Consider the following 56,665-nt stretch of genomic DNA (forward strand, 5'->3'; position numbering starts at 1 on the left):
GGACCATAGCTCAGTTGGTTAGAGCGCCACGTTGACATCGTGGAGGTCGGCGGTTCAAATCCGCCTGGTCCTACCAGATTAGTGAAAGACGCCCCGAGGCTCATGCTTCGGGGCGTCTTTCGTCGTGCGCGCATCATGGCGTGCCTGGCGCCGTGATGATGACGGCTCCGGTGGCGCGGGGCGCCACCGGAGTGATCGGCGGGCCGTGTGGTCAGTCGAGATCGCTGCGCTCGACGAATACCCGCACCAGGGCCTCCATGCCGGCCTGGTCGTCGGCGTCGAAGCGCCCGGCGGACGGGCTATCCAGGTCGAGTATGCCCCACAGCCGGTCGTTGGCCATGATCGGGATCACCAGCTCGGAGCGCGAGGCGGCATCGCAGGCGATGTGGTCGGCGATGGCGTGGACGTCTTCGACGCGCTGAGTCTCGCGCGTGCGCGCCGCGGCGCCGCAGACCCCCTTGCCGAAGGGGATGGGGTGGCAGGCGGGCTGGCCCTGGAAAGGGCCGAGCGATAGCACCTGCGGTTCGCGGTGCAGATAGAAGCCGACCCAGTTCAGGTCGGGCACCTGTTGCATGATGAAGGCGCAGGCCTGGGCGCTGTTGGTCAGCGCGTCGCGGGTGTCCAGCAGGGCATCGAGCTGGCGGGCGAGTAGCGAGTAGTCGGTCATGATGTTTCCTTCACAACGAGCGGGGCCGGCTCATTGGCCGGCCCCTCCTGGCATGCGTGCGAGCGCTCACCTTATTCGGCTTGCTCGGCTGTCTCGGGTTCGTCCTGGGTCCAGCCCTGGACGGCGGCGCCATCGAACAGCGCCTCGGCCTTGGCGGCGACCTCGTCGCTCTGGTAGGCGTCGACCAGCTGCTGGATCGCCTCGCGGTCCTTGTCGCTGGCGCGCACGGCGATGATGTTGACGTAGGGAGACTCGGGGCCTTCCTTGATCAGGGCATCGTCCAGGCTCAGGCCGGCCGGCTGGGCGAAGGTGTTGTTGATGAAGGCCATGTCCACATCGGGCAGCACGCGTGGCAGCTGGGCGGCCTCGATCTCGCGGAAGTCGAAGTCGTGGGGGTTCTCGACGACGTTCAGCGGGGTGGCCTCGAGGTTGGACGGATCGCCCAGCGTGATCAGGCCCTCTTCGTGGAGCAGGATCAACGAGCGACCCTCGTTGGTCGGGTCGTTGGGCAGGGCGATGGTCGCGCCATCCGGCAGCGCCTCGATGCTGTCGTATTGCTCGGAGTAGGCGCCAATCGGGTAGACGAAGGTGCGTCCGGCGATGGCGAAGTCGTAGCCACGATCCTCGACCATCGATTGCATGTAGGGCTCATGCTGATAGGCGTTGGCGTCCAGGCTGCCATCGGCCAGGGCGGCGTTGGGCGTGACGTAGTCGGTGAACTCGATGATCTCGACGTCCAGGCCGTGCTCGCGCTTGGCGATATCGACGGCCACCTGCATGACGTCGGTCTCGGGGCCGGCCACGGTGCCTACCTTGATGCTGTGCTCATCGGCACTGGCCGGGCCGAAGGCGAGGGCCGAGGCGGCGAGGCCGCCGATCAGGATGCTGCGCATATCGATGTCTCCCTATCGAGGCTGTCGTGAGGTTCGGGAATGATTGTAATGGAATAATGGCTACAAATGTAATTCTTTTTGGTTATTAATGGCCTCGCCTCACTTGTGGTCGCTCTTGCGCACCAGGTAGTCGCCGAGGCTCTGGAAGCCCTGCACCATGATGACCAGGATCACCACGGTGATCAGCATGATGGTGGGGTTGAAGCGATTGTAGCCGTAGCGGATGCCGAGGTCGCCCAGGCCGCCGCCGCCGACGGCCCCGGCCATGGCGGAATAGCTGACCAGGGTGACGATGGTCACGGTGAGGGCGGTGAAGATGCCGCCTCGGGCCTCGGGCAGGAGTACCTTGGCGATGATCTGCCAGGGTGTGGCCCCCATCGATTGGGCGGCCTCGATCAGGCCCGGCGAGATCTCGTTCAGGGCACCCTCGACCAGCCGTGCCACGAAGGGAATCGCGGCGATGGTCAAGGGCACGATGGCGGCATTGGTGCCGATCGATGAGCCGACCAGGCTGCGGGTGACGGGGATGATGGCCACCATCAGGATGATGAAGGGAACCGAGCGCCCGACGTTGGTGATGATGCCCAGTACGCCATTGAGGACCGGCTGTGCCAGGATCTGGCGCGGGCGGGTGACGTTGAGCAGCACGCCCAGGGGAATGCCGATCAGGGCGGAGATCAGGCCGGAGACCCCCACCATGTAGAGAGTATCGAGGGTGGCTTCGAGAATCAGTTCAAGCATCGCGCTGGACATGGCCGAGCACCTCCACCTTCAGGTCGTGGGTTTCCAGGTAGTCGATGGCGCGGCGGGTATCGTCCGCGTCGCCCATCAGTTCGGCGATCATCAGGCCCAGGGTGCGATCCTGGATCGATTCGACTTTGGCCTGGAGGATGCTGACGTCCACGCCGCATTCGCGAGCGAGTCGCGAGATCAGTGGCGTGGAGACGGTGTCGCCGGAGAAGGCCAGCCGCACCACCGGATGGGTGTGCGTGCCGGGGGCTTCCTCGAGTCTTTCGATCAGCGTGCGCGGTGGCTCGAGCTCGAGGAAGTCGTTGAGGAAGTCGCGGCCCAGTCGGGTGCCCGGCGCGGTGAAGAAGTCGCCGACATCGGCCTCCTCGACCAGCTCGCCACCGGAGATCAGGCTGACCCGGTGGCAGATGGTCTTGACCACCTCCATCTCGTGGGTGATCAGCAGGATGGTCAGGCCGAGCTGGTGGTTGATGTCCTGCAGCAGTTCCAGGATCGCGCCGGTGGTGTGTGGATCGAGCGCCGAGGTGGCCTCGTCGCACAGCAGCACCCGGGGGCGGCTGGCCAGTGCTCGGGCGATGGCCACGCGCTGCTTCTGGCCGCCGGAGAGCTGGGCCGGGAAGTACCGGGTCTTGTCGGCCAGGCCGACGAGTTCCAGAAGCGGCGTGATGCGCTCGCTGATCTCGGCCTTCTTGATGCCCATCAGTTCTAGCGGGAGGGCGACATTGTCGAAGACGTTGCGCGAGGTCAGCAGGTTAAAATGCTGGAAGATCATGCCCATGCGGTGCCGGGCCTGGTTGAGAGCGTCGCCGGACAGGCCGGTGAGCTCCTGGCCATCGACCGTCACGCTGCCCGTGGTCGGGCGCTCGAGCAGGTTCACACAGCGGATCAGGGTCGATTTACCGGCGCCGGACAGGCCGATCACGCCGTGAATCTGTCCCTTGGGCACGTGCAGGTCGACGGGCTTGAGCGCCTCGACGCCGCCGCGATTGCCCGGGGTGAAGTAGGTCTTGGATACGTTCTGGAGTCGAATCATCTGGGCCACCGGAGTGGCGCCGGGGAGGGGCGGGCGAGGCGTGCGAAGGGCGAAAAAAAGGCCACCCTAGACGGGTGGCCATCAACGCTGGACACACCCTTTTAGCTGCACTTCACACCGCAAGACTGGAAAGCCATGCGGCGTCGGCGCCCGCAATCCGGGTCCAAATCGGCGCCTTCAAAATGTGTGCGGAATCCTAGGGCTCGAACGGGTTTGTGTCAAACGTTTTGGTGCATGTGACGGGCGACTCGGCATGTTTTTGGTGAGAATATCTGGAAACACTCGACAGGCAGCAAGAATTGCTGTGCGTGGCGCTATGGCCACCACCGGTGGCGAGGCGCAAGGCGAGGCGTCATGGACGCATGGCGGAGCGTTTCCCTACACTAAGCACCTTCCCGCCCGACGGGGCGGCACGACACGAGAGGAAGGGCATGTTCACAGGCATCGTGCAGGGCGTCGCCGAGGTGGTGGCCATCGAGGAGGCGGAAGCCTTTCGGACCCATGTGGTGCGCTTGCCGGGCGCGTTGAGCGAAGGGCTTGAGATCGGCGCCTCGGTGGCGCACAACGGGGTCTGCCTGACCGTCACCGCCATCGACGGCGAGTGCGTCAGCTTCGATCTGATGCGCGAGACCCTGAGGGTCACTAACCTGGGCGAGCTCGGCATCGGCGGTCGGGTCAACGTGGAGCGTGCGGCGCGTTTCGGCGACGAGATCGGCGGCCATGCCATGTCCGGCCACGTCATCGCCACCGCCGAGCTGGTGACCCTCGACGAGGCACCCAACAACCGTCGGCTGTGCTTCGAGCTACCCGAGGCGCTTTGGCGTTTCGTGTTCGACAAGGGCTACATCGGCGTCGACGGTGCCAGCCTGACCATCGGTGAGGCGAGCCCGGCCACCGCCGTGCATGGACCGCGCTTCTGCGTCGACTTGATTCCCGAGACCCTGGCGCGGACCGTGCTCGCCGACCGCGTGTGCGGCGATCGCGTCAACATCGAGATCGATCCCCAGACCCAGGCGATCGTCGAGACGGTGGAGCGGGTCATGGCCTCACGCGGCGCCTGAGGCGTTCAGTGTGCGTTGGCCGACCGGCTGGCTAACGCAGCGGGCATCTCTTATACCTCAGACAGCCCCGCCGCCGCCTCGGTGGAGAGCGTCTCGCTTCGCCGGGCGCCTTCCGCTACCATGTGCGGCTTTTCTCGCACCCAGGACGCGAAATGCCGCGTAGGATGATTCTTCCATGTTCAACCGCCTGATCGACAATCACTTCAAACTCGCCGAGCACGGCACGGACGTGAAGACCGAGGTCATCGCCGGGGTCACCACCTTCCTGACGATGGCCTACATCATCTTCGTCAATCCGAGCATCCTTGCCGAATCGGGCATGGACTACGGGGCGGTATTCGTGGCGACCTGCGTCGCCTCGGCGCTGGGCTGTTTGATCATGGGCCTGTGGGCCAATTATCCCATCGCCCTGGCGCCCGGCATGGGCCTCAATGCCTTCTTCACCTATGGCGTGGTGATGGGCATGGGCTACACCTGGGAGGCGGCGCTGGGTGCGGTCTTCCTGTCGGGCTTCACCTTCTTCCTGCTCAGCATCTTCCGCATCCGCGAATGGATCATCAACTCGATCCCCATGTCCCTGCGCCTGGGTATCGCCGCCGGCATCGGCCTGTTCCTGGCGATGATCGCGCTGCAGAACGCCGGCATCGTGGTCGACAACCCGGCCACCTATGTGGCGCTGGGGGATCTCTCCGAGCCGTCGGCGCTCTATGCGCTGCTCGGCTTCTTCGTGATCACCGCGCTGGCCCACCTGCGCGTCACCGGCGCGGTGATGATCGGCATCCTCGGCATCACCGTGCTGTCGATCCTGCTCGGGCACAATGAATTCGGTGGTGTCGTCTCCCTGCCGCCCTCCGTCGCTCCGACGCTGATGCAGCTCGACCTGGCCGGTGCCTTCGATGTCGCCATGATCAGCGTGGTGTTCGCCTTCCTGTTCGTCGACCTGTTCGACACCTCCGGCACCCTGATCGGCGTCGCCCACCGCGGCGGCCTGCTCGACAAGCAAGGCAAGCTGCCGCGCATCGGCCGAGCGATGATGGCCGACAGCGGCGCCTCCATGGCGGGTGCCGCCCTGGGCACCTCCACCACCACCAGCTACATCGAATCCACCGCCGGCATCATCTCCGGCGGGCGTACCGGGCTGACCGCGGTGGTGGTCGGCGTGCTGTTCTTGATCAGCCTGTTCTTCTCGCCGTTGGCCGGCTCGATACCGGTCTATGCCACCGCCGGGGCGCTGCTCTACGTGGCGGTGCTGATGGCCGGAAGCCTGGCGCACGCCGACTGGGACGATGCCACCGAGGCGGCACCGGTACTGATCGCGGCGCTGGCCATGCCACTGACCTTTTCCATCGCCGAGGGCATCGCCCTGGGCTTCGTCAGCTATGCCGCCATCAAGGCCCTTGCAGGTCGCTTCCGCGACCTGAATCCGGCCGTGGTGGTACTGGCGCTGGTCTTCAGCGCCAAGCTTCTTTTCCTCGACTGACACCGACCGACGAGAATCGCGATGAGCATTTACGGCGACTACATCAAGTCCGTCATCCGCACCGTGCCCGACTGGCCGCAGCCCGGGGTCAACTTCCGTGACATCACGCCACTGCTGCAGAACAGCGCGGCCTTCCGCAAGCTGGTCGACAGCTTCGTGCACCGTTATCAGGAGATGGACCTCGATGCCATCGCCGCCATCGATGCGCGGGGCTTCATCGTCGGCGCGCCGCTGGCCTACGAGCTGGGCTGCAGCTTCGTGCCGGTGCGCAAGAAGGGCAAGCTGCCGTTCAAGACCATCAGCGAGACCTACACCCTGGAATATGGCGAGGCCGAGGTGGAGTTGCACAGCGATGCCTTCCGCGAGGGTGACCGCATCCTGGTGGTCGATGACCTGATCGCCACCGGCGGCACCATGCTGGCCGCGGCCAAGCTGATCACCCGCAGCGGCGGGCAGGTAGTCGAGACCGCCACCATCGTCGACCTGCCGGACCTGAACGGTGCGGATCGTATTCGTGAGGCGGGTTACAACGTCTTCGCGGTCTGCTCTTTTACCGAAGACGAGTAACGCATCATGAGCCATCGCTATCACCAGCACTTCATCGTCTCCTGGGACCAGCTGCACCGGGACGTACGCGAACTCTGCCATCGCCTGGTCGAGCGCGACTTCGCGGGCATCATCGCGATCACCCGCGGTGGGCTGGTCCCGGCGGCATTGATCGCCCGAGAGCTCAACGTGCGGCTGATCGATACGGTCTGTATCAAGAGCTATGAGGGCCAGGATCAAGGCACGCTCGAGGTCATGAAGGGTGTCGACCACGACGGCGAAGGCTGGCTGCTGGTGGATGATCTGGTCGACACCGGAAAGACCGCGCACAAGGTGCGCGAGATGCTGCCCCGGGCGCATTTCGTGACCGTCTATGCCAAGCCGGATGGGCGCCCGCTGGTCGATCAGTACCTCACCGAGGTGGCGCAGGATTGCTGGATCCAGTTCCCTTGGGATATGGGCGTGACCTATGTCGAACCCCTGGCCGACCGGATCAAGCGCTGAGCGATGAATCGTCCGTTACCCGACAGTTGGCAGCGCTGGCTCGGCGAGGAATTCGCCGCGCCCTATATGCAGTCGCTGCGTGATTTCCTGGCCGCCGAGAAGGCCGCCCGCAAGGTCATCTATCCGCACTCTGACCAATGGTTCCGGGCCTTCGAACTGACGCCATTGGATCGGGTCAAGGTGGTGATCCTGGGGCAGGACCCGTATCACGGGGCTGGCCAGGCCCATGGTCTGTGCTTCTCGGTGCGCCCCGGCGTGCGGACGCCGCCTTCGCTGGTCAATATCTACAAGGAGCTGGCGACCGACATGGGCTGCGCCCCCGTCGAGCATGGCTATCTGGAACATTGGGCACGCCAGGGCGTGCTGCTGCTCAATACCTCGTTGACGGTGGAGCAGGGCAGCGCCGGCTCTCACCGTGGCCGCGGCTGGGAGACCTTCACCGACCGGGCCATCGCCACGGTCAACGAACATGCCGGGCCCACCGTCTTCCTGCTGTGGGGCAGCCATGCCCGCAAGAAGAAGGCGCTGATCGACGAATCCCGCCACCTGGTGTTGGAGGCGCCGCATCCATCGCCGCTGTCGGCCTACCGGGGCTTCTTCGGCAGTCGGCACTTCTCGCGCGCCAACGCCTTTTTGGCCGAACAGGGGCGCGAGCCGATCGATTGGCAGTTGCCGGCGACCCCGGAATGAGAGGCGCCATTCCTGGCGCATCATGGTTCGCCGGGAATGGGCTGTCCCGCGATATTCCGCCCCTGTAGCGCGTTTTTCTCCGACGATGGCGCCATCTCGCCCGAGCGCTCATGATCGCCTTAACCTGGGGGCGGCTTGCGGGTAGAATGGCGCGCGATTTTGCGCACGCCTCGCGTGCGACTACGCTTGCCCACGAACCCCCACGCCCCGAAGAGGTCCGCCCATGAGTGTCCACGCCATCCAGCATCCCCTGGTCCAGCACAAGCTGGGGTTGATGCGCGAGGCCGGTATCAGCACCAAGAGTTTTCGAGAACTGGCCGGCGAGGTGGCCAAGCTGCTGACCTACGAGGCGACCCAGGACCTGGAGCTCGAGGTCAGTGAGCTCGACGGCTGGAGCGGCGAGAAGATCCCCGTTCAACAGCTCAAGGGCAAGAAGACCACCATCGTGCCGATCCTGCGCGCCGGCCTCGGCATGCTGGACGGCGTCACCGATCTGATCCCCAGCGCACGGATCAGCGTGGTCGGCCTGTACCGCGACGAAGAGACCTTCGAGGCGGTGCCTTACTTCTCCAAGTTCGCGGGCGAGCTGGACGAACGCATGGCCATCGTCATCGACCCGATGCTGGCGACCGGCGGGACCATGGTGGCGACGCTGGACATGCTGCGTGAGCGTGGCTGCCAGCAGATGAAGGTGATCGTGTTGGTGGCGTCACCCGAGGGCCTCGAGCGCGTCCAGGCGTCCTATCCCGATATCGAAATCTATACCGCCGCGGTGGATGAGCGCCTCGATGAGCATGGGTATATCGTCCCGGGGCTGGGTGATGCGGGCGACAAGATCTTCGGTACCCGCTAATTCGGTGTTTCGCCGGGCCGGCTCCGGTGAGTCTGAGCGTGCTGACTCATCGGGGCTCGTGGCATCGCCTCGTCATGTTCGAAAACGATCATTGAGCGATGCCGTGGCGTCACCTGCCTGTCCATGGATCGTGAGTTCCTACCCTTTGACCAAAGTTTAATCGTTGGATAAAAGCCATAAGAATCAATATGTTGAATAATTTATTCGGGGCATGATTCGCTCGGGTTAGCTTTTTTCGGTTGTTTACATTTGTTGACGTCTTCGAAACTCGGTTAGGGTTCTCCTAAGCGCTTGTGTAGACCGTCAACAACAATACAGCCGAGAATGGTATGTCGCTAATCCTCGAAAACATCGACCGCCTGGTCGGTGGCGAGACGTACATCAACGACGTCAGTCTCGAACTTCAGCCGGGGTCGTTCAATGCACTGCTTGGGCGCACCCTGTCGGGCAAGACCTCTCTCATGCGCCTCATGGCGGGTCTCGATGCTCCCACCCGCGGGCGAGTGTGGATGAACGGCGAGGATGTCACGGGGCGTTCGGTGCGCAAGCGCAACGTCTCGATGGTCTATCAGCAATTCATCAACTACCCGAACCTCAGCGTCTACGACAACATCGCCTCGCCGTTGCGGCTCGCCAGGGTCAAGCGGCGCGAGATCGATCGCCGGGTGCGGGAGATCGCCGAGATGTTGCATATCGCCCCCTTCCTGGATCGCCTGCCCCTGGAGCTTTCCGGGGGGCAACAGCAGCGCACCGCCATGGGCCGGGCGTTGGTCAAGGATGCCGACATCATCCTCTTCGACGAGCCGTTGGTGAACCTCGACTACAAGCTCCGCGAGGAGTTTCGTGACGAGTTGCGAGCCGTCTTCGCCGAGCGCAACTGCATCGCCGTCTATGCCACCACCGAGCCCGCCGAGGCCCTGGCGCTGGGCGGCAATAGTGCCGTGCTACATGAGGGGCGGCTGGTGCAGTACGGCCGCACGGAAGAGGTCTATCATCGTCCACGCACCATCCTGAGCGCCGAGATGTTCTCCGAGCCGCCGATCAACATCATCGACGGCTGCGTGTCCGGCACCGAGGTCACCTTCGACAGCGGGTGGCATTTCCCGCTCGACGACGATCTACGCGCGCTTCCGGCGGGCGAGTATCGCTTCGGCGTGAGGGCCTCGCACATCTCGCTGACGCCGCAGGCCGGGGATGACATCGAGATGCGGATGAGTGTCGACCTGGCCGAGATCAGCGGCTCCGAGACCTTCCTGCATGTGCATAACGAACGCGTCCATTTGACGGTACACCTCGCGGGCGTGCACGAGTTTTGCGTCGATGCGCCCGTGACGCTCTACGTCCCGACCCACAAGGTCTATGTCTTCGACCGTGAGGGCGCGGTGGTGCATATCCCGTCTCATCTGGGAGGCATCTGAAATGGCCGAGATCGCCCTGAAGTCCCTGGCCCATAGCTACCTCGACGCTCCGGGATCACCGCAGGACTACGCCATCCGCGAGATGGACCACGTCTGGCACCAGGGCGGGGCCTATGCGCTGCTCGGGCCTTCGGGCTGTGGCAAGTCGACCCTGCTCAACATCATTTCCGGCCTGTTGGAGCCGACCCGCGGCGACGTGCTGTTCGATGGCGAGCGGGTCAATGCGCTGCCCCCCGAGGCGCGCAACATCGCCCAGGTTTTCCAGTTTCCCGTCATCTACGACACCATGACGGTCTACGACAACCTGGCCTTCCCGCTACGCAACGTGAAGACACCGGCGGCCCGCGTCCATGAGCGGGTGATGGAGGTCGCCGAGGTGTTGGAGCTGACGCCGCAGCTCAAGCGCAAGGCCAAGAACCTCACCGCCGACGAAAAGCAGAAGGTCTCCATGGGCCGTGGGCTGGTGCGCGACGATGTCTCGGCGATCCTCTTCGACGAGCCGCTCACCGTGATCGATCCGCAGCTCAAGTGGAAGCTGCGCCGTAAGCTCAAGGAGATTCACCAACGCTTCGAGATCACCATGGTCTATGTCACCCACGACCAGCTCGAGGCGTCGACCTTCGCCGACAAGATCGCTGTGATGTACGAGGGGCAGGTGGTCCAGTTCGGTACGCCTCGAGAGCTCTTCGAGACGCCCAACCATACGTTCGTAGGCTACTTCATCGGTAGCCCGGGGATGAACTTCCTCGAGATCACCCTGCGCGACGACCGCGTGAGGGTCGGCGACTCGGCGCTGGAGGTGGAGGAGGGCATGCGGCGCGCCATCGAGGCCGCCCCTTCGGCCAACGTCAAGCTGGGGATTCGTCCCGAGTTCATCGAGGTGCACGAGGCGCCGGTAGCGGGTGGCATCGAGGCCAGCGTCGAGCACATCCAGGATCTCGGCACCTATGCCATCGTCGACCTGCGACTCGGCGATACCTCCCTCAAGGCACGGGTCGAGGAAGACCAGTCGCCGCCGACCGGACGCGCCTACCTGCGCTTTCCCGCCGCTCGCCTCGGCCTGTACGTCGACGAATATCGCGTGGAGATCGACCATGACGAAAGTCCGTAACAACCACGCCTGGTGGTTGATCCTGCCCATGCTGCTGTTGGTGGCCTTCTCGGCCATCATCCCGCTGATGACCGTGGTCAACTACTCGGTTCAAGACGTCTTCGACGCCAACACGCGTTTCTTCACGGGCACCGAGTGGTTCAGGGAGATGCTCAACGATCCGGCCCTGCAGGCGGCGGTACTGCGTCAGTTCGCCTTCTCGCTGACGGTGCTGGCCATCGAAGTGCCGTTGGGGATCGGCATCGCGCTGCTCATGCCCAAGAAGGGCTGGCAGGCCTCGGCGGTGCTGATACTGGTGACCATGCCGCTGCTGATCCCCTGGAACGTGGTGGGTAGCATCTGGCAGATCTTCACCCGCGGCGATATCGGTTTGATGGGCTGGAGCCTGCGTGAGCTGGGCTATGGCTACAACATCACGGCGAGCCCGGTGGATGCCTGGGCGACCATCATCCTGATGGATGTCTGGCACTGGACGCCGCTGATCGCGCTGCTGTGCTATAGCGGGCTGCGTTCGATTCCCGATGCCTACTACCAGGCGGCGCGCATCGATCGGGCCTCGCAGTGGTCGGTGTTTCGCTACATTCAGCTGCCCAAGCTGACCAATGTGCTGGTGATCGGCGTGCTGCTGCGTTTCATGCACTCTTTCATGATCTATGCCGAGCCCTTCGTGCTCACCGGCGGGGGGCCCGGCAGCTCGACCACCTTCCTCAGCCAGTCGCTGACCACCATGGCCATCGGCCAGCAGGATCTCGGTCCTTCCGCGGCGTTCTCGCTGATCTATTTCCTGATCATCCTGCTGGTCAGCTGGGTGTTCTACACCGCGATCATGAACATGCAGAAGGACAAGCCGGATGGGGGAGTCTGAGATGACCGATTCGACGAGCAACAGCCCCGCTGCCGATGCCCGGCGTCGCCGTCAGGCGCGCCCGGTGACGCGCCAGTGGCGCAAGCGTGCCCTGATGGCGACGTATATCGTCTTCGTGCTGCTGCCGGTCTACTGGCTGCTCAACATGTCCTTCCAATCCAACACCGAGATACTAGGCGGGCTGACCCTGTGGCCCGAGGACTTCACCCTCGAGCATTACGCGAAGATCTTCACCGACGCGAACTGGTACATGGGTTATGTAAACTCCATTACCTACGTGGCGATGAACATGGCGATCAGCATCGTGGTGGCCCTGCCGGCGGCCTATGCCTTCAGTCGCTATCAGTTCATCGGCGACAAGCATCTGTTCTTCTGGTTGCTGACCAACCTGATGGCGCCACCGGCGGTGTTCCTGCTGCCGTACTTCCAGCTCTACTACACGGTCGGGCTCTTCGACACCCATGTCGCCGTGGCCCTGGCGCACTGCCTGTTCAATATCCCCCTGGCGGTGTGGATCCTCGAAGGCTTCATGAGCGGGGTGCCCAAGGAGATCGACGAGACCGCCTTCATCGACGGCTACAGCTTCCCGCGCTTCTTCGTCCGCATCTTCGTGCCCATGATCAGCTCGGGGATCGGCGTCACGTTGTTCTTCCTGTTCATGTTCTCCTGGGTCGAGCTGCTGTTGGCCAGCACGTTGACCGCGACCAATGCCCAACCCATCGCCTCGGTCATGACCCAGACCAAGGGAGCCTCGGGGATCGACTGGGGGACCTTGGCAGCGGCCGGCGCCTTGACCATCCTGCCCGGCATCGTCGTCGTCTATTTCGTTCGCAATCATATCGCCAAGGGCTTCGCCCTCGGGCGGACCTGAGGAGGCTGAGGTATGGAATGGATGGTCTGGACCACGCCGACCCTGGTCTTCTTCCCGGTCATCGCCGCGATCCTGGCCGGGATGACCGTCTGGGAGATCGCCTCGCCCTCGATCGAGCGTAGAGGGTTCTTGCCGATCGCGACCACGCGGGGGGATCGACTCTTCATCGGCCTGCTGAGTGCCGCCTATCTTCATCTCATGGTGGTGGGATTCACGCCGTTGAGTATCTGGATGGCCCTGGCAGCCTCGATCCTCTGGATGCTGGTGTTGATGCGCTGGGGCTGACCGAATGCAGGGAGCCGAAGGTTCATGGAAGAACGATCACAACAAACGATGAGGTCTATATGAAAGCGACAACAATGCGACTCTCTCTGCTGGCGGCCAGTGTGATGCTGGCGAGCGGAGCGCTGCAGGCCGACGATCATGATGCTCGGGCCATCGCCGAGCGCCTGGTCGATGAGCATTTTCAGGATTCGACGCTGACGCGAGAGCAGCAGATCGAGGAGCTGCTGTGGTTCGCCGAGGCGGCGGAGCCCTTCCGGGGCATGGAGATCAACACCGTCGCCGAGGGCCTGACGACGCATACCTACGAGCGTGACGTGCTCGCCGAAGCCTTCAGCGAACTGACCGGCATAGACCTCACCCACAACATCATCGGCGAGGGTGATGTGGTGAATAACATGCAGACCCAGATGCAGTCGGATCGCAACATCTACGATGGCTATGTCAACGATACCGACTCCATCGGCACGCATATTCGTTATGGCACGACCGTGAATCTGTCTCGGGCGATGGACAACGAATGGGCCGACTATACGCTGCCGACCCTGGCGCTCGATGACTTCATCGGCTTGCAGTATGGCACCGGGCCGGATGGCAGCGTCTATCAGCTACCGACCCAGCAGTTCGCCAATCTCTACTGGTTCCGCTATGACTGGTTCCAGCGTGAGGACCTGCAGGATCAGTTCCGCGAGATCTATGGCTATGACCTGGGCGTGCCGACCAACTGGACCGCCTACGAGGACATCGCCGAGTTCTTCACCGAGCATGTCGGCGAGATCGATGGCACCCGGGTCTACGGCCACATGGATTACGGCCGTCGTGACCCCTCGCTGGGCTGGCGCTTCCACGACTCCTGGCTTTCCATGGCCGGCATGGGGAGCCCCGGCGTGCCATTCGGCAATCCGGTGGACGACTGGGGTATCCGCGTCAACGAGCAGAGCCAGCCGGTCGGGGCCAGCGTGTCGCGCGGCGGGGCCACCAACTCGCCGGCCTCGGTGTTTGCCGTGACCAAGATGGTCGACTGGCTCGACGCGTATGCCCCGCCCGAGGCCAGCGGCATGACCTTCGGCGAAGCCGGCCCGGTGCCGGCCCAGGGTAACGTCGCCCAACAGATGTTCTGGTACACCGCCTTCACGGCGGACATGACCGCCCCCGAGCTCCCGGTGACCGACGCAGAGGGCAACCCGAAATGGCGCATGGCGCCGTCACCCACCGGGCCCTACTGGGAAGACGGCATGAAGATCGGTTATCAGGACGTGGGCGGCTGGACCTTCTTCGACTCGACCCCGGAGGACCGCCGCACCGCCGCCTGGCTGTTTGCGCAGTTCACGGTCTCCAAGACGGTGTCGCTCGAGAAGCTGATGGCCGGCCTCACGCCGGTTCGGCAGTCCGATATCTTCTCCGAGCAGATGACGGAAATGGCACCCAAGCTGGGTGGTCTGGTGGAGTTCTACCGCAGCCCCAACGAGTCCAGCTGGACGCCATCCTCCACCAACGTGCCCGATTATCCGCGCATGGCTCCGCTGTGGTGGCAGAACCTGTCGCCCGCCGTCAGCGGCGATATCTCGCCCAAGGAGGCGCTCGATAACCTGGCCGGTGACCTGGACAGCATCATGTCGCGCCTGGCACGGGCCAAGGTGTTCGAGACCTATGCGCCGAACCTCAACGAGGAGCGGGATCCCGAGTACTGGCTCTCCCAGGATGGGGCACCCAAGGCCAGGCTCGACGACGAGATGCCGCAAGGCCAGACCGTGCCCTACGACGTCATGATGGAGGAATGGATGTCCGCCGGTACGCGGTGAGGTACACGGCACGCTAGCGGCTCTCTGCCGCGACACTCGAGCCCCGCTGAGTTCACGCTTGGCGGGGCTCTGCATGTCAGCCATCCCATCGGTTGACCCTGGGCGCTACGCCGCTCGGCGCGCTACCCCGGCGTGTCGAAGTTGGTAGAATACCGCGCGATCGATTGCCCGATGACCCGGAGTTCCAGATATGAGCAATAATGCGGCGGCCGCCGTCTCCCCGGCCGATTCTCCCCTGCGCACCCTGGTGGTCGGTGCCCAGATGCTGTTCGTGGCCTTCGGCTCGTTGGTGCTGGTGCCGCTGCTGACCGGCCTCGATCCCAACGTGGCGCTGTTCACCGCGGGCATCGGCACCCTGGTGTTTCACGCCGTGACCCGCAACAGCGTGCCGGTCTTTCTGGCCTCGTCGTTCGCCTTCATCGCCCCCATCCAGGGTTCGGTGGCGAGCTTCGGGGTGTCGGCGACCCTGGGCGGGCTGCTGGCCGCGGGGCTGGTCTATGTGCTGCTCTCGCAGATCGTGCGGCTCAAGGGCACGGTCTGGCTGCATCACCTCCTGCCACCGGTGGTGGTGGGGCCGGTGATCATGGTGATCGGCCTGGCGCTGGCGCCGGTCGCGGTGGACATGGCCACCGGCGGCACCAGCGAGGCCATCGGCTATGGTCGTGCCATGCTGCTGTCCATGGCTAGCCTGCTGGTGACCCTGGTGCTGGCGGTGTTCGGTCGCGGCATGATCCGGCTGATCCCGATCCTCGGCGGTATCGCCACCGGCTACGCGATGGCCGCGTTGATGGGCGTGGTCGACTATTCCCCGGTGCGTGATGCGGCTTGGCTTGCATGGCCTGAGTTCGTGGCGCCGAGCTTTCACTGGGCCGCGGTGCTGTTCATGATCCCGGTGGCGATCGCCCCGGCGGTGGAGCATATCGGCGACATGATCGCCATCGGCTCGGTGACGCGTCGCAACTACCTGGACAAGCCCGGGCTGCATCGCACGCTGCTGGGCGATGGCCTGGCGACCTGCACATCCTCGTTGTTCGGCGGGCCGCCCAATACCACCTATTCCGAGGTCACCGGGGCGGTGACCCTGACCCGTGCCTTCAATCCGCGCATCATGCTGGTCACCGCGGTGATCGCCGTGTTGCTGTCCTTCCTGGGCAAGCTCGGCGCCGTGCTGCAGACGATTCCCGCCCCGGTGATGGGCGGCATCATGACGCTGCTGTTCGGCTCCATCGCGGTGGTCGGCATGAACACCCTGGTGAGGGCCGGCAAGCCGCTGACCGCGCCGCGCAACCTGGTGGTGGTGTCGCTGATCCTGGTCTTCGGCATCGGCGGCATGCAGCTCGGCGGCGGCCAGTTCACCCTGCAGGGCGTGGGGCTCGCGGCATTGGTGGGTATCCTGCTCAACGCCATCCTGCCGCGCGCCGAAGAGGAGTAGCGGCCGCGGTAGGACGTGTCGCCGGCTGACCCGCCTTCGAGGGGGCGGCGAGGGTGGTTTGGCAGGGTGGGAGGCTTTGGTCTACATTTCTATAAAATGTAGACATTAAATGGAGCGTCTCCCCATGAGCGAGATCACCCCCATGACCTGGGACGACCCCCTGCGGCTGGCCGACCAGCTCGATGACGACGAGCGGTTGGTGCAGCAGACCGCTCATGACTATTGCCAGGAGCAGCTATTGCCACGGGTCCTGGAGGCCAACCGGCATGAGCACTTCGAACGCGAGATCATGACCGAGATGGGCGCGCTCGGCCTGCTGGGAGCGACCCTCGAGGGCTATGGCTGCGCCGGCCTGAACTACGTGAGCTATGGGCTGATCGCCCGCGAGGTCGAGCGGGTCGACTCCGGCTACCGCAGCGCGATGAGCGTGCAATCGAGCCTGGTGATGTACCCGATCCATGCCTTCGGCAGCGAGGCCCAGCGCGAGAAGTATCTGCCGAAACTGGCCAGCGGCGAGTGGGTCGGCGCCTTCGGCCTCACCGAGCCCGACCACGGTTCCGACCCCGGGGCCATGTCGACCCGCGCCACGCGCACCGCCCAGGGCTGGCGGCTCAACGGCACCAAGACCTGGATCACCAACGCGCCGATCGCCGACGTCTTCGTGATCTGGGCGCGGGACGAGCAGGGCGTGGTCCGCGGGTTCGTGCTGGAGCGCGGCATGGCCGGGCTATCGACGCCGACGATCGAGGGCAAGTTCAGCCTGCGCGCCTCGGTCACCGGTCAGATCGTGCTTGAGGACGTGGAGGTCGGCGATGAGGCCCGGCTGCCCGACGTCAGTGGTCTCAAGGGGCCCTTCTCGTGTCTCAACCGTGCCCGTTACGGCATCGCCTGGGGCAGCATGGGTGCCGCCGAGGCGTGCTGGCATGCCGCCCGGTCCTATACCCTGGAGCGTCGGCAATTCGGCCGCCCGCTGGCCGCCAATCAGCTCATCCAGAAGAAGCTCGCCGACATGCAGACCGAGAGCGTCCTGGGCCTTCAGGCGGCGCTGCGAGTGGGGCGGATGATCGATGCCGGCCAGCTGGTGCCCGAGACGATCTCGCTGATCAAGCGTAACAACGCCGGCAAGGCGCTGGACATCGCCCGCACGGCCCGCGACATGCACGGCGGCAACGGCATCAGCGACGAGTATCACGTGATCCGTCATGTCATGAACCTCGAGGCGGTCAACACCTACGAGGGCACCCACGACATCCACGCGCTGATCCTGGGGCGTGCCCAGACCGGCCTCCAAGCGTTCAGCTGTTGAGGATGTCGCCGATGAGCGGACCATTGGACGGCGTGGTGGTACTGGACCTCTCCCGGGTGCTGGCCGGGCCCTGGGCCGGTCAGTTGCTGGCCGACCTGGGGGCCCGGGTGATCAAGATCGAGCATCCCGAGCGTGGCGACGATACCCGTGGCTGGGGCCCGCCATGGCTCGACGGCGAGGGTGACGCCGAACGGCTGGCCGCCTACTACCTGTGCGCCAACCGCGGCAAGCAGTCGCTGGCCGTGGATATCGCCACCCCACAGGGGCAGGCCCTGATCCGGGAGTTGGCGGTCGGGGCCGATGTGTTGCTGGAGAACTTCAAGGTCGGCGGCCTGGCCCGCCATGGCCTCGACCACGCTAGCCTCAAGGCCGTTAACCCGCGGCTGATCGGCTGCTCGATCACCGGCTTCGGCCAGGACGGCCCCTATGCCCATCGCGCCGGCTACGACGTCATGATCCAGGCCATGGGCGGGCTGATGAGCCTGACCGGCGAGCCCGGCGGCATGCCGATGAAGACCGGCGTGGCGATCACCGATGTGATGACCGGGCTCTACGCCACCGTGGGCGTGTTGGCGGCGCTGCACGAACGCCAGCAGGGCGGGCGTGGTCAGAACGCTTCGGGGCGCCACATCGATGTGGCACTGCTCGACGTCCAGCTCGCGACCCTGGCCAACCAGGCGCTCAATGCGCTGGTGTCGGGGCAGGATCCCCCGCGTCGCGGCAACGCTCATCCCAACATCGTGCCCTATCAGGCCTTCGCCTGTGCCGACGGTCACCTGGTGCTGGCGGTGGGCAACGACGCCCAGTTCGCGCGACTGGCCGGGTTGCTGGGCCATCCGGAGTGGGCCGAGGATCCGGCCTTCGCCACCAATGCCGCCCGGGTCGAGCATCGTGACGAGCTGGTCGCGAGGATCGCCGCGGCCTTCCTGGCGCGTCCGCGTGATGCCTGGCTCGCCGACCTCGAGGGCCACGCTATCCCCGCCGGGCCGATCCATGGCCTCTGCGAGGCCCTCGCCGATCCCCAGGTGCAACATCGCGGCCTGTCTCGCTTCCTCGAAACGACCGACGGCCGTCGCGTGCCTCAGCTGGCCAATCCGCTGCGCTTCGACGGCGAGAGCGCCACCGCATCGACGCCGCCGCCGGGGCTTGGGCAGGACAGCGATGCCCTGCTCGCCGAGATGGGGCTCACCGCGGCCGATATCGACCGGCTGAGGAGGGCGGGGGTGGTCAGGTGACCCCAGCAGGTGTCGTCAGCGTCTCGAGCGTTACGCTCAGGTGAGATGATTGTCCCAGCTGAGGGCGAGGTGCTCGAGGCGCTCGGGAGGCGCGCCATCGGCGGCCACGCGATAGAAGTCGCCCCGTCCCGATGAGACCCAGAACCCGCCCTGGCCGTCGGCCAGGGCGCCGGCGGCGTCCGGTAGGGCGTGGCTGGCCACCAGCCGGCCGTCGCGGCTGTCGATCAGCACCACGCGATGGCCGCGAGGCGCGGTGACCAGGACGCGAGGGGCGTCGCGGGCCACGGCGATGCTGGCGGTGTAGTGACGCAGCTCGTCGGTGAGCCCATCGGGCAGAGCGATCTCGCCGACATCGCCACCCGGCCCGCGGCGCAGCAGCAAAGGGTGGCGTTCCCAGGCCGGGCCCTGGAACTGGTAGCCGGCGATCAGCGTGCCGTCGGCGCCCACGTCGAGGTGTCGGCAGCTGAGTTGGGGGTGACTCGGCGCATGGCGCTCGAGGACCTCGCCGCTCACGCGATCGACCATCAATAGCGCCGGCGCCATGTCGTCGAGGTTGAGCTTGACCCGACCGTAGTCGGGGTGGGTGCGGATGCCGCCGAGGCCGACCGCCAGGGTGGCGCCATCGGGCATCAGTCGTAGCTCATGGGGACCGATGCCCTGCAGGTCGAGCTCGGTGTGGTGGGCATAGTCGCGTTGGGCATCGAAGACGTGAATCAATCCGGCTCCATCCGCGATGCGATTGACGGTGGCGTAGAGGTGGCGACCCTCCGGCGAGAACACCCCGTGGCCGTAGAAGTGATGCCCGGCCGGGGCCTCGATGCGGGCGAGCTCGCGCCTCGCCGTGGTGTCGATCACGTGCATCGAGCGCCCCGGGCGGCGCGCGAACAGCACCGCCTGGGTCCGCCCGGGGCGCCGGCAGCCGCCATGGCAGCGTTCCGAGACACCGATCCGGAAGCGTTCGCCGGTGGCCGGCACATAGCCCAGCACGCGATGCCCCTCGGCATCGTCGGCGGCGCTGAACAGCCAGTCGCCGGCCGGGCCTTTAGCCGCCAGGCCGAGCCCCGGCAGGCCCAGCGACGTCAGGCCGATGAGGCCGGCCTTGAGCAACTCGCGTCTAGCGGGCATGTCAGTCCCCGTCGCTGGCGTTGAAGCCGCTGACCAGGCCCAGCTGGCCGGCGATCCGTTGGCCCAGCCAGCTCAGCTGGCCGATCTCGACGTAGAGCCCCTGCAGCTCGGCGAACGCCTCGGGGTCGTCCAGCGATGGGGCCAGGCCCGGTGCCATGGCGGTGGCGCGCTGGCGAGCCGCGTCGAGGGTCGCGGCGAAGTCGTCGGCGAGTTCGGCCTGTCCGCCCTCGGCCAGCAGCGGGCGCAACCCGGGCAGGAAGCTGTCCTGGAGGCCGGCCAGGCTGGCCGCGATCAGCCGCACCGAGCGGCCACTGCGCCAGGCCTCGGCGCGGTAGCCGTTGGCCGGGGGGCCGGCCATGCCCAGCGGTTCGGCCAGGCGCTTGTCCTCCAGGGATTCGAGGGTCTGCAGGCCGGCCTGGAGGGTGGCGGCGGTGTAGCTGTCGGTGCCGCGGTAATGATCGCCGAAGGCTTGCCAGTCACGCACCAGGGCCGCGCCGGTGTCGGCCAGATGGCCGCTGACCGATTGCAGCAGGCCACAGGCCTGGGGGGCCGCCAGCGCCTCGGAACTCGCCAGGTGCTCGTCGAACAGCAGGTACTCGAGGGCCGGGAACCCCTGCACGGCGACGCTACCATCGGCGATGGCCTCGATGCTGGGCGGCGTGTCGGCACGCAACCAGGCCTGTACCTTGCGGCCGACCAGGTTCTTGGTGTCCGGCCAGAACTGTAGCTGCCAGGCGCGGCTGCGTTGCTCGATGGGGCCGAAATCGACGAAGCGCACCGCCTGCCAGGCCTGGTAGGCATCCAGCCAGTCGTCCTCGAGGCGGGCGCGGTGCTCGCGGCCAGGGGCCTCGCAGTAGGCGTGGGCGCTGGTCTCCAGTCGTGCCCCGGCCTCGGCGAGCAGCGCATAGCGGTCGCCGATGGCCTGGTGCCAGCGGGCCCGGGCATCGGCCGAATCCTCGGCCAGCAGTGGCGAGCCGGCCAGGGTCAGCGCCGCCAGGCCGAGGCGGCCGAGCCGCTGGATCAGGGGGCGATAGGGCATCACAAGGACTCCAGGAACTGAATCAGTTGATCGCGCCGCGCCGCCGGTAAGGCGCGGTAGTCGTCGGTGGCCGGTTCGGCCTCGCCGCCGTGCCACAGGATCGCTTCTTCGAGGGTGCGCGCGCGGCCATCGTGCAGGAAGCCGGCCCGTGGGCTGACGGCCTGGGCCAGGCCGATGCCCCACAGCGGCGGGGTGCGCCACTCGCGGCCATCGGCCTCGAACTCCGGGCGGCCATCGGCCAGCGCCTCGCCCATGTCGTGGAGCAGTAGATCGCTATAGGGCCACAGGGTCTGGCCGGCCAGGGCCGGGCGGGCGGCATCCTCGGCGGTACGCTGGCGCGGGGTGTGGCAGCCGGCGCAGCCCAGCGTGTTGAAGGTCTCGGCGCCGGCCTGCACCGCCGGGTCGTCGAGGCGGCGGCGCTGGGGCACCGCCAGGCTGCCGGCGTAGAAGGTCACGAAATCGGCGATCTTGTCGCTGACCTCGGGGACGCCGCCGTGGGGCGCGGCATCGCAGCCCTGGGCGGGCATGCAGTCGGTATGGGGCACCAGGGTCGAGGTCAGGCCCATGTCGCCGGCGAAGGCGTGCAGGTTCTGTTGCTCGATGCTCGGCTGCCCGGCCTTCCAGCCGAAGCGGCCGACGACGGTCATGTCGCGTTGTTCGTCCCAGACCCGATTGACGCGCCCGGAGAGGCCATCGCCGTCGACATCTTGGGGGTCGGCGGCGGCCTCGAGGCGCGCGGCGGGGATGGCCTCGAGCAGGCCCAGGCCGATCATCGGTGGGGCCACGCGCGGTGAGGTGAGCAGTGCCTCGGGGAGGGGGCCGTAGGCCGGCGCCAGGATCCGGTAGTCGGGTACCCGGAGCGCGACCTCACTGCCGTCATCGAGCGTCACCGTGCGTTCGACGTAGCTCAGGTGCATCTCGGCCTCGGCCCGCATGCCGGTGATGGCCGCGGTCTGGAGCTGGGTGCCGTAGTGGGGGACAGGGTGGACCCCGACACGGCGCAGGGTCTCGGGGGCGGCGCCCTCGTCGGGCAATGACAGGCGCAGGAACAGCGATACCGCGCGCTCGTCACCGCGCGGCGGATGGCCGCGGCCATCCTTGATGTGACAGCCCTGGCAGCTGTTGGTGTTGATCAGCGGGCCCAGTCCATCCCGGGCCTCGGTGCTGGCCGGGGCCTCGACCCAGGGGTTGCGGAAGAAGCTGTTGCCGACGCTGAAGTCGAGCCGCTTGGTCATCGAGAGGTTATCGAGCGGTAGCGAGTAGGCGTTGTGGTCGTCCTGGGCCACCGAACCATCGCCGCCGCTGTCGGGCGTGGTCTGGATGGGTGGCGCCTCGGCGGCGGTTGCCCCGGCCAGCGTGATGAAGAGCGGGGCGGCGACCAGAGAGCACAGGGAAGGGCGGAGTCGAAACATGGGCGGGCCTGATGCGAAACGACAGGGGCCGCCGCCGGTGGTGCCGGCGGCGGCCGCAGGGGCATGATGCCGGGTGTCAGAAACGGTGGCCGGCGTCGTCGGGTTGCAGGTGCGTGACGCCGAGGGTGCCGGCGACCCGCTCGATGGAACCGGTCTGATTGACCAGCGCCAGGATGGCATCGTTGATCAGGGCGGCACCGGTGTCGTTGCCCGGCGCGATCATCATGTCGAAGGTCATCGGCGACGAATCGGCCTCGGCGGCCTGTTTTAGCTCGCCGAGCTCGCCCATGGTGGCCTCCAGCTGAGCGCTCAGGGTGGCATCGAGCTCGGCGTCCTCGGCGGCGACCAGGTCGGAGAGCGAGGGGCCGCTGAGCGTGCTGCCGTCCAGGCGCTCGTAGTTGCCGGTGTAGACGTTCTGTATGCCCTGGCCGTTGTAGAAGTGCGAATTATGGGTGTTGTCGCTGAAGCAGTCGTGCTCGTCCTCGACGGAGTTGGCGGCCAGGGCGACTTTCATGCGCTCGCCGGCCAGCTCGCCCAGCGACAGCGAACCCATGCCGAACAGCATGCGGCGAAGGCCCTCGGAGGCGGGCTCGGCGAGCAGCGCCTGACGGTAGTTGTCGTCCTGTCCCGGGGCCCACTGGTTGGCCATCCAGGCGAGGTCCGAGACGAGCAGGTCGGAGACCGCGTCCAGGTAGTCGCGGCGGCGATCGCAATGGCCGTGGGTGCATGCCTCGCCGGTCAGGTAATCACTGACCGGACGCTCGCCGTTGCCGGCCTCGAATCCGTGGCGATCCTGGCCCCACAGCAGGAATTCGATGGCGTGATAGCCGGTGGCCACGTTGGCTTCGGAACCACCGATTTCGTTGAGATCGGCCAGCAGCTCGGGGGTAAGCTCGCTCACATCGAGGGTCTCTCCGCCGATCTCGAGTGAAGTGCTGGCGACCAGGTTGGCGGTGGCGCCGGCATTGCCCAGCTCGTGCTGGTAGTCGCTGGCGGCGACATAGTCGATCAGGCCCTCGTCCAGGGGCCAGGCGTTGAGCTGGCCTTCCCAGTCGTCGACTACCGGGTTGCCGAAGCGAAACGCCTCGCTCTGTTGATAGGGCACGCGGGCCCGGCGCCAGGCTTGGCGAGCCGCGGCCAGCGTCTCGGCCGTCGGCGCCTCGAGCAGCTCGTCGAGGCGGGCGTCGAGGGTCCGGGCGGCGGTCAGGGCATCCTGGAAGGTGGCCTGGGCCAGGTCGGCATAGTGGGTCACCACCTGCGGGGAGGTGGCGCCATCGGCGGCGACGGCGCCGAGCGGCAGCAGGGCGGTGAGGGCGACGGCACGGCGCAGGGGGCGCAGGGCAAGCGGGGTCGGCATCGCGGCTTCCTTTGTTGATTGGCGTTGGTGAGTCTCCGACCAAGGATAAGCGAAATCGCCTCGAAATGTTAATGAGACGATCTCTCATTTGTTTTTGTATTTCGCCGCGGTGTGCCTTCCCGCCGACTCAGCGTGGCGAAAAGCGCCGATGGATGCCGGTCTCGGCGATCATCCGCGTGGAGATCTCTTCCACCGAGAAGCGCGTGGTATCGATGAAGGGGATGTGCAGGTGCCGGTAGAGGGCCTCGGCCTGCTCGACCTCCTGGAGGCACTGGTCCATGGAGCTGTAGCGGCTATTGGGACGGCGTTCGTGGCGGATCGCCGCCAGCCGGCGCGGGTCGATGGTCAGCCCGAACAGCTTGTGGCGATGCTTGGCCAGGGCGCGGGGCAGCTTGAGGTTGCCGTTGTCGTCCAGGTCGTCCTCGGTGAAGGGGTAGTTGGCGGCGCGGATGCCGAATTGCAGGGCGAGATACAGCGAGGATGGTGTCTTGCCGCAGCGCGAGACGCCCACCAGGATGATGTCCGCTTGGTCATACTGATGGGTCCGCGCCCCGTCGTCGTTGTCCAGGGCGAAGTGCACCGAATGGATGCGATCCATGTAGACATCGTCGCTGCCGATGGCGTGGGTGCGGCCCACGCTGTAGGAAGAGTGGGTGGCTAGTTCCTGTTCCAGCGGCTCGAGGAAGGTCGAGAAGATGTCGACCTGGAAGCCCGGAGCGTTGCGGATCACGTCACGCACGTTCTGGTCGACGATGGTGTCGATGATGATCGGCGTGTTGCCATCCTTGACCGCGGTCGCCTGGATGACCTCGACCAGGCGTCGGGCCTTGTCGACGCTGTCGATGTAGGGCTTGGTGAGCATGCGCATCTCGACATTCGCGAACTGCGCCAGCAGGCTGCGACCCAGGCTCTCGGCGGTGATGCCGGTGCCATCGGAAATGAAGAAGGCGGTGCGTGTCATGAGGCTCGCTCGGGCTGGGAGGATGACGTCATTGTCGAGTCTCGCGCGAGGGGAGACAAGCGCGACTACAGGAAACCCCGGGATCGTCGAATTGTTGTAAAAAACCTCCAGTGACTTAGCTGTTAGACCAATGGCGAATATGGAGGGCCCTTGGTAGAGTGCGGCAGCATCTACTCATAGCACTGAGTCATGTGCTTGCCGGTGTCGGTTTCCAATCCTAAGGGGGTTTCGTGGACGATTACATTCAGTGGTTCGATCAGCTGGGCATGGGCGACGTCGAGCGTGTCGGCGGCAAGAACGCCTCGCTCGGCGAGATGATCTCCAACCTGGCCGAGGCCGGTGTCACCGTGCCCGGCGGTTTCGCCACTACCGCCCACGCCTACCGCGAGTTCTTGTCTCACGAGGGCCTCAACGAGCGTATCAATCAGGCGCTCGCCACCCTGGATGTGGATGATGTCGCCGAGCTTGCCCGGGTGGGCGCCGATATCCGCCAGTGGGTGATCGATACCCCGCTGCCGCCGACCTTCGAGGCCGCGCTGCGCGAGAGCTACGAGCAGCTCCTCGCCAAGCACCCGAACCTCAAGGCCGCGGTGCGCAGCTCGGCTACCGCCGAAGACCTGCCGGATGCCTCCTTCGCCGGCCAGCAGGAAACCTTCCTCAACATCGAAGGCTTCGACAACATCAAGCGTGCCGTGCACGAGGTGTTCGCCTCACTGTTCAACGACCGGGCGATTTCCTATCGCGTTCACCGTGGCTATGCCCACGAGAACGTGGCGCTGTCCGCTGGCATCCAGAAGATGGTGCGCTCCGAGACCGGCGCTTCGGGCGTGATGTTCACCCTGGACACCGAATCCGGTTACCGCGATGCGGTCTTCGTCACCGCCTCCTGGGGCCTGGGCGAGACCGTGGTGCAGGGCGCGGTGAACCCCGACGAGTTCTACGTCCACAAGTCGACCCTGGCCGCCGGTCGCCCGGCCGTGCTGCGGCGTAATCTGGGCTCCAAGCTGATCAAGATGGTCTACACCGAGGACGCCAGTGCCGGCAAGTCGGTCGAGACCATCGACGTGCCGCTGGCCGATCGCACACGTTTCTGCGTAGATGACGAGCAGGTCATGGCGCTGGCCCGGCAGGCCGTGATCATCGAGCAGCACTATGGTCGCCCGATGGATATCGAGTGGGCGATGGACGGCGACGACGGCAAGCTCTACATCGTCCAGGCGCGTCCCGAGACCGTGGTCTCCCAGCAGGAGGGAGGCAAGCTCGAGCGCTTCCATCTCAAGGAAAAGGGCCGCACCCTGGTGACCGGCCGCGCCATCGGCCAGCGTATCGGCAGCGGCGCGGTCAAGGTGGTATCGAGCCCCGACGACATGGACAAGATCCATGCCGGTGACGTGCTGGTCACCGACATGACCGACCCCGACTGGGAGCCGGTCATGAAGCGGGCCTCGGCGATCGTCACCAACCGCGGTGGGCGCACCTGCCACGCGGCGATCATCGCCCGCGAGCTGGGCATTCCGGCGGTGGTCGGCTGTGGCGATGCCACCCAGACCCTGACGGATGGCCGTGAGGTCACCGTGTCCTGCGCCGAGGGCGATACCGGGCATGTCTACGACGGCCTGCTGGCGTTCGATCGTAAGGTCACCAGCGTCGATGCGATGCCCGAGATTCCCTTCAAGATCATGATGAACGTGGGCAACCCGGACCGGGCCTTCAGCTTCGCCAGCCTGCCCAATGCCGGCGTCGGCCTGGCGCGCCTGGAGTTCATCATCAACCGCATGATCGGCGTGCATCCCAAGGCGCTGCTCGACTACGCGACCCTGTCGCCGGACCTGCAGCAGACCATCGACGTGCGTACCGCCGGCTATGACGACCCGGTCAGCTTCTACGTCGACAAGCTGGTCGAGGGCATCTCGACCCTGGCGGCATCCTTCTACCCGCAGCGGGTCATCGTGCGGCTGTCGGACTTCAAGTCCAACGAGTACGAGAACCTGATCGGCGGCAAGCTCTACGAGCCGGGGGAAGAGAACCCGATGCTCGGGTTTCGCGGCGCCTCGCGCTACCTGTCCGAGGACTTCCAGGACTGTTTCGAGCTGGAGTGCCGGGCCATCAAGCGCGTTCGCGAGGTGATGGGCCTCGACAACGTCGAGATCATGGTGCCCTTCGTGCGCACCACCGAGGAAGCCAGCGGCGTCATCGACCTGCTGGCCGCCAACGGGCTGCCGCGTGGTGGCGACGCCGATCCCCAAGGGCTCAAGGTCATCATGATGTGCGAGCTGCCGGCCAACGCCCTGCTGGCCGATGAGTTCCTCGAGTACTTCGATGGCTTCTCCATCGGCTCCAACGACATGACCCAGCTGACCCTGGGGCTCGATCGCGACTCCGGCATCGTCGCGGGGCTGTTCGAGGAGCGCAATCCGGCGGTCAAGAAGCTGCTGTCCATGGCCATCCAGGCCTGCAAGGCCCAGGGCAAGTACGTGGGCATCTGCGGCCAGGGGCCCTCGGATCATCCGGACCTGGCCAAGTGGCTGATGGAGCAGGGCATCGATTCCGTGTCCCTGAACCCGGATGCGGTGCTCGAGACCTGGTTCATGCTGGCCGGCGAAACGCTGGAGTGATCGCCGCCTGAACGCCAAGCGTGATCGGACGACACCCGGGCCCAGGCCCGGGTGTCGTCGTTGGTGCCTGTCCCGGGTGAACGAACAGGCCGCGTGCCCGATGCGCAAGCACGGTGCCGGGCGCGAGTCGAAGCCCGATGCTCGGACGATGAAGCCCACAGCGGCGCGGGCTTTTGGCATCATGGGCGGTCGAATGTCTCGAGGAGCCACCCGATGGCGTATTTCATGGTGATGGGTGGGCTGGTACTCGCGGTGTGCGTCGGCGCCGGATGGACGACATGGCGCATCATCCGCTGGGCATGGACGGGGGCCACTCGCGGTGCTTCCGGCAAGCGTTCGCGCGGCAAGTCGGCCGGGCAGGGCAGGGCCGCCTCCCGGAAGCCTTCGACCAAGCAGGCGTCCGCCAAGGCGACGCCTAGCCAGAAGGGGCGGGGCGCCGCCGCATCACGGCGAGACAAGCCCGCGCAACCGTCGTCACCCTGGCGGCTGACGATGGCCCTGGCCGGACTGCGTGGCGCCTGGCCGCTGGCAATGCTGGCGGGGGCGCTGTATGGCGGCGCTCGACTAGTCGCGCATGGCATGGCCGCCCGGCCACAGTCGTTGCCCGAGGCCTTCCTGGCGCTGGTCGAGGCACTGGGATGGGGGGCCGCGGGGCTGTGTGGCCTGGCGCTAGTCGGCCTGTTGGCCACCTGGCGCTGCCGACGCGGATAAGCGCAACGAGCCGCCGGGCGGGGCCGTCCGCGCCTGGCGGTCGGCCAGACGCAAAGACGCCGGGCGTGAGCCCGGCGTCCGGTTGCCGCGTGTTCGTTCTGCGGTTTAGAAGCGCATACCCGCCGAGGCGGTGAAGGTGTCGATCTGGTAGTCGCTGTCGAAGTCATAGCGCTCGTATTCGGCACGCACCAGGAAGGGCTCGAAGTTGAACTGTGCGCCGACGCCATAGACCGGGTCGGTGCCGTCGTTGTCCTTGAGATCCAAGTTGGCGTCGCCGAGGTTGCCGTCGACGTCGGTTTCCCACTGTGCCATGCCGGCCTTGGCGAAGGCGGTGAACCAGGACGTGATCGGCAGCTGGCCGACTAGGTTGACCCCGTAGGCTTGGGATTCGAGATCGGTATTGCCGATGTCGTTACCCTCAAGGCGAGTATGGCCCAGGTCGGAATAGAAGACCTCGGTGGCGAAGTAGGGGTTGAACTCATAGCCGACGAAGCCCTTGAAGACGTTGTCGTCGTCGTCGACCTCGAAGTCGTCGGAGCCGGATTCGATGAAGCTGTCGACCTCTTCCTGGTCGTTTTCCAGCGAGCTGAAGCCGGTGCCGACGCCTAGGTAGAGACCGTCGGTATCCGCGGCGAGCACGGCAGGGGACACCGCACATAGGCCGGTGGCGACGGAGGCGGTGAGCAGAGTCTTGAGTTTCACGGGCATCTCCTTGTGGGCGATACCGGGGACTCGAGCGCCGCGCCGCGGCGTCGTCGAGCGTCCTGCCGGATGACGCGGGCTGTGACATGGGTGAAAAAAGTAATCCGAATATTTTAAAAAGAACACCGTTCGACATCAAGGCGAGAGAGCCGCCGGGCGAGTTTTCGTTGTCGCGTTCTGGCGACGCAAAAAAAGCGCCCCGCATGAGGCGGGGCGCTTCGGTCGTCGACGGCCCGCCGGGCGGCGGGCCTACGATGTTGCGAGCATCGGTGACGAAGGTGGTGCTCAGGCTTCCTGAGACACCGGGATCACGTTCGAGGCGGCGTTCTGGAACTCCTCGATCTCGTGAAAGTTCATGTAACGATAGATCTCACCGGCCATGGCGTCGAACTCGCTCATGTAGCGACGGTATTCGCTGACGCTTGGCAGGCGGCCTTCCACGGCGGCCACGGCGGCGAGCTCCGCGGACGCCAGGAAGACGTCGGCGCCGTCACCGAGGCGGTTCGGGAAGTTGCGCGTCGAGGTGGAGACCACGGTGCTCTTGGCGGCGACACGGGCCTGGTTGCCCATGCACAGCGAGCAGCCCGGCATCTCCATGCGCGCCCCGGCGCGGCCGTAGATGCCGTAGTAGCCTTCGGCGGTCAGCTGGTGCTGGTCCATCTTGGTCGGCGGTGCCAGCCACAACTTGGTCTTCAGGCTACCCGCGGGCTGCTTCTCGAGCAGCTTGCCGGCGGCGCGGAAGTGGCCGATGTTGGTCATGCACGAGCCGATGAACACCTCATCGATGGACCGGCCGGCGACCTCGGAGAGCAGGCGGGCGTCATCGGGATCGTTCGGCGCGCAGAGCACCGGCTCTTTGAGCTGGTCGAGGTCGATCTCGATCACTTCGGCGTATTCGGCATCCTGGTCGGCGCGCATCAGGCTCGGGTTCTCGAGCCATTCTTCCATGGCCTGGATGCGGCGCTCGATGGTGCGCCGGTCGCCGTAGCCGTTGGCGATCATCCACTTGAGCAGGGTGACGTTGGAGGTCAGGTACTCGGTGACCGAGTCTTCACCCAGGGTGATGGTGCAACCGGCGGCGCTACGCTCGGCGGAGGCGTCGGAAAGCTCGAAGGCCTGCTCGACGGTGAGGTTCTCGAGGCCCTCGATCTCCAGCACGCGGCCGGAGAAGGCGTTCTTCTTGCCGGACTTGTCGACGGTCAAGAGGCCTTCCTGGATCGCGGCATGGGGAATGGCGTGAACCAGGTCGCGCAGGGTGACGCCGGGCTGACGCTCGCCCTTGAAGCGCACCAGCACCGATTCCGGCATGTCCAGCGGCATCACGCCGGTGGCGGCGGCGAAGGCCACCAGGCCGGAGCCCGCCGGGAAGGAGATGCCCATCGGGAAGCGGGTGTGGGAGTCGCCGCCGGTGCCCACGGTATCGGGCAGCAGCATGCGGTTCAGCCAGCTGTGGATGATGCCGTCGCCCGGGCGCAGCGAGACGCCGCCGCGGTTCATGATGAAGTCGGGCAGGGTGTGGTGAGTCTCCACGTCGACCGGCTTCGGGTAGGCGCTGGTGTGGCAGAAGGACTGCATCACCAGGTCGGCCTGGAAGCCCAGGCAGGCCAGATCCTTGAGCTCGTCGCGGGTCATCGGGCCGGTGGTGTCCTGGGAGCCCACGGTGGTCATCTTCGGCTCGCAGTACATGCCCGGGCGCACGCCGTCCATGCTGCAGGCCTTGCCGACCATCTTCTGGGCCAGGGTGAAGCCCTTGCCGGTGTCGGCCGGCTGCTCGGGCAGACGGAACACGTCGGACGGCGCCAGGCCCAGGGATTCACGGGCCTTGGCGGTCAGGCCGCGGCCGATGATCAGCGGGATGCGCCCGCCGGCGCGCGCTTCATCGAGCAGCAGCTGGGTCTTGAGCTCGAAGGTCGACAGCACCTCGTCGGTGGCGTGCTTGCAGACCTTGCCTTCATACGGGTAGACGTCGATGACGTCGCCCATGTCGAGCTTCTCGACGTCCAGCTCGACCGGCAGGGCGCCGGAATCTTCCATGGTGTTGAAGAAGATCGGGGCGATCTTGCCGCCGAAGCAGAAGCCGCCGGCGCGCTTGTTCGGCACGTTGGGGATGTCGTCGCCGAAGAACCACAGCACGGAGTTGGTGGCCGACTTGCGGCTGGAGCCGGTGCCTACGACGTCGCCCACGTAGACGACCGGATGGCCCTTGGCCTTCACTTCCTCGACCTGCTCGAGCGGGCCGGTCTCGCCGGGGGCCACCGGGGCGATGCCGTCGCGCTCATTCTTGAGCATGGCGTTGGCGTGCAGCGGAATGTCCGGACGCGACCAGGCATCCGGCGCCGGGGACAGGTCGTCGGTGTTGGTCTCACCAGGCACCTTGAACACGGTCAGGGTGATCTTGTCGGCCAGCGCCGGCTTGGACAGGAACCACTCGGCCTCGGCCCATGACGCGATGACGTCCTTGGCCACGGCGTTGCCGGCGTTGGCGCGCTCTTCCACGTCGTGGAAGGCATCGAACATCAACAGGGTGTGCTTGAGCTGTTCACCGACCTCGTGGGCGAGGGCCGCATCGTCCAGCAGCTCGACCAGCGAGACGATGTTGTAACCGCCCTGCATGGTGCCCAGCAGCTTGACGGCGTGGATGCGGTCGATCAACGGCGACTCGGCCTCGCCCTTGGCGATGGCGGTCAGGAAACCGGCCTTGACGTAGGCGGCCTCGTCGACGCCCGGCGGCACGCGGTTGGTCAACAGGTCGAGGATGGCCTCTTCCTCGCCGGCCGGCGGGTTCTTCAGCAGTTCGACCAGGGCAGCCGTCTGCTCGGCGTTCAGCGGCTTCGGCGGAACGCCCGCCTGGGCACGCTCCTCGACATGTTGGCGATAGGCTTCAAGCACGTGGTGGCCCTCATTGGTTAGTGGTGGCCGAGCGCCTCGCGGCGGCGGTGACGCCTCGGCGAAACGCTCGGCACGACTGAATCGGCACGGTCAACGGTGGCGCTATTCTAGGAGAAACTGTCGACAATGTTAAGAATGCCGGCCATGCGGGGCTTCGAACTTTGGTCTCTGGTCGGGTTCGAGCGGCGGTGGGGTGCCAGTGGGCGGGTGTCACGTTACCATGGTGAGACCTTGATCAACGCAGAGGAGCGGCCGATGGCGGGACGTGTTGCCTCGCCCTGTGTGGGGCTGTGTTCGACCACGGTGGGCGATCGTGTCTGCCGGGGATGTCAGCGCATCGACGACGAAATATGCGACTGGCCGGCCTTGGATGGCGAAGCGCGCGCGCGGCGTATGGCCGAACTGGATGCCCTGCGCGCAGACGTGGCCGGCCGCCACCTTCGGGTGGTGGATGCCGACGCTCTCGAGGCGCAGCTGGTGCGCCACCGCATCCGTTTCCGGGCCGAGCAGCCGCCGCTGTCGCGGGCGGTGGAGCTATTGCGTGTCGGGCGTGACCGTATCCGCGACCTGTCGCGTTACGGCCTGCTGCCTGTCGAGCCGCTCGATGCCGCCGCCTTGCATGCCCGCATCGCCGCCGATCTGCGCGTTGCCGCCGAGGCGCGCCGCGAAGCGCATGCCTCGCTTCCTTGACCCGCTTTCCTGATTCCCTGACACCGCCGGACGCCTCGATGACCGCCATTGCCCAAGCCCCCGCTGACCTGCTGCCCGAGGGGCTGCTCGAATTCCTCCGTTGCCCGACGCCCGATGCCTGGGTCGGCTGGGCGCTGGATAACCCCGAATTGCTGCTGATCGACCACGCCCAGTGCGAGAAGAAGGCCGCATCGACGGCCATGAGCCTGCTCTATCGCTACGTCGATCGGCCCTTGCTGCTGACCAAGATGAGCCAGCTGGCGCGCGAGGAACTCCTGCACTTCGAGCAGGTGGTGAAGCTGATGGAGGATCGGGGTATCGCCTATCGCCACCTGACGGCCTCGCGCTATGCCGAAGGCCTGCGCCGCCACCTGCGCCCCGAGGACCCGCATCGGCTGGTCGACATCCTGATCGTGGGCGCGCTGATCGAAGCGCGCAGCTGCGAGCGTTTCGCCCGTTTGATCCCGCACCTTGACGATGAGCTTGCCAAGTTCTATCGCAGTCTGGTTAAGTCGGAAGGGCGTCACTATGAGGATTACCTGATGCTGGCGAACCAGGCTTCCCCGAGTGCCATCGAGGATCGGGTGGCCTTCTTCGCCGCGCGAGAAGCCGAACTGATCGCCATGCCGGACACGGCATTTCGTTTTCACAGCGGCGTGCCTGCTTGATTCGGGGGCGCCGCCCAGCAGGATCTCATCATCATGCGGGATGCTTCCGACGCCGTGACCCGTGACGAACAAGATCGCCTGGCTCTCTTTGGTCACTTTTCGCTGAGCCTGGGCGACGATGCGCTGACCCATTTCAGCTATGACAAGGTCAAGGCGCTGCTCGTCTACCTGCTGCTCCACGAGCAGCCGGTCAATCGGGCGACCCTGGCCGAGCTGCTGTGGCCCGACCAGGGCCTGTCTTCCGGTCGTACCAACCTGCGCCATGCCTTGCATTGCTTGCGCCAGTCGTTGGGCGAGCAGGCCGAGGAGGTGCTGTCGGTGTCGCGTCAGACCATCGCCTTCGAGCTGCCGGCAGACTGGTATTTCGACCTGCATGAGCTCCAGGCGATGCTCGAGGCGCCGGCCGGGGTCGCGACCCTGGGCGAGATCCTGGAGTGCTATCAAGGCGATCTGGTCGAGGAGCTTCAGCTCGGCGCCTGCGCCGATTTCCAGCGCTGGCTGGTGCAGATGCGCAACGAGTGGCGTCAGCGCGTGATCCGTTATGCCGAGTCGGTGCTCGAGCAATCGGAGCCGTTGCCTGATGCGCTGCTGGAGACCCTGGTCAGCCGCTTCTCCGGCTACGGCCCCTTCCACGAGCGCCTGGTACGCCAGCTCGCCGAGAAGGGCCAGCTGGCGGCCGCCCATGAGCAATACAGCGCTTACCTGCAGCTGTTGGCGCTGACCGGGCAGCAGCCGGATCCCGCCTTCCTGCAGCTGGCCCGCTACTGGTCCGACGACTCCCCCGGCGAGGCGGCCGGTGCCGGCTTCTCGCGCACCCTGGCGGCGGACAGTACGCCGCTGCGTGACGATGAAATCGAGATGCGTCAGCTTTCGGTGATGGCGATTCGCCTGAACCTGGATGCCGATCTTTCCACTCGAGGCGAGACGCGTGCCTGCCTGGCACTGCAGGTCGAGCTGATGCGCTGGCTCGAGCAGCAGTGTCACCATCTGGGTGGCTTCTGGTTGCCCGGTGCCGTCGGCGGCATCGGCCTGGCCTGCTTCGGCACTCATGGCCCGGCGCACCAGCTCGCCGAGCTGGTGGCGCTCTATGAACACTGCCAGCGGGCGTTGTCCGATGAATGCGCCCGCTACTGGAGCGGAGAGGGCGAGCCGCCGGGGATTCGCCTGGCGGCCGGCCTCAACAGCGGCCAGGTGGTCTATCTGCCGGAGCGCAAGCTGGTCGATCCGCTGGGCGAGGTCACCCAGGGCGCGCTGGAGCTGATGTCGGCGTCCCAGGGCAGCGAGCTGGTGATCTCCCAGCAGGCCAGCCAGCACATGCCACCGGCGCTGGACCTGCAGCCGCGGCTCTCCTCGCGGCTGGTGGCGAGCGACGGCCGGGTATGGCTGCGGGCGCTGGTGCTGGGCGCCAACGAAGGCGGCCGCGAGGCGATGCCGCCGAGCCTGATCGGGCGCGAGGCGGCGCTGCGCACGCTACGCGACGCCCTGGCCCGGGCCGGCATCGGCCTGCGTCAGAGCGTGCTGGTGCGTGGTCCTTCGGGGCTCGGCAAGTCGGCGCTGCTGGTGGGCTTTCGCCATCTCGAGCAGAGCCGCGAGGCGCTGATCTGCTGGCAGCCGATGACTCGGCTGTCGATCCAGGAACCCTATGGGGTGGCTCGTCAGCTGCTGAACTGGCACTTCGAAGAGGCCTTCGATGCCGAGTGTCTGGCCACGCTGTTGCCCGAGACGCTCGATGACGAGCAGCGGCTGCTGCTGGAGGAGGCGCTGGGTGTCCGTGAGCCACGCGAGATGACCATGCTCACCCAGAGCGGCGAAGTGGCGGAGCTGGTGGTGGGGGTGTTGCGGCGCCTGATCGAACGCGTCACCGACGCGTGCACGCTGGTGTTGATGGTCGATGACCTGCAGTGGCTCGACGAGCCCTCCTTCAAGGTGCTGGCCGGGCTGCAGGCGCGCCTGCCGATCAACTGCCCCTTCCTGATGGTGGCCAGCCACCACGGCCGCGAGGCGCTGCCGGCCAAGCTCGACTGGGACCAACAGGTCACCCTGGGGCGCCTCGATCCCATGCAGTCGTCGCGCTTGCTCACCCAGCTGGCGCGTCGCTACCGGTTGCATCTCAGCCCGCGCCTGCGCAGCCAGATCGTCGAGCGTTGCGACGGGGTGCCGCTGTATCTTCAGGAAATCTGCCGCCGCGTCGACATGGATCGCCGCGAGGGTCGTCATATCGAGCTAGACGAATTGCCGCGCGGCCTGCTCGGCCTGCTGGCCAGCCGCATCGACCAGCTCGATGGCGATCGTGACGTGGCTCATGTGGCGGCGGTGCTGGGGCGGCGCTTCCGGCTCGATTTCCTCGCCGAGTGCAGCGACCGGGAGATGCCGCGGCTGCATGCGGCGCTCGAGCAGATGACCCGCCTGGAAATCATCGAGCCGGTCGATGAGGCAGGCGAAGGGCGCGAGTACCAGTTCACGCACCAGCTGTTGCAGGAGGCGGCCTACCTGTCGTGCCCACGAGACGTGCGGGTGGCCCTGCATCGTCAGGTCGTGGGGCTGATCGAGGAGCGTTTCCCGGTGTGGATCAGCCGCCACCCGGGCGAGTTCGCGACTCACTTGCGGCGCAGCGGCCATTATGCCCGTGGCGCACGCTACTTCGAGCTGGCGGCCCGGGAGGCGCTCAAGGTGAGCGCCAACCGTACTGCGTTGCGCATGGCAGACTTCGGGCTGGCCAGCCTGCGCCAGGTGGAAGACCAGCAGGAGCGCGAGATCAGCCTGCACACGGTGCGCGGCCAGGCGGCCTTCGCCCTGGAGGGCCACGGCTCGCCCACCGCCCATGAGAGTTTCGTGCGGGCTCGCGAGCTGCTGGCCTGCGCCGACGAGGTGCCGGAGGACAGCGAAGACCTCGAGCAGGCCTTCCTGGTCAAGTGGGGCCTGTGGGTCGGCTGCAGCCAGCGCAACGCCCATGCCGACGCCTTCCTGCTGGCCTCGCGGCTGGCCGATCTGGCGGCTCGGCTGGAGGACCCGCGTTATCAGCGGCTGGCTGACTTCGCGCGCGCCAGCTGCGAGTACTGGGCGGGTCGCATCCAGCAGGCGCATGAGCATCTCGAGGAGATCGACCCGCTCAATGCGCCGATGATGATCGAATGGTTGCCGTTCTCCGACCATCCCCAGGTGGCGGCGACCTGTTTCCAGAGTTGGGCGCTGTGTCTGCGTGGCGACTACCATCGCGCCCAGCAGCAGATCGAGTCGGCGCTGCGCCTGGCCGAGCGCATCAATCATCCGGGCAGCCTGGCCATGGCGCTGATGTATGCCGCCGCCCTCTACCGTCAGGTGGGGCACGTACAGTTGGCCGCGCAGCGCGCCGAGCGTGCCTACGAGATCACCAGCACGCCGGACCTGCAGCTCTGGCAGGTCTCGGCGCGGCAGGTGCTGGGCTGGCAGCGGGCGCTGTCCGGCGACCGCGAAGGGCTCAAGCGTATCGAGGCCTGCCAGGAGGAGTTCGCCGAGGTCACGGGGCGCGATCCCTATCAGCGGCCTTCGCTATGGTGGGTAGACGCCTGCACCTCGCTGGGCGAGCTGGCACGCGCCGAAGACTATCTCGATCAGTGCCTGCTGATCGCCCGCGAGCGGTCCACGCTGTTCGTCGCCGAACTGGCGGTGGAGCTGGCCCGGGTGCGTCACCGCCTGGGGCATGCCGCCGAGGAGGTGCGGGCGTTGATCGACCAGGGCCTGGAGCAGGCACGGGGCGATGGTAACCTGCATCAGCAGCTGAACGCCCTGGAAGCCTGGCTGACGTTGGTCGACCCCCGAGACGAGGCGGCGCGCACGGCCTTCCGCGGGCTGCTGGGCGAAGTCAGCCACAGCGATGCCCCGGTGCTGGCGCGCTGGCGGACCCTGTTGGATCGACGGCTGCCGCACACCGCCGACCTGGAAGGCTGACGCCTCACACCCCAGCGGCGAACGACGACGCCCGGCGAGGCTCGCAAGACGAGCGTCGCCGGGCGTTTGTCATGCACTGGCGGGTGGAGGCGGTATCGGGCGAGGCTCGAGCGAGGCGCGCTCAGGTCGTCACCTCCAGGGCGGCGATGCGCGCCAGCGCCTGGTCGCGGTGTTCGCCGCACAGCTCGCGATCGAAGTCGAAGCGAGCGCAGACCGCCGGTCGTTCAGGCTGACCGAACAGCCGGCACAGGTTGTCGTCGTCGAGCTGGGCGCAGCGCATGCCCGCGGGCTTGCCGTCCGGCATGCCGGGAATCGGCGAGCTGATCGATGGTGCGATGCAGCAGGCGCCACAGCCCGGGCGGCAGCCGTCGACTGGGTCGGGCACGCTCATGGGCGTGCCTCCGCCAGCGCTCCCTTATCGATGCCCTCGAAGGCCTGGACGCGTGTGGTGCGGCCGGTCTCGCCGGCGATCTCGCCGGCCAGCCAGGCGGCGATGTGTTCCACCGTGGTCGGCGTAGGAAGCGTCATGCAGCGCTCTCTCGGCAGGGTCAGGCTGAAGCGGCCCTGTTCGGCGGTGTAGCGGCTGGTCAGGCGGCCCGCGAAGGTCGCGTCGAGGCCTTCGCTGACGTCGGCCTCGTCGACCAGATAACGATCCGCCAGCCGTGAGGCCCAGTCGGCCTCGAGCGCAGGACACCGCTCGCCACCCTGCCAGATGTGCAGGCGTGAGCGGTGCCCATGGGCGATGCGCTGACAGTTGCCGGCGTGGCGCTTGAGGCCGTGGCTATAGGTGTAGCCGGGGCCGTCGATGGGCTCGTCGGCGAGCGTCAGACGGATCGCCTCGACCCGGGGCGGCGGTTGGCGAGTGAGGGTGGCGGACAGGTGCTCGGCCAGTCGTTCGGCGGTGATGGCCGGCCAGGGCAGCAGCGTGAAGGCGTGGCGCGGACCGCGGACCTCGAACGGATAGGGCGCCTCGGCGCGCACGCAGAGCCCTTCCGCGGCATCGTGCACGCTGATGCCGGGCGCCTGGGTGGGCACCAGCAGGGTGTGGTCGGGTCCCTGATCGATCCGCGACTTGATCCACGGCTTGACCTCGCCGAAGTCGAACAGCATGCCATCCTCGCCGAGTGGGCCATCGAGTTCGGCGTCGACGCGCCAGCTGGCGCCGATCAGCCCACGTTCGGGGCACCATAGCGAGGCATCCAGATGGGTGAGGCGGTTAACGAACAGCGTCATCAGTCGATCCCGGTGATCTTGTGGGTCTGCAGCGAGAGGCGCCACTCGGGGTGGTTCAGGCAGTAGGCCACGGTGTCGGCCATGGTGTCGTCGCCGCCCAGCGGCGCGCTGTCCATCGGCTGCAGGAAGAAGTGGGGGAAGTCCAGCGCGGTGAAGCGTTCGGGCGGCGCGTCGTGTTGCGGATAGACGAGCTTGAGCTCGTCGCCGCGGGTCTGCACCAGGACCGTGTCGCCCTTGGGGCTAACGCACAGCCAGTCGATGCCCGGCGGCGCCGGCAGGGTGCCGTTGCTCTCCACGGCGACGTCGAAGCCGCGTTCATGCATGGCCTCGATCAGTGCCTCGTCGAGCTGCAGCAGCGGCTCGCCGCCGGTGAAGATCACCTGGGGCGTGGCGCTACCCGGGGCATCGGGCCACAGCGCGGTCAGGTGGTCGGCCAAGGACGCGGCCTCGGCGAAGCGTCCGCCATGCTGGCCGTCGGTGCCGCGGATGTCGGTATCGCAGAAGCGGCAGGCCGCGGTGGCGCGATCGGCCTCGCGACCGGACCACAGGTTGCAGCCACTGAAACGGCAGAACACGCTGGCGCGCCCGACCTGGGCCCCTTCGCCCTGCAGCGAATAGAAGGCCTCCTTGACGCTATACATCGGTGGTGTCCTCGGGCGGCTGAGTGTCGGCGGCGGGCCGCTGTGCATAGCTCAGGGGATCGACGGCATCATTGGCCGCGAAGGCCGCCAGCCGCTCGCGGCAGCTGCCGCAACGGCCACAGGCAAGCGCCTCGCCGCGGTAGCAGGTCCAGGTGTTGGCGTAGTCGAGCCCCATGGCCAGGCCGTCGGCGAGGATCGCCTCCTTGCCCGCGCGCAGGTAGGGGGCATGCAGGGTCACCGGCTCGAAGTTGGCGATGCCGGCCACCTCATTCATGGCCTCGACGAACTCGGGGCGGCAGTCCGGATAGAGCATGTGATCGCCGCCATGGGCGCCGTAGTCGACGCGGTCGGCACCGATGTTGACCGCCTTGGCGATGGCCAGCGACAGCAGCACCATGTTGCGATTGGGGACCACGGTGGCCTTGAGGTTCTGCTCGGCGTACTCGGCGTCGGGTAGCTCGCGTCCCGTGTCGGTCAGCGCCGAGGCATCGATCAGGCCATGGATGGCGGTGATGTCGACCACCTGGTGGGGCACGCCGAGGTCGTGACAGACCTCGCGGGCGGCCTCGAGCTCTCGGGCATGGCGCTGGCCGTAGTCGAAGGACAGGGCGTGGACGTCACGGCCCTCGCGCAGGGCGCGGTGGAGCACGGTGAAGGAGTCCATGCCACCGGAGTAGATCACGACGGTGGCCGGTGCGGGGGATGCTGACATGGGGATCCTATGGGCGGAGAATTTGTCTGTTCGTCGCGTGCGACGAAACCTTGGCCGGGGTCCGGTCCGGCAGGGGCGCACAGTGTACGTGACCGATGGGACAGGCGCCAAGCTCGCCACGGGGTGGACAGAACCCGGGGCTTCGGGGAAGCTGGGAGTCACCCCCAAGGCCTCCAGCACAAGGAATCGGCATGGCCACCATCGAACATCGCGCCACCCTCGAGGCGCCCCCCGAGCGCGTCTTCGCCCTGCTCGAGCGAGTCGAGGACTTCGTCGACTATTCGGACCTGATCGAGCGCATCGAGCCGCTGGGGGAGGGGCGCTACCGCTGGCACGTGAAGGCGGTGCGCATGGACTGGACCTTCGAGGTGGCGATCACCGAGCGTCGTGCGCCCGAGGCGCTGGCCTGGGAGTCCCTCAGCGGCGTGCAGAACCGCGGCCGCTATCGGCTGACGCCGGTGCCGGAAGGCACCGAGGTCGAGCTGACCCTGGAATACGAGATTCAGAGCCGGTTGGTCGACAAGGCGGTCAAGCGGGCGGTGACGCCGCTGGTCAATCGAGTCAGTCAGCAGATCCTGGATCGCGTCGCCGCCAGGCTATAGCCCCGCAGCACAGCGTGTGCTGCCGGGGCTGCCTAAGCTTTGTCTGACAAGTCGGCGGGCGAAGGATCGGGCAAGGCCCGTCCCCCTGCGGAGCTGCACACCTCCCACCCTGATGTGGGTTCCAAGGCAAGGATCGGCGAATAATCGGCATTCACGAGCGCTAAACGAGCATTTTTAGCCGACTGTCGACGCCGTATCGACGAGCGTGAATACCCTTCCGGCCGCCTGGCCTCAGCCCTTGCGCAGCGAGGCGTCCAGATGGTCGACCACCTCGGCCCAGTCGGCGTCGGCGTCGAGGGCCTCGCGCAGGAAGGCCGACTGGCCTTCGTTCCAGCAGGCCGCATCGGCCAGCTCCACCCCTTCGGGAAGCGGGGCGTGGCGCTCGATGAAACGCCGGATGGCCTCGGGGTCCGAGGCCAGGCCGAGCTGTTCGAAGAGTTCGCTGAAGGGATGGTCGGGATGTTCCATGGCGTGCACCTGTAGCGGGAAGCGTGTGCCTTCACTCTAGCCGCCCGCGCGCCCTCGCGGCGGCAGGGCGGCCAGGGTGTCTTCAACGCTCGGCTTCGATGAACCCAGCAGAGTCCAGCCCCACTCGTTCAGGGCGCGGTGCGCTCGCCGACCAGTGGGGTCAGGAAGCGCCGTCGGCGTTCCTCGTCCGGCAGCGGCTGGGCCAGCAGGTGGATCAGCTTGGTCACGGCTGCCTCGGGAGTCATGTCGTCACCGGACAGCACGCCGGCATCGCTCAGCGCCTGGCCGGCGGCGTAGGTGCCGATGGCCGCCGCGCCGTGCGGGCATTGGCTGATGGCGGCGAGCAGCTTGCCTTCACCGCAGGCCTGGGCCAGCACGCCTGCCAGGCGCGGGTCGTCTGGCAGGTTGCCGCCGCCCCATACCTCCAGCAGCGCCCCCTTGACGCGATCGTCCAGCAGCCAGGCCTCGAGCTGCCAGGCCGCGAGCCCCGGCCATAGTACGATGCGGGGCACCGCTCCTGCGGCGAGCGGCGTGTAGTCGAGCAGCTCGAAGCGCGGGGCGCCGCGCTGGTGGTGTTGCAGGCCCTGCTCGGGGTAGAGCACCGCTTCGTCCTCTACCCAGTCGCCGAGCGGTGGATGATTGGGGCTCGTGAAGGCATCGGCCTCGTGGGTTTGCCACTTGCGGCTGCGCACGCCCCGTAGCAGGCGGCCGGCGAAGCCGATCGCCACCTCCTGCAAGCGCGGCTCGGCGGCGAAGCGTAGCGCCGCCTCGACGTTGGCCAGCGCGTCGCTGCCGGGCGCCTCCAGGGGTTGCATCGCGCCGGTGAGCACGACCGGGCGGTCCAGCCCCTGCAGCTGGTAAGCCAGGCTGGCGGCGGTCCAGGCCAGGGTGTCGGTGCCATGGATCACCACAATGCCGGCGGCCTCGCTGTAGTGCTTGGCGATCAGCTCGGCGAGACGCTGCCAGTCGAGCGGGGTGGCGGCGCTGGAATCGATGGGCGTGGGGGTGGCGATGACCCGGAAATCGGCAAGCTCGGCCCGACGAGCCGGCGGCAGGGACGCCAGGGCACGGCGCAGGCGCGGTTCGATGTCGTGGCCGGGAACGAGCCCGTCAGGGCTTTCCACCATGCCCAGGGTGCCGCCGGTGTAGATCACCAGCAGCGAGGAAGCGGATGACGTCATGGGGGCTCCAGTCAGAAGATGCAAGCCATGATAAGGCGCCGGCTGAAGGGACGGCGGCGTGGGATCAGCGCACGATGAGGCGATCGTGTTCGTCACGGGTCAGGCGTCGATTGCGGCCGGCCAGCAGGGCGAAGCCGGTGGCGACGGCGGTGATGGCCACCAGCGCGAGGCTGATGGCGGCCAGCCCGAGGTCGAGTTCCAGCATCACGCCGACGCCTAGCGGCCCCAGCGCGGCCAGGGTGTAGCCCATGCCCTGTACCATGCTCGAGAGCTTGCCGGCCAGGCGTGCGTCGGCGGTGCGCAGCACGATCAACGACAGCGCCAGGCTGAAGCCGCCGCCCTGGCCGAAGCCCAGCAGCGCCACGCCGTACCAGCGCCACTCGATCGGCCCCATCAGCAGTATCCACAGGCCGCCGCCGATCATGCCGAGCACCAGCAGCAGGGCGGGGCGCTGATCGCGCCCCAGCCGGGCCAGCCAGGGGGCGGACAGGGCCGCCCCGAGTTGCAGCATCACCGAGCCGCCGGTCATCCAGCCGGCCTCGACCTCGTCGTAGCCGCGTTCCACCAGCAGGGTCGGCAGCCAGCCGAAGACGATATAGGCCAGCGAGGATTGGCAGCCCATGTAGAGGGTCACCTGCCAGGCCAGCGGTTGACGCAGTAGCGCGCGGGTGTCACCGCGGCGGGGCACCGCCGGTGGGCGACCGGGTGGGGCCGGCATCAGCGTCTGCCAGGCGATCAGGCCGATCACGGCCAGTGCCGCCCAGCTGGTCAGCGCCGTGGCCCAGCCTCCTAACACCTCGGCCAGCGGGATGCTGAGTCCGGCGCCGAGGGCGCCCCCCAGACACAGGGCCATGGTGTAGACGCCGGTCATCAGGTCGGCGCTGTCGGGTAACTCGCGCTTGACCAGCGCGGGCAGCAGGGTCCCGGCGATGCCGATACCGGCACCGACCAGCAGGGTCCCGGCGAACAGCCAGATGGGCGCGGCCAGGCCGCGCAGGCCGAGGCCTGTGGCCAGCACCAGTAGCGCCAGTGACAAGGTGCGCTCGGGGCCCAGGCGCCGCGACAACCAGGGTGCGGAGGGGGCGAAGAGCCCCAGGCAGAGCACGGGCAGGGTGGTCAGGGCGCCGATCGCCAGCATCGGCAGGCCACTGTCGTCCTCGATGCGGGGCAACAGTGGGGCCAGCGATGACAGGGCCGGGCGCAGGTTGAGGCCGACCAGGATCATCAGGGCAATGAACACCCCGGGCGCTGGGGAGGTGCGGCGTGCGCCGCGGTCAGTCGTGGTCATACGGGTCTTATTTATCGGGTGGCGTCCCGCCGATGCGACGGCGCCAGCGTTGCGCGAATGCGGCCTCGCCCTCGAGGTCGTCGGCGGCGCCGAATTGTAGATGCGGCGATGTGGCCCGAGGCTCGCTCTCGGCGCGCCGGCGAATGTCGCTGACGTCCTCGCTGCTGACCCATCCGCTTTCGCCGTGAGGCATGGGGTCGGCCACCAGTGGTCCGGTATAGGTCCAGCAACGCTGGGGAACGCGGGATACCCGCCAGCTCCGGCCCTGCCAGTGAGCAAGGCCGGAGGCGTCGAGATGGAAGGCGTCGCCCGGCAGGAGGGCGACAAACAGTCGGGCGTTGAGCATGAAACCGTTGTCGAGCATTTCCACCGCGCCATGGTACTCGCCCCGTGAAAGGGCCGTGAGCACGCCATGGCTTGCTCGCTGGCCGTCGGGAGAGACATGGCCCTCGCCACACAGGTGCAGCAGGTCGGCGTCGATCTGCTTGATGACCCAAACCCGAATCGGGGGCTTGCCGAACAGCGACTTCCACTTGCTCTTCCACATGGCTCAGCTCATATGTTGGCGCAGATCGCCTCGCACGCTGTCGATCAGGGTGATGAAGTGACTGTCGCCCGACGCGTCGATGCGGTCGACCCGGGCCATGCTGGCCAGGCCGCGATCGACCAGTAGCTGGTCGAAGATCTCCAGCGTCATCGATTCCGAGCCGGCCTCGGCCGGGGGCAGCGCGCCGTCGGCCAGGGTGAAACTGGGCAGCAGGGTGGCGCGCACTCGGGTGGCACCGCCCTCGGCGAGCACCCGACGCACGAACAGCCAGCCCTCGCAGGCCAGCCGCTCGCCGGTGTCGAGCTCGCGCAGGAACAGGGTCCGATAGCAGGCCGCCTGGGTGGCGGCCTTGTCGGCCATGCTGCGGTAGGCCTCGGTGGTGCGTTGTGCGGAGACGCCGGCGGATTCCAGTTGTTGCCAGGCCGCACGGTGTTCGCGTTCGAGTTGGGCCTGGCGCTGGAAACGCTGCCAGCGGTGGTAGTCGTGGATCAGCTCTCGCGTGTCCATGGGCATCCTTGCAGGAGTCGTGTCATCCGATCATGCCATACAGTCGCATTGCCGAATATTAATTGCCAGTGCGCTGGCGATCCTGGCCGCCGCGGCGACGGCGACGACGCCCCGGCGCCTGGCCGTCGCGACCGCCGTTGCCGTTGCCAGCGTTACGCTGGCCGCCACCATTACCGCCGCCCGCGTTGCGGGAATTGCCGCGTTGGTTGCCGCCGCGCCCCCGGTTGCCACGGCCGTTCTCGATCGGCTCGGGTTTGGCATTGGGGTCAGGCTCGAAGCCGGGTTCGATACGCTTCTCGAGGTCGCGCTTGATCAACCGCTCGATGCCCTTGAGCAGGCCGTGTTCGTCGACGCATACCAACGACACCGCCTGACCTTCGCTACCGGCGCGGCCGGTGCGGCCGATGCGGTGCACGTAGTCCTCGGCGACGTTGGGCAGCTCGAAGTTGACCACGTGGGGCAGTTCGCTGATATCGAGGCCACGGGCGGCGATGTCGGTGGCCACCAGTACCTGCAGGCTGCCGTCCTTGAAGGCCGCCAGCGCGCGGGTACGGGCCGACTGGCTCTTGTTGCCGTGGATCGCCATCGACGGGATGTCCTGCTTGGACAGCTGTTCGGCAAGGCGGTTGGCACCATGCTTGGTGCGGGTGAACACCAGCACCTGATACCACTGATGCTGGGTGATCAGATGGGCCAGCAGGTCGCGCTTCTTCTCGCGGTCGACGCGGTAGATGGCCTGGTCGACGGTCTCGGCGGTGGTGTTGCGGCGAGCCACCTCGATCAGCGTCGGCTCGTCGAGCAGCTTGTTCGCCAGCGTCTGGATTTCCTTGGAGAAGGTCGCCGAGAACAGCAGGTTCTGGCGGCTGTCGGGGAGCAGCTTCAGGACCTTCTTGATGTCATGGATGAAGCCCATGTCGAGCATGCGGTCGGCTTCGTCGAGCACCAGGATCTCGACGCTGGAGAGGTCGACGTGGCCTTGCTGTTGCAGGTCGAGCAGGCGCCCGGGTGTGGCCACCAGGATGTCGAGGCCGGGGCGGAGGGCGTCTACCTGAGGCTGCTGGCCGACGCCACCGAAGATCACGTGGGAGGTCAGCGATAGATGACGGCCGTAGTCGCGGACGCTTTCGCCCACCTGAGCGGCCAGTTCGCGGGTCGGCGTCAGCACCAGGGCGCGCACGCTCCGCTTGGCCGGCCGACGACCGTCCTTGAGGCGTTGCAGCATGGGCAGGGTGAAGCCGGCGGTCTTACCGGTGCCGGTCTGGGCGCTGCCCAGCAGGTCACCGCCGTCGAGGACGGCGGGGATGGCCTGGCTCTGGATCGGTGTCGGGGTGGTGTAACCCTGGGCGTCGGTGGCGCGCAGTAACTCGGGGCACAGGCCAAGATCGGAAAAGGTCATGCAGTCTCCGCGGCAACGCCCCGCCTCGACCCATCGCACAATGCGGCCGGATCGAGGCAGAGCGTGGAAATGAGGTGAATCGCGGCGGCGGGTGCGACCGCGAGAGGCGCGTATTATGCCATAGCGCCGGGGAAGGCGCAGCCAACCGTATATGGCGTCAGGGCGTTACGCCTTGCCGGTGTCGTTCTACCGCCGCCGCGATCTCTTCGGCGGCGGTGTCCCAGCTGCGGCCGAGGGCCCGCACCAAGGCAGGGTAGCCGTCCTCGGCGAGGGGAGTGGCGGCGCGAAACGTCGCGGCGCCGAGCAGCGCCTTATCGGCGTCGAGCAGCTGCCAGCGGCCGGCGGCCAGCGCCTGGCCGTCGGGTCGGCCCTGGAAGCGTTCCACGCTGACGCGCAGTTGCAGCGGATCGGTCGCGGCGTCCGCCTCGGTGTCGAGCCGTACCCGGGTGTCGGGCAGGTCGGCGGCCAGACGCTCACGCAGGCCGCGTTCGAGCTGGCGGCCCAACGGCTCCGCCCAGCGGTGGCCGTCGGCCTCGCGTAGGGTGATGTCGTCGAGTTGCACGACGATGCCTTCGGTGTCCAAGAGCGGAGCCAGGCGCAGCGGGCGTAGCACCAGCACATGGTTGGCATCGACGCCGGCTTGGCCGGCGGCCGGGGCGGCCGGCTCGGGCAGGGCATAACGGGTCGCCGGCGTGCCGCCCAGGGCGCAGCCGGTGAGCCAGAGCAGGGCCAGGAGCGGCAGCAGCGGGCGCGGCGAGATCATGGCGAACTCCTTGGTGTCGGGGCACGGGGCACGGGGTCGTCGGCGTCCAGGCTGTCGAACAGCAGGGCACCCGGGTTGTCGCCGAGCTGGCGAGCCGTGGGCTGGAGGTCGCGTAGCAGGCGTTCGAGCTGGTCGAGGGTCTCGGTGATGTCCCGATAGGCCGGCGCCCCCGGCGAGACGCCCTCGAGGGTGTCGCGCAGGGCGCTCAGCGTGCGGTTGAGCTCGCCGGGGAGGGCACGGGTCTCGGGATCGTCGAGCAACGACTGGACGCTGGATGTGAGCTTGCGGACCTGTTGCAGGGTGGCCTCCGAGGTCGCCAGGTTGTGTTCTAGCCCGTCGAGTATCGGCGCGAGTTCCAGGTCGTTGAGCTTTTCGAGCAGCGCGGTGATCTGGCCCTGGATCTGCGCCAGCCCACCGGAGGTGGTGGGGAAGACGTCGCGTTCGGCGAAGGTCTCGGGCGTGTAGGTGTCGCGCCGCTCGGGGTCCAGGCTAAGGTCGACGAACAGCGCGCCGGTGAGCAGGTTGCCGCTCTTCAGCGAGGCGCGCATGCCGCGCTCGAACAATCGTTCGAAGCGCTGCTGCCATTCGTCGAGGTCCAGGGTCTGGTCGTCGATGCCGAGACGCTGGGGCTCGATGCGGATCAGCACCGGGATCGCCAGGCGTGAATCGCGTTCGGGCTGGGACGACGTGAAGTTCCACGGCACGCTGGCGACGGTGCCGATCCGCACGCCACGAAATTCTACCGGGGCGCCGCGCGACAGGCCGCGCACGGTGTCTTCGATCAGCATCACGTATTCCAGGTAACGGTCGAAGGTGCCTTCGCGGGCGCTGTCCTCATCGGCGTAGAGGGTGAAGGTGCTGTCGGGGTCGGCCGCCGTGCCGCGCGGCAGGTCCTCGGGCACACCGAAGGTGACGCCGCCGCTGACCATGGTCTCGAGGGAGTCGAGCTGGACGCGTACGCCTTCGGAGTCGAGGCGCAGGTCGACGCCGCTGGAGCCCCAGAAGCGAGTGTTGTCGGTGACCAGGCGGTGGTAGGGACTCTCGATGAAGATGCGATGGTGCATGCGCCGGGTCTCGACGTCGAACTCGGCCTCCTCGACGCGCCCCACGGTATAGCCTTGATAGGTGACCGGATCGCCGACGCTGAGACTGTTATCGACCTCGCTGAGCAGGTTGATGCGCAAGCCTTCGGCGCCGGGAGGCGCCACCGGGGGTTGCTCGCTGACCGTGAAGCGGCTCGCTTCCTCGTCGCTCTGGCCGGGTTCGAGCTGGAGGTAGGCCCCGGAAAGCACGGTGTTGAGTCCGCTGATACCCTCACGGCCGATGCGCGGTTTGACGACCCAGAAGGTGCTGTCCTCGACCAGCATCGATGCGGCCTCGGGCTTGATGCGGGCGGTGATCACGACCTGGGAAAGGTCGTCGGCCAGGTCCACCGACTCCACCTGACCGATCTCGACGTTGCGGGTCTTGATCAGGGTGTTGCCGGCCTCGATGCCGTCGGCGCTTTCCATGGTCAAGGTGATCATCGGGCCGCGGCTCAGGTAGCTGTCGTAGACCAGCCAGGCGCCGATCAGCAGGGCCACGATGGGGACGATCCAGATCGGCGAGAGCCGTGCCTGGCGGGTGGTCCGGGCGCGATGCTCGGTATCGGACGCAGCGTCAGGGGGCGTGTCGGTCATGCAGGGGTTCCTCGTCCGCTGTGGGGGATGAATCTTCCCAGATCAATCGGGGGTCGAAGGCCATGGCGGCGAGCATGGTGAGTACCACCACACCGCCGAAGGCGACCGCCGCGGGGCCGGGCTCGACGGCCATCAGGTTCCCGGCGCGGATCAGTGCCACCAGGATCGCCACCACGAAGATGTCGACCATCGACCATCGACCGATGAACTCGGTGATCCGATAAAGCCGGGTACGCGCCGGTGCCTTGAGCGAATGGGCCCGTGGTGCCACCAGACACAGCCAGGCCAGGGCTAACAGCTTGCCGATCGGTACGATCACGCTGGCCACCAGGATCACCAGCGCCACCGGCCAGGACCCCATGTCGATGAGCTCGACGATACCGCCGACGATGGTGTTGGGGCTAGGCCGCCCCAGGCTGATGGTGGTCATGATCGGGTAAACGTTGGCCGGCACGTAGAGTATCGCCGCCGCGGCCAGCAGCGCCCAGGTGCGTTGCAGGCTGTAGGGACGCCGGGCATGGAGCGGCTCGCCGCAACGCTGGCATTGGCCGTGGCCATGGGCATCGAGGCGGCCTACCAGCCCACAGGTGTGACAGCCGGTGAGCCCCTGGGGCGCGGCCGGTCGACCGGTCTGGCTGCCCTCGGGGGCGGGCGGTTCGCCGGCCAGGGCAAACCATAGCCAGTCGCGGTCCACCGACTGGGTGGTCGCCACCAGCAATATCGCGAAGATGCCGAAGGCCCAGAAGCCCGGGCCGAGGTCGATCTGGGCGAGACCGGCGATCTTGATCAGGCTGACCAGGGTGCCGATCAGGAAGACGTCGGCCATCATCCAGGGCGCCAGGTGGGCCAGGGCGCGTGCGGCACTGCGGCTGGCCGGCAGCGGCGTGCCACGCAGCAGGCCGAGCTGTAGCCACGCCACGGCGAGCAGGTAGAGGGTTGGCAGCACCAGGATGGTCATCAGCACGACGATGGCCACCAGTGGGGCCTGGTGGCCGAGGAGTTCACTGGCGGTCTGGGTCAGGTCGATGCGATTGCCGACGCCGCGCACGCTGAAGGCCAGGAAGGGGAAGGCCGCGGCGACCGCTAGGCTGGTCAGGGCGGCGATCGCGAGTGCCAGGCTGCGCTGGGCAGGGTAGCGGTGGCGGCGTACCTCGGCGTGGCCGCAGCGTGGACATACCGCCTGCTCGCCCGAATGCAGGGGCGGCAGCGCCATCAGCCAATCGCATTCATGACAGGCACGCAGGCGTCGCCGGGTGGCACGAGCCTCCGGAGGGGTACGGTCGACGTAGGGCGCCTGGGTGGGCAGGGCGAGGTGGCGAAAGACCGGCCTGGGCACGGCGATGGCGTTCTCCTGAAGATCAACGACTTGTCACAGAGTGTGTCACGTTGACGTAGGGGGCACCATAGTCAACCATGCGTGCCTCATTGACTGCGATGGAGACACCATGATGCTTCCCGCCCTGGCGGTGGTGGCAGGCCTGATCCTGCTGGTCTGGAGCGCCGAGCGCTTCGTTGACGGCGCGGCGGCGACATCCGCGCGGCTCGGCCTTTCTCCCTTGCTGATCGGCATGCTGGTGATCGGTTTCGGCACCTCGGCGCCGGAAATGGTGGTCTCGGCCATCGCCGCGAGTCAGGGTAATCCGGGGCTGGCCCTGGGCAATGCCTTCGGATCGAACATCGCCAATATCGGCCTGATCCTGGGGCTGGTGGCGTTGATCGCGCCGCTGGCGGTGCATTCCGGGGTGGTGCGTCGTGAGCTGCCGGTGCTGGGAGGGGCGACGCTGCTGACGGCGGTGCTCTTGCTGGGCGGCGTGGTGCGCCTCGAGGGCATGCTGCTGCTGGTCGTACTGGCGGTCTTCATGGGCTACAGCGTGGTTCAGGGCCTGCGCAACGACACGGATCCGCTGTCATCCGATACTGAGACCGATCTGGCCACGCACCCCATGCCATTGCGCACCGCCCTGGGCTGGACGGCGCTGGGCCTGGTGCTGCTGGTGGCGAGCTCTCGGCTGCTGGTATGGGGCGCGGTTTCCATCGCCCAGAGCCTCGGCGTCAGCGACCTGGTGATCGGTTTGACGGTGGTGGCGGTCGGCACCTCGCTGCCGGAGCTGGCGTCCTCGATCAGCGCCCTGCGTCGTCGTGAGCACGATCTGGTGCTGGGCAATGTGGTGGGATCGAACCTTTTCAACACCCTGGGTGTGGTGGGGCTCGCCGCGGTGATCGCGCCGATCGATGCCGGTCGGGAGGTGCTGCTGCGCGACTGGAGCCTGATGGCCGCGATGACGGTGCTGATGGTGGTCTTCGCCATGGGCTGGCGCGGCCGGGCGGGGCGCATCAATCGTCTCGAGGGTGGCATCCTGCTGGCCATGTATGTGAGCTATCTCGGTTTCATGACACACCTGGTGGTGAGCGGCGCCCCGATGACGTGAGAGGGCTGCGGCAACGCGACACAGACAACGGATCACCCCGGACGCGCTATGATGCCCCGGGTGGCTTGCCTTGGCCGGGCCGGTATCGGCTAATCTGAGGCGAGCAAGGGTGAATGCGGAAGAGGGCATCGCGCTCCCTGAACAGGGCACGAGAGTGCCGGCGCATTCCCATCAATGGTCCGCAGGAACGAGGTATGCCTCATGGAACTGGATCCTCTGCTGCTGTCGCGGCTGCAGTTCGCCTTCGTGGTGTCCTTCCACACCATCTTCCCGGTCTTCTCGATCGGCCTGGCGTCCTATCTGGCCGTGCTCAATGGCCTCTTCTATCGCACCGCTAACCGTGCCTGGGAGCGCCTGGCGATCTTCTGGACGCAGGTGTTCGCCGTGGTGTTCGGCATGGGAGTGGTATCGGGCATCGTCATGTCATTCCAGTTCGGCACCAACTGGAGCAACTTCTCCCTGGCGGCCTCGAACTTCCTCGGTCCGATGCTCAGCTACGAGGTGATTACCGCCTTCTTCCTCGAGGCCGCCTTCCTCGGCGTGTTGCTGTTCGGGCGCGACAAGGTGCCTCAGGGGGTACATCTGTTCGCCTCGATCATGGTCGCCCTCGGCACCTTCATCTCGGCCTTCTGGATCCTCGCCGCCAATAGCTGGATGCATACCCCGGCGGGCACCGAGCTGGTCGACGGGCGTTTCCGCGTGACCGATTGGAGCGCGGCGATCTTCAATGCGTCCTTCCCGTATCGCTTCGCCCACATGGTGTTGGCGTCCTTCCTGACCGGTGGCTTCGTGGTGGCGGGTGTCAGCGCCTGGTACCTGTTGCTCGGCCGGGAGCCCCAGGCCAACCGCAAGGCGTTCTCGATGTGTTTGTGGATGCTGCTGGTGCTGGCGCCGCTTCAGGCCGTGGTCGGCGACTTTCATGGCCTCAACACCCTGGAGCATCAGCCCACCAAGGTGGCGGCCATGGAGGGCAACTGGGAGACCCAGTCTCGCGCGCCGCTGCTGCTGTTCGCCTGGCCCGACCAGCAGGCTCAGGAGAACATCGTGGAGCTCGGCCTGCCGGGTGTGGCCAGCCTGATCCTCACCCATGACATCGATGGCGTGGTGCCGGGCCTGAGCGAGGTCCCGCCGGAGGAGCAGCCGCCGGTGTGGCTGGTGTTCTGGTCGTTCCGTGTGATGGTCGCGATGGGGCTTGCGATGATCGCCGCGGCATTGATCGGCCTGGGGCTACGCGCGAAGGGGCGATTGTATGATCACCGCGGCTACCTGCAGTTCATGCGCGTCATGACCATCACCCCGTTCCTGGCGGTGCTCGCCGGCTGGTTCGTGACCGAGACCGGCCGCGCGCCCTGGCTGGTATACGGCATCATGACCCAGGCCGAGGCGGTGACGCCGTCGCTGACCGGTGGCATGGCGCTGTTCACGCTGATCGGCTACATCCTGGTCTATGCCGTGGTGTTCTATGCCGGCACCCTGTACCTGACCCGGGTCGTGCGTCAGGGCATGCTGCCCGAACCGCCCCATGACGATGAGGTGGAACGACCCAAGCGGCCGCTGTCCGCCGCCCATGTGCCCTTCGAAGACGCCGCCAACCAGCCGGGAAGGAGCTGAGTCATGGAGATATTCGATCTGACGCTGATCTGGGCCGGTATCATCGGCTTCGGGATCATCATGTATGTGCTGATGGACGGCTTCGACCTGGGCGTGGGGATCCTCTTCCCCTTCGCCCCCGACGAGGACAGCCGCGATGTGATGATGAACTCGGTGGCGCCGATCTGGGACGGCAATGAGACCTGGCTGGTGCTCGGCGGAGCCGGGTTGCTGGCGGCGTTTCCGGTGGTCTATTCGGTGTTCCTGCCGGCGCTCTACATCGGCGTCTTCCTGATGCTGGCGGGGCTGATCTTCCGCGGCATCGCCTTCGAGTTTCGCTTCAAGTCGCACCGTCACCGCCGCTGGTGGAACCGGGCCTTCTGCTGGGGGTCCGTCGTGGCCGCCTTCGCCCAGGGGGCGGTGGTCGGCGCCTATATTCAGGGCTTCGCCGTGGAGGACTTCGTCTACGTGGGAGGCGTCCTGGACTGGTTGACGCCCTTCACGGTGCTGACCGGCATCGGCCTGGTGGCCGGCTACGCCTTGCTCGGGGCCAGCTGGTTGATCATGAAGAGCGAGGGCTACACCCAGGCATGGGCCTACCGGCTGGTGCCGCGACTGCTGATCGCGGTCCTCGCGGTGTTCGCCATCATCAGCCTGTGGACGCCCTTCGTCGATGAGGCGGTGCGTGAGCGCTGGTTCGGCCACCTGCATCTGATCTGGGTGTTCCCGGTACTGGCCCTGCTCTGTGCCCTGTGGCTATGGCGTGCCGTCCAGGCGCGCCGCGAGGGGCAGCCATTCATCGCCACCCTCGGCGTGTTCGTCTTCACCTATCTGGGGCTGGTGGTCAGCAAGTGGCCGGTGATCGTGCCGCCGGATTACACCCTCTGGGACGTCGCCTCGGCGCCCGAGTCGCAGCTGTTCCTGTTGCTGGGCATGCTGTTCGTGATTCCCATCGTGCTGGCCTATACCGCTTGGAGCTACTGGGTGTTCCGCGGCAAGGTCCGCGTGGGCGAGGGATACCACTGAGACGATGACTCAACCCTCGACCTCGCGCGCCTGGCTCGCCGGCCTGGCGCGCGCCGAACGCGGGCGGCTGGGCCTGGCCGTCGGGTGTGGCCTGATCGCGGGCATCGCGAGCGTGGCGCAGCTCACCCTGTTGGCCTGGCTGGTGGCCTCGCTGCTGGTGGAGAGCCGTACGCCCACCACGCTGCTTCCCGCCTTCGCCTTGCTGGTGGCCCTGATGGGCCTGCGTGCCCTGGCGCAATGGGGGCAGGACGCGTTGGGCCTGGCCGCCAGCCTGCGGCTGCGACGCCGGGCCCGCGGGGAGTTGCTCGATCATCTGACCCGGCTCGGGCCGGTGGGCCTCACCGCGCATCATAGCGCCAGCCTGGCTCATCGCGTGGTGGATCAGGTCGAGTCGCTGGACGGCTACGTGGCACGCTTCCTGCCTCAACGCTATCTCGCGCTGCTGATGCCGCTGGTGATCCTGGCGCTGGTGGCCTGGCTGGACTGGCTGGCGGCGCTCTTCCTGCTGCTCTCGGCGCCCCTGATCCCGCTGTTCATGGCCCTGGTCGGCATGGGGGCCGAGCGGCTCAACGAGGAGCAGTTCGATGCCGTGGCGCGCTTGTCGCGCCACTTCATCGATCGCGTCCGCGGCATCACCACCCTGCAGCTTTTCGGGCGTAGCGCGGCGGCCACCGAGGAGGTGCATGCCGCCGCCGACGACTATCGGCGGCGAACCTTGCGCCCGCTGCGCCTGGCCTTCCTGTCCTCGGCGGTGCTCGAGTTCTTCGCCGCCGTGTCGATCGCCATGGTGGCCATCTACGTGGGCTTCGGCCTGCTCGGCTACGTGACCTATGGCCCCGCCGAGCAGTTGACGCTGTTCAGCGGGTTGCTGGCGCTGCTGCTGGCGCCGGAGTTCTTCCAGCCGCTGAGAAGCCTCGCCCAGCATTACCACGATCGCGCCTCGGCCCTAGGCGCCGCCGAGGGTATGGTGGCGCTGCTCGACGAGGCGCCGCGCCGCGGCTTTGAGCCGGCGGCCCCCTGCGAATCCCCGGCCCTCGTCGAGCTGGCGGCGGTGACGGTGAGCCATCCCGAGCGAGGCGGTGTGCTCAAGGCACTGTCGTTATCGCTGGCGGCGGGCGAGATCCTGGCGGTCAGCGGCCCCTCGGGGGCCGGCAAGTCGACCCTGTTGCAGCTGTTGGCGGGCTTCCTGGACCCGGAGGCCGGCGATATGCGTCGACAAGCCGGGCTCGAGGTGGCCTGGATGGACCAGCGGCCGCTACTGATTCACGGCAGCCTGGCCGATAACCTGCGTCTCGCCGCGCCTGACGCCGATGAGCCAGCCCTGCGGCGTGCGCTCTCGGCGGCCGGGTTGGGCGCGTTGATGTCAGCTCTGCCGGAGGGCCTCGAGACCCGTCTCGGCGAGCGAGGAGTCGGGCTCTCCGGCGGCCAGGCCCAGCGGCTGGCGCTGGCGCGGGTGTTCCTCTCCGAGGCCCGACTGGTGCTGCTCGACGAGCCCACCGAAAGCCTCGACGTGGACAGCGAGGCGTCGGTGATCGAGGCGTTGATGGCGCTTGCCGCCGAAGGGCGCAGCCTGGTCATCGCCAGCCACCGGGCCGCGCCGCTGGCCTGCGCCGACCGCCGGCTGACGCTGCGTGATGGCCGGCTCGAGGCGGTGAATCATGGCTGAGCCTCGCGGCACGTTCGCTACCCTCGCGCCCTGGCTGCGCCTGCTCGGCCGGCGGCGCAACCGCCTGCTGGCCGGCGCCGGGCTGATGGCGCTGGCGCTGGCCTCGGCGCTCGGATTGTTGGCCTTGTCGGGCTGGTTCATCGCCGCGACCGGGCTCGCCGGCATCGCCCTGGCCGCCGGTGGCGCCATGACGCTGGATGTCTATGTGCCGGGCGGTGGCATTCGCGGCTTCGCGGTGACCCGCACCGCGGCGCGCTACGCCGAGCGGCTCTACAACCACGATACGGTGTTGCGCCTGCTGGCCGATCTGCGCGGCCGGATGTTCGCGGTGCTGGCCGGGCTCGACGGCCAGACGCTCTCGCGGCGCCGGGCCAGCGACTGGCTGAATCGGCTGACCGCCGACATCGATACCCTGGACAGTCTCTTCTTGCGCCTGCTGGCCCCGGCCGCGGTGGCGCTGTTGGCGATCCTTGCCCTGGCCGGTGGCCTGGCGATCGGCTCGCCGGCGGCCGGCCTGACGGTCGGCGGGTTGTTGGGCGCCGCCTGGGCGTGGTTGACGCTGGGTCAGGCGCGCCTCGGGCTCGCCGCCAGTCGGCGCCGGGTCGACGAGCTGGAGCGATTGCGCGGGCGCCTGATCGAACAGCTCCAGGGGCTCGCCGAGCTGGAGGCCTACGGTGGCCTGGCCGCCGCGCGGCGGCGCCTCGAGGCCATCGAAGAGGCCCTGTACGCCGACCAGCGCCGGCTGGGGCACTTCGCGGCGCTGGGCACGGCGTTGGCCGGCCTGGCCGTGGGCCTCGGCTGGCTCTCGGCGTTGTGGCTTGCGGCGCTGGCCTGGCAGGCCGGGGCGGTGTCGGGGCCGGTGATGGTGATGATGCCACTGGCGGTGATGGCGATGAGCGAGGCGCTCGGCGCACTGCCCATGGCCTTCACCCAGTTCGGGGCGACCCTGGCCGCCGCCGAGCGCCTCAACACGCTGGATGGCGCCCGCCGTGACGCTGGGGGAGCGGCGAGCCTGCCTGCCGGGGCGCCGCGGCTCGTCGTCGAGGATCTGTCGCTGCGTTATCCCGAGGCACTGACAGCGGTGTTCGACGGCTTCTCGTTGACCCTGGCGCCCGGCGAACGCCTCGCCGTGCATGGCGTGTCGGGCAGCGGCAAGTCGAGCCTGGCGGCGCTTGCGACCGGGCAGCTGGCGCCGGGCCGCGGTGTCGTATCCCTGGCAGGCCTGCCGATCGAGGCAATCGCCCCCGAGGCCCTGGCCGAACATGTGGCCTGCCTGACCCAGCACACCGAACTGTTCGACGATAGCCTGGCGGCCAACCTGAGGCTCGGCGCCCCCGGGGCCGACGATGCCCGACTGTGGGCGGTGCTCGAGATCGTGGAGCTCGGCGACTGGGCCGAGGCACTGCCCGGTGGGCTCGCGACTCGGGTCGGCGAGGGCGGACGCCGGCTGTCCGGTGGTCAGGCGCGGCGCGTGGCCCTGGCGCGACTGTTGCTGCGCGACCCGGGGCTGGTGATCCTCGACGAACCCTTCGCCGGGCTCGATTCGGCGCTCGCCGGGCGTCTCGCCCCGCGTCTCGATGCCTGGCTAGAGGGGCGCAGCGTGCTCTATCTGGTGCATGAGCGCGCCGAGCAGACGGCCTTGCCCGGCGTCGATCGTTGGCAATCGTTGGCGAGCGAGGAAGCGAAGGGCTTTGTGGCGCCTAGCGGAATCTTTCAAGATGGCGCCAGGCACTGAGACGAGGTGAATTATGCGGGATTTCCTGAAGGCCCTGCCCAAGGCCGAACTGCATCTGCACATCGAGGGCACCCTGGAGCCCGAGCTGATGATGGCGCTCGCCGAGCGCAATGGCGTGACGCTGCCCTATGCCTCGGTAGAGGAGGTGCGAGCCGCCTACGACTTCGAGGACCTTGCGTCCTTTCTGGACGTGTACTTCCAGGGTATGAGCGTGCTGCATACCGCCCGGGACTTCGAGGACCTGGCGATGGACTACTTCCGGCGTGCCGCCGCCGAGGGCGTGGTGCATGTGGAGATGCACGTCGAC

At 67.1% G+C, this 56,665-nt stretch carries 51 protein-coding genes (1 of these 51 cut by a window edge); 27 read left to right on the top strand and 24 right to left on the bottom strand.

The features are described from left to right. Window positions 1-211: 211 nt before the first annotated feature. The 4 genes from ETC07_RS00010 to ETC07_RS00025 form a co-directional block, all read right to left on the bottom strand. The gene (locus ETC07_RS00010; RefSeq protein WP_136246496.1) at window positions 212-667 is read right to left on the bottom strand and encodes a GAF domain-containing protein; all 456 of its coding nucleotides are present in this window, start codon (window positions 665-667) and stop codon (window positions 212-214) included. Between the two features lie 71 nt (window positions 668-738). Further along, the gene (locus ETC07_RS00015; RefSeq protein ID WP_136246497.1) at window positions 739-1,560 is read right to left on the bottom strand and encodes a MetQ/NlpA family ABC transporter substrate-binding protein; all 822 of its coding nucleotides are present in this window, start codon (window positions 1,558-1,560) and stop codon (window positions 739-741) included. A gap of 99 nt (window positions 1,561-1,659) precedes the next feature. Beyond that, window positions 1,660-2,313, bottom strand: coding sequence for a methionine ABC transporter permease (locus ETC07_RS00020; protein WP_136246498.1), 654 nt, complete (start codon window positions 2,311-2,313; stop codon window positions 1,660-1,662). Beyond that, the gene (locus tag ETC07_RS00025) at window positions 2,294-3,343 is read right to left on the bottom strand and encodes a methionine ABC transporter ATP-binding protein (protein WP_136246499.1); all 1,050 of its coding nucleotides are present in this window, start codon (window positions 3,341-3,343) and stop codon (window positions 2,294-2,296) included. Before ETC07_RS00025 ends, ETC07_RS00020 begins: the two co-directional genes overlap by 20 nt. Window positions 3,344-3,774: 431 nt before the next feature. On the opposite strand from ETC07_RS00025, the gene ETC07_RS00030 reads away from it, so the two are divergent. The 15 genes from ETC07_RS00030 to ETC07_RS00100 all read left to right on the top strand — a co-directional run bounded on the left by ETC07_RS00030 (window position 3,775) and on the right by ETC07_RS00100 (window position 18,799). Then, window positions 3,775-4,404 (top strand): riboflavin synthase subunit alpha, encoded by a 630-nt coding sequence (locus ETC07_RS00030; protein ID WP_136246500.1) that lies wholly within the window; start codon window positions 3,775-3,777, stop codon window positions 4,402-4,404. A gap of 175 nt (window positions 4,405-4,579) precedes the next feature. Beyond that, on the top strand, window positions 4,580-5,884 hold the full coding sequence (locus tag ETC07_RS00035) for an NCS2 family permease (protein WP_136246501.1): 1,305 nt from the start codon (window positions 4,580-4,582) through the stop codon (window positions 5,882-5,884). A 21-nt stretch (window positions 5,885-5,905) separates the two neighbouring features. Beyond that, window positions 5,906-6,451 (top strand): adenine phosphoribosyltransferase, encoded by a 546-nt coding sequence (locus ETC07_RS00040; RefSeq protein ID WP_136246502.1) that lies wholly within the window; start codon window positions 5,906-5,908, stop codon window positions 6,449-6,451. Window positions 6,452-6,454: 3 nt separating this feature from the next. Next, a complete protein-coding gene (gene gpt / locus ETC07_RS00045) occupies window positions 6,455-6,934 on the top strand; it encodes a xanthine phosphoribosyltransferase (protein WP_136246503.1) in 480 nt (159 codons plus the stop codon). Window positions 6,935-6,937: 3 nt separating this feature from the next. Continuing rightward, window positions 6,938-7,624 (top strand): uracil-DNA glycosylase, encoded by a 687-nt coding sequence (gene ung, locus ETC07_RS00050; RefSeq protein WP_136246504.1) that lies wholly within the window; start codon window positions 6,938-6,940, stop codon window positions 7,622-7,624. Between the two features lie 223 nt (window positions 7,625-7,847). After that, window positions 7,848-8,477, top strand: a complete 630-nt coding sequence (gene upp / locus ETC07_RS00055; RefSeq protein ID WP_136246505.1) for a uracil phosphoribosyltransferase — start codon at window positions 7,848-7,850, stop codon at window positions 8,475-8,477. Window positions 8,478-8,806: 329 nt separating this feature from the next. Continuing rightward, window positions 8,807-9,895 (top strand): ABC transporter ATP-binding protein, encoded by a 1,089-nt coding sequence (locus ETC07_RS00060; RefSeq protein ID WP_136246506.1) that lies wholly within the window; start codon window positions 8,807-8,809, stop codon window positions 9,893-9,895. Window position 9,896: 1 nt separating this feature from the next. Then, window positions 9,897-11,006, top strand: a complete 1,110-nt coding sequence (locus ETC07_RS00065; protein WP_136246507.1) for an ABC transporter ATP-binding protein — start codon at window positions 9,897-9,899, stop codon at window positions 11,004-11,006. Next, window positions 10,990-11,871, top strand: coding sequence for a carbohydrate ABC transporter permease (locus ETC07_RS00070; protein ID WP_136246508.1), 882 nt, complete (start codon window positions 10,990-10,992; stop codon window positions 11,869-11,871). Before ETC07_RS00065 ends, ETC07_RS00070 begins: the two co-directional genes overlap by 17 nt. Before the next feature lies 1 nt (window position 11,872). After that, the gene (locus ETC07_RS00075; protein WP_240724512.1) at window positions 11,873-12,742 is read left to right on the top strand and encodes a carbohydrate ABC transporter permease; all 870 of its coding nucleotides are present in this window, start codon (window positions 11,873-11,875) and stop codon (window positions 12,740-12,742) included. Between the two features lie 12 nt (window positions 12,743-12,754). Continuing rightward, on the top strand, window positions 12,755-13,027 hold the full coding sequence (locus ETC07_RS00080; RefSeq protein WP_136246509.1) for a DUF2160 domain-containing protein: 273 nt from the start codon (window positions 12,755-12,757) through the stop codon (window positions 13,025-13,027). 59 nt (window positions 13,028-13,086) lie between these two features. Next, window positions 13,087-14,826, top strand: coding sequence for an ABC transporter substrate-binding protein (locus ETC07_RS00085; RefSeq protein ID WP_136246510.1), 1,740 nt, complete (start codon window positions 13,087-13,089; stop codon window positions 14,824-14,826). A gap of 190 nt (window positions 14,827-15,016) precedes the next feature. After that, on the top strand, window positions 15,017-16,258 hold the full coding sequence (locus ETC07_RS00090; protein WP_136246511.1) for a uracil-xanthine permease family protein: 1,242 nt from the start codon (window positions 15,017-15,019) through the stop codon (window positions 16,256-16,258). A 124-nt stretch (window positions 16,259-16,382) separates the two neighbouring features. After that, complete coding sequence (locus tag ETC07_RS00095; RefSeq protein ID WP_136246512.1) at window positions 16,383-17,564, top strand: acyl-CoA dehydrogenase; 1,182 nt, start codon at window positions 16,383-16,385, stop codon at window positions 17,562-17,564. A gap of 11 nt (window positions 17,565-17,575) precedes the next feature. Then, window positions 17,576-18,799 (top strand): CaiB/BaiF CoA transferase family protein, encoded by a 1,224-nt coding sequence (locus ETC07_RS00100; RefSeq protein WP_136246513.1) that lies wholly within the window; start codon window positions 17,576-17,578, stop codon window positions 18,797-18,799. 36 nt (window positions 18,800-18,835) lie between these two features. On the opposite strand, the gene ETC07_RS00105 is transcribed toward ETC07_RS00100, so the two are convergent. The 5 genes from ETC07_RS00105 to ppsR form a co-directional block, all read right to left on the bottom strand. Further along, window positions 18,836-19,924 carry a DUF1513 domain-containing protein gene (locus ETC07_RS00105; RefSeq protein ID WP_136246514.1) on the bottom strand — a complete coding sequence of 363 codons (1,089 nt, stop codon included), beginning with the start codon at window positions 19,922-19,924 and terminating at the stop codon, window positions 18,836-18,838. A gap of 1 nt (window position 19,925) precedes the next feature. Next, window positions 19,926-20,963, bottom strand: a complete 1,038-nt coding sequence (locus ETC07_RS00110) for an imelysin family protein (RefSeq protein ID WP_240724513.1) — start codon at window positions 20,961-20,963, stop codon at window positions 19,926-19,928. Further along, a complete protein-coding gene (locus tag ETC07_RS00115) occupies window positions 20,963-22,375 on the bottom strand; it encodes a di-heme oxidoreductase family protein (RefSeq protein ID WP_136246515.1) in 1,413 nt (470 codons plus the stop codon). Before ETC07_RS00115 ends, ETC07_RS00110 begins: the two co-directional genes overlap by 1 nt. A gap of 76 nt (window positions 22,376-22,451) precedes the next feature. Beyond that, window positions 22,452-23,732, bottom strand: a complete 1,281-nt coding sequence (locus ETC07_RS00120) for an imelysin family protein (RefSeq protein WP_136246516.1) — start codon at window positions 23,730-23,732, stop codon at window positions 22,452-22,454. A gap of 127 nt (window positions 23,733-23,859) precedes the next feature. Continuing rightward, a complete protein-coding gene (gene ppsR, locus ETC07_RS00125; protein ID WP_136246517.1) occupies window positions 23,860-24,693 on the bottom strand; it encodes a posphoenolpyruvate synthetase regulatory kinase/phosphorylase PpsR in 834 nt (277 codons plus the stop codon). Between the two features lie 230 nt (window positions 24,694-24,923). Here ppsR and ppsA point away from each other — a divergent pair, with 230 nt between their 5' ends. Together ppsA and ETC07_RS00135 are read left to right on the top strand one after the other, a co-directional pair. Continuing rightward, complete coding sequence (gene ppsA, locus ETC07_RS00130) at window positions 24,924-27,308, top strand: phosphoenolpyruvate synthase (RefSeq protein ID WP_136246518.1); 2,385 nt, start codon at window positions 24,924-24,926, stop codon at window positions 27,306-27,308. 213 nt (window positions 27,309-27,521) lie between these two features. Continuing rightward, complete coding sequence (locus ETC07_RS00135) at window positions 27,522-28,019, top strand: hypothetical protein (RefSeq protein WP_136246519.1); 498 nt, start codon at window positions 27,522-27,524, stop codon at window positions 28,017-28,019. Window positions 28,020-28,124: 105 nt separating this feature from the next. Here the strand turns inward: ETC07_RS00135 and ETC07_RS00140 are convergent, their stop codons facing one another. Together ETC07_RS00140 and acnB are read right to left on the bottom strand one after the other, a co-directional pair. Next, window positions 28,125-28,721 carry a porin family protein gene (locus ETC07_RS00140; RefSeq protein WP_205742476.1) on the bottom strand — a complete coding sequence of 199 codons (597 nt, stop codon included), beginning with the start codon at window positions 28,719-28,721 and terminating at the stop codon, window positions 28,125-28,127. A gap of 285 nt (window positions 28,722-29,006) precedes the next feature. Then, on the bottom strand, window positions 29,007-31,610 hold the full coding sequence (gene acnB, locus ETC07_RS00145) for a bifunctional aconitate hydratase 2/2-methylisocitrate dehydratase (RefSeq protein ID WP_136246521.1): 2,604 nt from the start codon (window positions 31,608-31,610) through the stop codon (window positions 29,007-29,009). 255 nt (window positions 31,611-31,865) lie between these two features. On the opposite strand from acnB, the gene ETC07_RS00150 reads away from it, so the two are divergent. Genes ETC07_RS00150 through ETC07_RS00160 form a run of 3 tightly spaced genes read left to right on the top strand, consistent with a single transcriptional unit; the run spans window position 31,866 to window position 36,895 of the window. Beyond that, entirely contained in the window at window positions 31,866-32,300 is a 435-nt protein-coding gene (locus tag ETC07_RS00150; RefSeq protein WP_136246522.1) for a DUF1289 domain-containing protein, read from the top strand. A 38-nt stretch (window positions 32,301-32,338) separates the two neighbouring features. After that, on the top strand, window positions 32,339-32,968 hold the full coding sequence (locus ETC07_RS00155; protein WP_136246523.1) for a MiaE family protein: 630 nt from the start codon (window positions 32,339-32,341) through the stop codon (window positions 32,966-32,968). A 33-nt stretch (window positions 32,969-33,001) separates the two neighbouring features. Then, on the top strand, window positions 33,002-36,895 hold the full coding sequence (locus tag ETC07_RS00160) for an ATP-binding protein (protein ID WP_136246524.1): 3,894 nt from the start codon (window positions 33,002-33,004) through the stop codon (window positions 36,893-36,895). A gap of 121 nt (window positions 36,896-37,016) precedes the next feature. Here the strand turns inward: ETC07_RS00160 and ETC07_RS00165 are convergent, their stop codons facing one another. The 4 genes from ETC07_RS00165 to queC are packed head-to-tail and all read right to left on the bottom strand — an operon-like array spanning window position 37,017 to window position 39,481. Further along, window positions 37,017-37,286 carry a YkgJ family cysteine cluster protein gene (locus ETC07_RS00165; RefSeq protein ID WP_136246525.1) on the bottom strand — a complete coding sequence of 90 codons (270 nt, stop codon included), beginning with the start codon at window positions 37,284-37,286 and terminating at the stop codon, window positions 37,017-37,019. Next, window positions 37,283-38,128, bottom strand: a complete 846-nt coding sequence (locus tag ETC07_RS00170) for a 6-pyruvoyl trahydropterin synthase family protein (RefSeq protein ID WP_136246526.1) — start codon at window positions 38,126-38,128, stop codon at window positions 37,283-37,285. The genes ETC07_RS00165 and ETC07_RS00170 overlap by 4 nt, the downstream gene beginning before the upstream one ends. Beyond that, window positions 38,128-38,769 carry a 7-carboxy-7-deazaguanine synthase gene (gene queE / locus ETC07_RS00175; RefSeq protein WP_136246527.1) on the bottom strand — a complete coding sequence of 214 codons (642 nt, stop codon included), beginning with the start codon at window positions 38,767-38,769 and terminating at the stop codon, window positions 38,128-38,130. The genes ETC07_RS00170 and queE overlap by 1 nt, the downstream gene beginning before the upstream one ends. Further along, the gene (queC, locus tag ETC07_RS00180) at window positions 38,762-39,481 is read right to left on the bottom strand and encodes a 7-cyano-7-deazaguanine synthase QueC (protein ID WP_136246528.1); all 720 of its coding nucleotides are present in this window, start codon (window positions 39,479-39,481) and stop codon (window positions 38,762-38,764) included. The genes queE and queC overlap by 8 nt, the downstream gene beginning before the upstream one ends. A gap of 191 nt (window positions 39,482-39,672) precedes the next feature. Between queC and ETC07_RS00185 the strand changes: the two genes are divergently transcribed. Next, window positions 39,673-40,083 carry an SRPBCC family protein gene (locus ETC07_RS00185; RefSeq protein WP_136246529.1) on the top strand — a complete coding sequence of 137 codons (411 nt, stop codon included), beginning with the start codon at window positions 39,673-39,675 and terminating at the stop codon, window positions 40,081-40,083. Between the two features lie 231 nt (window positions 40,084-40,314). Here ETC07_RS00185 and ETC07_RS00190 read toward each other — a convergent pair whose 3' ends face one another. The 9 genes from ETC07_RS00190 to ETC07_RS00230 form a co-directional block, all read right to left on the bottom strand. Then, window positions 40,315-40,551: a DUF2789 domain-containing protein gene (locus ETC07_RS00190; protein WP_136246530.1), complete on the bottom strand. Its 237-nt coding sequence runs from the start codon at window positions 40,549-40,551 to the stop codon at window positions 40,315-40,317. 128 nt (window positions 40,552-40,679) lie between these two features. After that, window positions 40,680-41,732 carry an asparaginase gene (locus tag ETC07_RS00195; RefSeq protein ID WP_205742477.1) on the bottom strand — a complete coding sequence of 351 codons (1,053 nt, stop codon included), beginning with the start codon at window positions 41,730-41,732 and terminating at the stop codon, window positions 40,680-40,682. Between the two features lie 64 nt (window positions 41,733-41,796). Next, window positions 41,797-43,020 carry an MFS transporter gene (locus ETC07_RS00200; protein WP_136246532.1) on the bottom strand — a complete coding sequence of 408 codons (1,224 nt, stop codon included), beginning with the start codon at window positions 43,018-43,020 and terminating at the stop codon, window positions 41,797-41,799. 7 nt (window positions 43,021-43,027) lie between these two features. Further along, on the bottom strand, window positions 43,028-43,567 hold the full coding sequence (locus ETC07_RS00205) for a hypothetical protein (protein ID WP_136246533.1): 540 nt from the start codon (window positions 43,565-43,567) through the stop codon (window positions 43,028-43,030). Window positions 43,568-43,570: 3 nt separating this feature from the next. Then, a complete protein-coding gene (locus tag ETC07_RS00210) occupies window positions 43,571-44,074 on the bottom strand; it encodes a hypothetical protein (RefSeq protein WP_136246534.1) in 504 nt (167 codons plus the stop codon). 58 nt (window positions 44,075-44,132) lie between these two features. After that, window positions 44,133-45,470: a DEAD/DEAH box helicase gene (locus tag ETC07_RS00215; protein WP_136246535.1), complete on the bottom strand. Its 1,338-nt coding sequence runs from the start codon at window positions 45,468-45,470 to the stop codon at window positions 44,133-44,135. Window positions 45,471-45,627: 157 nt separating this feature from the next. Next, entirely contained in the window at window positions 45,628-46,233 is a 606-nt protein-coding gene (locus ETC07_RS00220) for a PqiC family protein (RefSeq protein ID WP_136246536.1), read from the bottom strand. Further along, window positions 46,230-47,912: an intermembrane transport protein PqiB gene (gene pqiB, locus ETC07_RS00225; protein ID WP_136246537.1), complete on the bottom strand. Its 1,683-nt coding sequence runs from the start codon at window positions 47,910-47,912 to the stop codon at window positions 46,230-46,232. The genes ETC07_RS00220 and pqiB overlap by 4 nt, the downstream gene beginning before the upstream one ends. Next, entirely contained in the window at window positions 47,893-49,248 is a 1,356-nt protein-coding gene (locus ETC07_RS00230; RefSeq protein WP_136246538.1) for a paraquat-inducible protein A, read from the bottom strand. The genes pqiB and ETC07_RS00230 overlap by 20 nt, the downstream gene beginning before the upstream one ends. 109 nt (window positions 49,249-49,357) lie before the next feature. On the opposite strand from ETC07_RS00230, the gene ETC07_RS00235 reads away from it, so the two are divergent. The 6 genes from ETC07_RS00235 to ETC07_RS00260 form a co-directional block, all read left to right on the top strand. Further along, entirely contained in the window at window positions 49,358-50,341 is a 984-nt protein-coding gene (locus ETC07_RS00235; protein ID WP_136246539.1) for a calcium/sodium antiporter, read from the top strand. 201 nt (window positions 50,342-50,542) lie between these two features. After that, window positions 50,543-51,952, top strand: coding sequence for a cytochrome ubiquinol oxidase subunit I (locus tag ETC07_RS00240; RefSeq protein WP_136246540.1), 1,410 nt, complete (start codon window positions 50,543-50,545; stop codon window positions 51,950-51,952). A 3-nt stretch (window positions 51,953-51,955) separates the two neighbouring features. Further along, window positions 51,956-52,957 carry a cytochrome d ubiquinol oxidase subunit II gene (gene cydB, locus ETC07_RS00245; RefSeq protein ID WP_136246541.1) on the top strand — a complete coding sequence of 334 codons (1,002 nt, stop codon included), beginning with the start codon at window positions 51,956-51,958 and terminating at the stop codon, window positions 52,955-52,957. Window positions 52,958-52,961: 4 nt separating this feature from the next. Next, window positions 52,962-54,623 (top strand): thiol reductant ABC exporter subunit CydD, encoded by a 1,662-nt coding sequence (cydD, locus tag ETC07_RS00250; protein ID WP_136246542.1) that lies wholly within the window; start codon window positions 52,962-52,964, stop codon window positions 54,621-54,623. Beyond that, complete coding sequence (gene cydC, locus ETC07_RS00255) at window positions 54,616-56,358, top strand: thiol reductant ABC exporter subunit CydC (RefSeq protein WP_136246543.1); 1,743 nt, start codon at window positions 54,616-54,618, stop codon at window positions 56,356-56,358. The genes cydD and cydC overlap by 8 nt, the downstream gene beginning before the upstream one ends. Window positions 56,359-56,371: 13 nt before the next feature. Continuing rightward, window positions 56,372-56,665: the beginning of an adenosine deaminase gene (locus tag ETC07_RS00260; protein ID WP_136246544.1), read on the top strand. 717 nt of this gene lie beyond the right edge of the window; 294 of the gene's 1,011 nt are visible here — the first part of the coding sequence; its start codon is at window positions 56,372-56,374; the stop codon falls past the right edge of the window.

This window comes from Halomonas borealis, from assembly GCF_004798905.1.
GTDB lineage: Bacteria > Pseudomonadota > Gammaproteobacteria > Pseudomonadales > Halomonadaceae > Halomonas > Halomonas borealis.

Bases quoted from the DNA above. Each gene is read 5' to 3' on its own strand.
- ETC07_RS00035 (WP_136246501.1), top strand. From the start codon at position 4,580: ATGTTCAACCGCCTGATCGACAATCACTTCAAACTCGCCGAGCACGGC.
- ETC07_RS00185 (WP_136246529.1), top strand. From the start codon at position 39,673: ATGGCCACCATCGAACATCGCGCCACCCTCGAGGCGCCCCCCGAGCGC.
- ung (WP_136246504.1), top strand. From the start codon at position 6,938: ATGAATCGTCCGTTACCCGACAGTTGGCAGCGCTGGCTCGGCGAGGAA.
- ETC07_RS00240 (WP_136246540.1), top strand. From the start codon at position 50,543: ATGGAACTGGATCCTCTGCTGCTGTCGCGGCTGCAGTTCGCCTTCGTG.
- cydC (WP_136246543.1), top strand. From the start codon at position 54,616: ATGGCTGAGCCTCGCGGCACGTTCGCTACCCTCGCGCCCTGGCTGCGC.
- ETC07_RS00095 (WP_136246512.1), top strand. From the start codon at position 16,383: ATGAGCGAGATCACCCCCATGACCTGGGACGACCCCCTGCGGCTGGCC.
- ETC07_RS00100 (WP_136246513.1), top strand. From the start codon at position 17,576: ATGAGCGGACCATTGGACGGCGTGGTGGTACTGGACCTCTCCCGGGTG.
- ETC07_RS00065 (WP_136246507.1), top strand. From the start codon at position 9,897: ATGGCCGAGATCGCCCTGAAGTCCCTGGCCCATAGCTACCTCGACGCT.
- ETC07_RS00150 (WP_136246522.1), top strand. From the start codon at position 31,866: ATGGCGGGACGTGTTGCCTCGCCCTGTGTGGGGCTGTGTTCGACCACG.
- ETC07_RS00135 (WP_136246519.1), top strand. From the start codon at position 27,522: ATGGCGTATTTCATGGTGATGGGTGGGCTGGTACTCGCGGTGTGCGTC.
- ETC07_RS00205 (WP_136246533.1), bottom strand. From the start codon at position 43,567: ATGTGGAAGAGCAAGTGGAAGTCGCTGTTCGGCAAGCCCCCGATTCGG.
- ETC07_RS00235 (WP_136246539.1), top strand. From the start codon at position 49,358: ATGATGCTTCCCGCCCTGGCGGTGGTGGCAGGCCTGATCCTGCTGGTC.
- ETC07_RS00165 (WP_136246525.1), bottom strand. From the start codon at position 37,286: ATGAGCGTGCCCGACCCAGTCGACGGCTGCCGCCCGGGCTGTGGCGCC.
- ETC07_RS00200 (WP_136246532.1), bottom strand. From the start codon at position 43,020: ATGACCACGACTGACCGCGGCGCACGCCGCACCTCCCCAGCGCCCGGG.
- ETC07_RS00190 (WP_136246530.1), bottom strand. From the start codon at position 40,551: ATGGAACATCCCGACCATCCCTTCAGCGAACTCTTCGAACAGCTCGGC.
- ETC07_RS00070 (WP_136246508.1), top strand. From the start codon at position 10,990: ATGACGAAAGTCCGTAACAACCACGCCTGGTGGTTGATCCTGCCCATG.
- ETC07_RS00115 (WP_136246515.1), bottom strand. From the start codon at position 22,375: ATGTTTCGACTCCGCCCTTCCCTGTGCTCTCTGGTCGCCGCCCCGCTC.
- ETC07_RS00195 (WP_205742477.1), bottom strand. From the start codon at position 41,732: ATGACGTCATCCGCTTCCTCGCTGCTGGTGATCTACACCGGCGGCACC.
- ETC07_RS00015 (WP_136246497.1), bottom strand. From the start codon at position 1,560: ATGCGCAGCATCCTGATCGGCGGCCTCGCCGCCTCGGCCCTCGCCTTC.
- ETC07_RS00080 (WP_136246509.1), top strand. From the start codon at position 12,755: ATGGAATGGATGGTCTGGACCACGCCGACCCTGGTCTTCTTCCCGGTC.
- ETC07_RS00075 (WP_240724512.1), top strand. From the start codon at position 11,873: ATGACCGATTCGACGAGCAACAGCCCCGCTGCCGATGCCCGGCGTCGC.
- ETC07_RS00020 (WP_136246498.1), bottom strand. From the start codon at position 2,313: ATGTCCAGCGCGATGCTTGAACTGATTCTCGAAGCCACCCTCGATACT.
- ETC07_RS00025 (WP_136246499.1), bottom strand. From the start codon at position 3,343: ATGATTCGACTCCAGAACGTATCCAAGACCTACTTCACCCCGGGCAAT.
- ETC07_RS00030 (WP_136246500.1), top strand. From the start codon at position 3,775: ATGTTCACAGGCATCGTGCAGGGCGTCGCCGAGGTGGTGGCCATCGAG.
- ETC07_RS00215 (WP_136246535.1), bottom strand. From the start codon at position 45,470: ATGACCTTTTCCGATCTTGGCCTGTGCCCCGAGTTACTGCGCGCCACC.
- ETC07_RS00085 (WP_136246510.1), top strand. From the start codon at position 13,087: ATGAAAGCGACAACAATGCGACTCTCTCTGCTGGCGGCCAGTGTGATG.
- ETC07_RS00040 (WP_136246502.1), top strand. From the start codon at position 5,906: ATGAGCATTTACGGCGACTACATCAAGTCCGTCATCCGCACCGTGCCC.
- ETC07_RS00160 (WP_136246524.1), top strand. From the start codon at position 33,002: ATGCGGGATGCTTCCGACGCCGTGACCCGTGACGAACAAGATCGCCTG.
- upp (WP_136246505.1), top strand. From the start codon at position 7,848: ATGAGTGTCCACGCCATCCAGCATCCCCTGGTCCAGCACAAGCTGGGG.
- cydD (WP_136246542.1), top strand. From the start codon at position 52,962: ATGACTCAACCCTCGACCTCGCGCGCCTGGCTCGCCGGCCTGGCGCGC.
- ETC07_RS00110 (WP_240724513.1), bottom strand. From the start codon at position 20,963: ATGCCCTATCGCCCCCTGATCCAGCGGCTCGGCCGCCTCGGCCTGGCG.
- ETC07_RS00060 (WP_136246506.1), top strand. From the start codon at position 8,807: ATGTCGCTAATCCTCGAAAACATCGACCGCCTGGTCGGTGGCGAGACG.
- ppsR (WP_136246517.1), bottom strand. From the start codon at position 24,693: ATGACACGCACCGCCTTCTTCATTTCCGATGGCACCGGCATCACCGCC.
- ETC07_RS00155 (WP_136246523.1), top strand. From the start codon at position 32,339: ATGACCGCCATTGCCCAAGCCCCCGCTGACCTGCTGCCCGAGGGGCTG.
- ETC07_RS00210 (WP_136246534.1), bottom strand. From the start codon at position 44,074: ATGGACACGCGAGAGCTGATCCACGACTACCACCGCTGGCAGCGTTTC.
- pqiB (WP_136246537.1), bottom strand. From the start codon at position 47,912: ATGACCGACACGCCCCCTGACGCTGCGTCCGATACCGAGCATCGCGCC.
- queC (WP_136246528.1), bottom strand. From the start codon at position 39,481: ATGTCAGCATCCCCCGCACCGGCCACCGTCGTGATCTACTCCGGTGGC.
- ETC07_RS00120 (WP_136246516.1), bottom strand. From the start codon at position 23,732: ATGCCGACCCCGCTTGCCCTGCGCCCCCTGCGCCGTGCCGTCGCCCTC.
- ETC07_RS00170 (WP_136246526.1), bottom strand. From the start codon at position 38,128: ATGACGCTGTTCGTTAACCGCCTCACCCATCTGGATGCCTCGCTATGG.
- ETC07_RS00090 (WP_136246511.1), top strand. From the start codon at position 15,017: ATGAGCAATAATGCGGCGGCCGCCGTCTCCCCGGCCGATTCTCCCCTG.
- ETC07_RS00105 (WP_136246514.1), bottom strand. From the start codon at position 19,924: ATGCCCGCTAGACGCGAGTTGCTCAAGGCCGGCCTCATCGGCCTGACG.
- cydB (WP_136246541.1), top strand. From the start codon at position 51,956: ATGGAGATATTCGATCTGACGCTGATCTGGGCCGGTATCATCGGCTTC.
- queE (WP_136246527.1), bottom strand. From the start codon at position 38,769: ATGTATAGCGTCAAGGAGGCCTTCTATTCGCTGCAGGGCGAAGGGGCC.
- ETC07_RS00220 (WP_136246536.1), bottom strand. From the start codon at position 46,233: ATGATCTCGCCGCGCCCGCTGCTGCCGCTCCTGGCCCTGCTCTGGCTC.
- ETC07_RS00010 (WP_136246496.1), bottom strand. From the start codon at position 667: ATGACCGACTACTCGCTACTCGCCCGCCAGCTCGATGCCCTGCTGGAC.